This is a genomic window from Paracoccus sp. Z118, assembly GCF_019061185.1.
In the GTDB taxonomy this organism is placed as follows: Bacteria; Pseudomonadota; Alphaproteobacteria; order Rhodobacterales; family Rhodobacteraceae; genus Paracoccus.
On record NZ_JAHQZU010000021.1, the window covers coordinates 1 to 40,835 of the forward strand.

The 40,835-nt window shown below is 69.0% G+C and carries 30 protein-coding genes and 3 pseudogenes; 16 read left to right on the forward strand and 17 right to left on the reverse strand.

What is annotated here, in order from left to right; all coding sequences use genetic code 11:
• A pseudogene (locus KTN05_RS13955) lies at positions 1-1,355 on the forward strand (hypothetical protein); the annotation flags it as partial.
• A gap of 40 nt (positions 1,356-1,395) precedes the next feature.
• Positions 1,396-2,472, forward strand: a complete 1,077-nt coding sequence (locus KTN05_RS13960; RefSeq protein ID WP_217330019.1) for a TAXI family TRAP transporter solute-binding subunit — start codon at positions 1,396-1,398, stop codon at positions 2,470-2,472.
• 194 nt (positions 2,473-2,666) lie between these two features.
• Here KTN05_RS13960 and KTN05_RS13965 read toward each other — a convergent pair whose 3' ends face one another.
• Entirely contained in the window at positions 2,667-4,898 is a 2,232-nt protein-coding gene (locus KTN05_RS13965; RefSeq protein WP_217330020.1) for an AAA family ATPase, read from the reverse strand.
• A gap of 362 nt (positions 4,899-5,260) precedes the next feature.
• Between KTN05_RS13965 and KTN05_RS13970 the strand changes: the two genes are divergently transcribed.
• From KTN05_RS13970 to KTN05_RS13990, 5 genes are all read left to right on the forward strand, one after another.
• Positions 5,261-6,142 carry an alpha/beta hydrolase gene (locus KTN05_RS13970; protein WP_217330021.1) on the forward strand — a complete coding sequence of 294 codons (882 nt, stop codon included), beginning with the start codon at positions 5,261-5,263 and terminating at the stop codon, positions 6,140-6,142.
• Between the two features lie 316 nt (positions 6,143-6,458).
• Positions 6,459-8,165, forward strand: coding sequence for a transposase (locus tag KTN05_RS13975; protein WP_217330022.1), 1,707 nt, complete (start codon positions 6,459-6,461; stop codon positions 8,163-8,165).
• 10 nt (positions 8,166-8,175) lie between these two features.
• Entirely contained in the window at positions 8,176-9,888 is a 1,713-nt protein-coding gene (locus KTN05_RS13980; protein WP_217330023.1) for an ATP-binding cassette domain-containing protein, read from the forward strand.
• Positions 9,885-11,234 carry an HlyD family type I secretion periplasmic adaptor subunit gene (locus KTN05_RS13985; protein WP_217330024.1) on the forward strand — a complete coding sequence of 450 codons (1,350 nt, stop codon included), beginning with the start codon at positions 9,885-9,887 and terminating at the stop codon, positions 11,232-11,234. Before KTN05_RS13980 ends, KTN05_RS13985 begins: the two co-directional genes overlap by 4 nt.
• A 109-nt stretch (positions 11,235-11,343) precedes the next feature.
• Positions 11,344-16,584 (forward strand): CapA family protein, encoded by a 5,241-nt coding sequence (locus tag KTN05_RS13990; RefSeq protein WP_217330025.1) that lies wholly within the window; start codon positions 11,344-11,346, stop codon positions 16,582-16,584.
• Positions 16,585-16,772: 188 nt separating this feature from the next.
• Here KTN05_RS13990 and KTN05_RS13995 read toward each other — a convergent pair.
• Positions 16,773-17,007 (reverse strand): annotated as a pseudogene (locus KTN05_RS13995) (aldehyde dehydrogenase family protein); the annotation flags it as partial.
• 122 nt (positions 17,008-17,129) lie between these two features.
• Here KTN05_RS13995 and KTN05_RS18700 point away from each other — a divergent pair.
• Complete coding sequence (locus tag KTN05_RS18700; RefSeq protein ID WP_371823371.1) at positions 17,130-17,468, forward strand: LysR substrate-binding domain-containing protein; 339 nt, start codon at positions 17,130-17,132, stop codon at positions 17,466-17,468.
• Here the strand turns inward: KTN05_RS18700 and KTN05_RS14005 are convergent.
• On the reverse strand, positions 17,407-18,312 hold the full coding sequence (locus KTN05_RS14005; protein ID WP_217330027.1) for a LysR family transcriptional regulator: 906 nt from the start codon (positions 18,310-18,312) through the stop codon (positions 17,407-17,409). The two genes, KTN05_RS18700 and KTN05_RS14005, sit on opposite strands and share 62 nt — an antisense overlap.
• Before the next feature lie 94 nt (positions 18,313-18,406).
• Between KTN05_RS14005 and KTN05_RS14010 the strand changes: the two genes are divergently transcribed.
• The 4 genes from KTN05_RS14010 (at position 18,407) to KTN05_RS14025 (ending at position 22,547) form a co-directional block, all read left to right on the forward strand.
• Entirely contained in the window at positions 18,407-19,438 is a 1,032-nt protein-coding gene (locus KTN05_RS14010; RefSeq protein WP_217330028.1) for a D-cysteine desulfhydrase, read from the forward strand.
• A 281-nt stretch (positions 19,439-19,719) separates the two neighbouring features.
• Complete coding sequence (locus KTN05_RS14015) at positions 19,720-20,448, forward strand: aspartate/glutamate racemase family protein (RefSeq protein ID WP_371823370.1); 729 nt, start codon at positions 19,720-19,722, stop codon at positions 20,446-20,448.
• Positions 20,449-20,844: 396 nt separating this feature from the next.
• A complete protein-coding gene (locus tag KTN05_RS14020; protein WP_217330029.1) occupies positions 20,845-21,756 on the forward strand; it encodes a LysR substrate-binding domain-containing protein in 912 nt (303 codons plus the stop codon).
• Between the two features lie 47 nt (positions 21,757-21,803).
• Positions 21,804-22,547 (forward strand): sulfite exporter TauE/SafE family protein, encoded by a 744-nt coding sequence (locus KTN05_RS14025; protein WP_217330030.1) that lies wholly within the window; start codon positions 21,804-21,806, stop codon positions 22,545-22,547.
• Between the two features lie 117 nt (positions 22,548-22,664).
• Here the strand turns inward: KTN05_RS14025 and KTN05_RS14030 are convergent, their stop codons facing one another.
• The 8 genes from KTN05_RS14030 to KTN05_RS14065 are packed head-to-tail and all read right to left on the reverse strand — an operon-like array spanning position 22,665 to position 28,865.
• Complete coding sequence (locus KTN05_RS14030; RefSeq protein ID WP_217330031.1) at positions 22,665-22,979, reverse strand: NIPSNAP family protein; 315 nt, start codon at positions 22,977-22,979, stop codon at positions 22,665-22,667.
• Between the two features lie 24 nt (positions 22,980-23,003).
• Positions 23,004-24,032 carry a YeiH family protein gene (locus KTN05_RS14035; protein WP_217330032.1) on the reverse strand — a complete coding sequence of 343 codons (1,029 nt, stop codon included), beginning with the start codon at positions 24,030-24,032 and terminating at the stop codon, positions 23,004-23,006.
• Entirely contained in the window at positions 24,029-24,697 is a 669-nt protein-coding gene (locus KTN05_RS14040; protein WP_217330033.1) for a fumarate hydratase C-terminal domain-containing protein, read from the reverse strand. Before KTN05_RS14040 ends, KTN05_RS14035 begins: the two co-directional genes overlap by 4 nt.
• Positions 24,694-25,656, reverse strand: coding sequence for a fumarate hydratase (locus KTN05_RS14045; RefSeq protein WP_217330034.1), 963 nt, complete (start codon positions 25,654-25,656; stop codon positions 24,694-24,696). Before KTN05_RS14045 ends, KTN05_RS14040 begins: the two co-directional genes overlap by 4 nt.
• Positions 25,657-25,700: 44 nt before the next feature.
• The gene (locus KTN05_RS14050) at positions 25,701-27,461 is read right to left on the reverse strand and encodes an L-aspartate oxidase (RefSeq protein WP_217330035.1); all 1,761 of its coding nucleotides are present in this window, start codon (positions 27,459-27,461) and stop codon (positions 25,701-25,703) included.
• A 2-nt stretch (positions 27,462-27,463) separates the two neighbouring features.
• Entirely contained in the window at positions 27,464-27,808 is a 345-nt protein-coding gene (sdhC, locus tag KTN05_RS14055; protein ID WP_217330036.1) for a succinate dehydrogenase, cytochrome b556 subunit, read from the reverse strand.
• On the reverse strand, positions 27,805-28,137 hold the full coding sequence (locus tag KTN05_RS14060; protein ID WP_217330037.1) for a succinate dehydrogenase: 333 nt from the start codon (positions 28,135-28,137) through the stop codon (positions 27,805-27,807). Before KTN05_RS14060 ends, sdhC begins: the two co-directional genes overlap by 4 nt.
• Complete coding sequence (locus KTN05_RS14065) at positions 28,137-28,865, reverse strand: 2Fe-2S iron-sulfur cluster-binding protein (protein ID WP_217330038.1); 729 nt, start codon at positions 28,863-28,865, stop codon at positions 28,137-28,139. The genes KTN05_RS14060 and KTN05_RS14065 overlap by 1 nt, the downstream gene beginning before the upstream one ends.
• Before the next feature lie 468 nt (positions 28,866-29,333).
• Between KTN05_RS14065 and KTN05_RS14070 the strand changes: the two genes are divergently transcribed.
• The 3 genes from KTN05_RS14070 (at position 29,334) to KTN05_RS14080 (ending at position 32,089) form a co-directional block, all read left to right on the forward strand.
• Positions 29,334-30,107, forward strand: a complete 774-nt coding sequence (locus KTN05_RS14070; protein WP_217330039.1) for an ABC transporter ATP-binding protein — start codon at positions 29,334-29,336, stop codon at positions 30,105-30,107.
• The gene (locus KTN05_RS14075) at positions 30,100-30,999 is read left to right on the forward strand and encodes an ABC transporter permease (protein WP_217330040.1); all 900 of its coding nucleotides are present in this window, start codon (positions 30,100-30,102) and stop codon (positions 30,997-30,999) included. The genes KTN05_RS14070 and KTN05_RS14075 overlap by 8 nt, the downstream gene beginning before the upstream one ends.
• Before the next feature lie 85 nt (positions 31,000-31,084).
• The gene (locus tag KTN05_RS14080) at positions 31,085-32,089 is read left to right on the forward strand and encodes an ABC transporter substrate-binding protein (RefSeq protein WP_254368224.1); all 1,005 of its coding nucleotides are present in this window, start codon (positions 31,085-31,087) and stop codon (positions 32,087-32,089) included.
• A gap of 459 nt (positions 32,090-32,548) precedes the next feature.
• Here KTN05_RS14080 and KTN05_RS14085 read toward each other — a convergent pair whose 3' ends face one another.
• The 5 genes from KTN05_RS14085 to KTN05_RS14105 form a co-directional block, all read right to left on the reverse strand.
• Entirely contained in the window at positions 32,549-34,549 is a 2,001-nt protein-coding gene (locus KTN05_RS14085) for a DUF927 domain-containing protein (protein ID WP_217330042.1), read from the reverse strand.
• Positions 34,550-34,697: 148 nt separating this feature from the next.
• The gene (locus KTN05_RS14090; RefSeq protein ID WP_217330043.1) at positions 34,698-36,575 is read right to left on the reverse strand and encodes a relaxase/mobilization nuclease domain-containing protein; all 1,878 of its coding nucleotides are present in this window, start codon (positions 36,573-36,575) and stop codon (positions 34,698-34,700) included.
• Complete coding sequence (locus KTN05_RS14095) at positions 36,529-36,915, reverse strand: hypothetical protein (protein ID WP_217330044.1); 387 nt, start codon at positions 36,913-36,915, stop codon at positions 36,529-36,531. Before KTN05_RS14095 ends, KTN05_RS14090 begins: the two co-directional genes overlap by 47 nt.
• The gene (locus tag KTN05_RS14100) at positions 36,908-37,345 is read right to left on the reverse strand and encodes a hypothetical protein (RefSeq protein ID WP_217330045.1); all 438 of its coding nucleotides are present in this window, start codon (positions 37,343-37,345) and stop codon (positions 36,908-36,910) included. Before KTN05_RS14100 ends, KTN05_RS14095 begins: the two co-directional genes overlap by 8 nt.
• A gap of 204 nt (positions 37,346-37,549) precedes the next feature.
• The gene (locus KTN05_RS14105) at positions 37,550-38,020 is read right to left on the reverse strand and encodes a helix-turn-helix domain-containing protein (RefSeq protein WP_217330046.1); all 471 of its coding nucleotides are present in this window, start codon (positions 38,018-38,020) and stop codon (positions 37,550-37,552) included.
• A gap of 23 nt (positions 38,021-38,043) precedes the next feature.
• Between KTN05_RS14105 and KTN05_RS14110 the strand changes: the two genes are divergently transcribed.
• The gene (locus KTN05_RS14110; protein ID WP_217330047.1) at positions 38,044-39,852 is read left to right on the forward strand and encodes a hypothetical protein; all 1,809 of its coding nucleotides are present in this window, start codon (positions 38,044-38,046) and stop codon (positions 39,850-39,852) included.
• 617 nt (positions 39,853-40,469) lie between these two features.
• Here the strand turns inward: KTN05_RS14110 and KTN05_RS14115 are convergent.
• Positions 40,470-40,778, reverse strand: a pseudogene (locus KTN05_RS14115) (biotin transporter BioY); the annotation flags it as partial.
• Positions 40,779-40,835 lie beyond the last annotated feature (57 nt).

Here is a 40,835-nt window from a genome sequence, read left to right on the forward strand (position 1 = left end):
CGGAGGCGCGGCTGGTCGATGCCGACACCGCCCGGCAGGAGGCCGAGGCGGCGCGGGCTGACCTGACCGCGCAGTTGGACGCGGCGCAGCAGGAACTGGCGGCGCTGCGGGAGGCTGCGGAGGACGCGGGCGAGGGGCAGGCGGCGTTGGCGGAAGCCGAGGCGCGGCTTGGGGAATTGCGGCAGCAGACGGCGGAGGCCGAGGCGGGGCTCGCCGATCTCGGGCAGCAGCGCGCGGCCTTGGAGCGGCGGAATGCCGACGCGCAGGACGCCCTCGACGCGGCGCAGGGGCGGGCCGATGAACTCGCCGGGCAGGTCGCCGAGGCAGAGGACGAGATCGCCTCGCTGATCGCCCGCCGCACCGAAGCGGAAGCCGCGCTGACGGAGGCCGCCGACCTGACCGCGCAACGGGATGCGGTGGAGAACGAGGTTGCGGCGCTGGAGGCCCGGCGGGCCGAGGCGGAAGCGGCGCTGGCGGAGGTTGCCGACGTGGCTGCGCAGCGGGACGCGGTGGCGGCGGAGGTTGCGGCTCTGGAGGCCCGGCGGGCCGAGGCGGAAGCGGCGCTTTCCCAATCGGAGCAGGGCGCGGCGGAGTTGCGGCAGGGGCTCGAGGAGGCGACGACCCGGCAGACGGCGGCGACGGCGGCCGCGCTGGAGGCCGAGCGGCGCAGGGACGAGGCCGAGCAGGCCGCGGCCGCCGCGCAGGAACGTCGCGCCACGGCCGAGGCGGCGCTGGCCGAGACAACCGGGCAGCTCGACCGGATGACCGCCGCGCGGGACGCGGCGGAGCAGGAGGTCGCGCGGCTGATCGCCGAACAGCAGGAGCAGGTGGGTCTGCTCTCGCCTTCGAGGGAACCGGCGGCGTCCGTAGAGGAGGCCGTGTCCGACGTGGCGACGGTGTTGCCCGCAGGAGAGATCGCTGCGGCTGGTGAAACGGGGTCCTCCCCGGCCGATGAAGCGGCGGCCGCGCAGGCGGCGGGCGCTTCCGCAGGGGTATCGGCTGGGGCAACCGCGGCCGCCGGGGAGACGGCGCCTGCGGGCGGAATCGCATCCGCGCCTGCCGGGTCGTCCGCGCTTGGCGGTGAAGCAACGGCGCAGGCACCTGCGCCCGCCGGTGAAACAGCGGCAGCGCAGGCGACACTCCCCGCCGAAACCACCGCCCCCCGCTGGACCTCCCGGCAGATCGAGGCGGCGCTCGCGGGGGCTCCGGCGCTTGGGTCGGGGGCGGAGCGGGAGGATCTCCGGCGGCGGCTGACCGGGGGGGAGTGTCCGCCCGAGGCGCTGAGGGGGGCCTACGGGCAGATCAACCGGCAGAACCTGCTCGCGCTGGTGGCCGGGCTGGGGCCCTGCAACTGACATCGCCGGCCCGCAGAGCCGGAAAGGGAGGAAAGACGAGATGGGCAAGACCAGATGGCTCGGGCCGGGACCGGCGGCTGCATTGACGGCCGCGCTGGCGCTCGGCGCAGGCCCGGCCGCCGCGCAGGAATTCGGCAAGGCGGTGATGACCGGCGGTGCGACCGGCACCTATGTCCAGATCGGCCGCGACCTGTCCGGGCTGATGGCGCAATGCGGCCAGACGCTGGACGTGGTGGAAACCGCCGGCTCGCTGGAAAACTTCATGGCCGTGCGGCGGCGCAGCAACACCCAGTTCGGCATCGTCCAGAACGACGTGCTGGAATATCTCAAGACCTACTCCGCCAACGATCCCGACGTGGCCCGCGCCATCTACGGCGTCCGCATCGCCTTTCCGCTTTACGACGAGGAGGTGCATCTGCTCGCCACCTCTGACATCGACAGCGTGGCCGACCTTGCCGGCAAGCGCGTGGCGATCGGGGTCGAGAACAGCGGCACGTTCCTCACCGCCTCGCTGGTGCTGGACCTGACCGGCACCGAACCGGCCGAGCGGCGGCTGATCGCGCCCGCCGACGCGCTGCCCGCGCTGAAGGCCGGAGAGATCGACGCCTTCTTCTATGTCGCCGGCGCGCCCACGGCGCTGTTCGCGGAAGGCGACATCGACGGCGAGCGGTTCGGCCTGGTGCCGATCACCGACGACACGCTGGAAAGCGTCTATGCCGAGACGACGATCCCCGCGAACACCTATCCCTTCCAGCCCGAGGCGGTGGAGGGGATCGCGGTCAAGGCGCTGCTGATGACCTTCGACTACGACCCGCGCGGCAACATGTATCAGCAGCAGAGCTGCAAGGCGGTGTCGGACCTGTCGCATCTGATGCTGACGCATCTGCCGCAGTTGCAGGAAAGCGGCCATCCCAAGTGGCGGAACGTCGATCTTCAGGACATCCCGCCGGGCTGGGATATCGGCAACTGCGTGAACGCGGGGCTTCAGCCGGGGTATGAGCTTCGATGCACCGCCCCGCTCGCCAGCGCCGCCCCGCCCGAGCCAACGGCGGAGCCCGCCGAAAGCGACGCGAATCGCGCCTACCGCGAATATATCTGCGCGACAATCGGGTGCTGATCGGCTGCTGATCGGGCGGTTTTGCGGGGTTCGGGGCAGGCGGCGGCGGGAAACCTGTATAATATGTCAAGTAGGCGACAGGCGGCCGGTGGCGTAGTGTCACATCAGTTATCGAGTGCCGGTTCGGGCGATTGTTTTCGAGTATGATACCGGGGGGCCGACCCGCCCCCCGGTATGGTTTTTTCCCTGATATTCTAACGCCCTGCGGCGCTTTCGCCTTGGCCGTCCGGGGTCATGCGGACCATGGCCGATGGCGGGCTTTCGGTGCCGTTCGCGCCGATGGCGATCACGCGCCACGCACCCACCGGCACGGGCGCGATCAGGCCGGGAATCTTTGTCATCTGCGCGGGCAGGGGCTGCTCGTCCGGGCCGAGCAGCTCGACCCGGAAACGCACGGGGGTGACGCCGCCCGGCACGCGCCAGATCATCTCGCTGGCGCCCCCCTCCAGCCGGGCCTGAAAGGCCGGGACCGGCGCGGCCGGGGTTCCGGGCGGGGCCTCGGCCGCCGACAGGACGCGCAGCCGCCGCTGCGCCGCCGCGAGATCCGGGGCCGCCGCATACCACAGCCGGGCAAGGCCGGGGTCGGGCGGGCTGCCGGTCTCCTGAAGCTGCCCGAGGTAATAGGCCGCCCGCTCGCGCCCCCGCAGGGCCGCGCGAGCATAGGCGAGGGCGGCCCCGGCGGGGTCCTGCGCCTCGATCTCCAACGCGCGCTGCATCAGCTCGGCGACGGCGGGTTCCGGGGTGACGGGGACGGGGGGGAGGGACGCCGCTGGTGGTTGCGGCGGAGCAGGGGGTGCGGGAGCGGTGGTTGCCGCTGACGATTGCGCGGCGGTGGTGGTTGCCGGTGACGATTGCTGCGCGGGGGCTGCTGCCGGTTGCGCCGTGGTGGGCTGCACGGGGGCGGCGGCTTCCCGCTCCGCCGTTGTGGGCTGCTCGGGCGAGGTGGATGCCGGTCGGGCCGTGGTGGGCTGCGCGGGCGAGGTGGTTGCCGGTCGGGCCGTGGTGGGCTGCGCGGGCGAGGTGGCTTCCCGCCCCGCCGAGGTGTGTTGCGCGGGGGCAGGCTGCGCCGGGGCGGTGGCCGCCGTTTGCGGCGGGGCAGAGGCCGTCGCTGCCGGTTGCTGCGCCGGGGCTGCCGCCGTCCGCTCTCCCGCCGTCCGCTTTCCCGCCGTCCGCTCCACCGCCGTCCGTTCTCCCGCCGCCTGCTCTCCCGCCGCCGTTCCGGCGGGGGCCGTGGTTGCGGCGAGGGGGGCGGGGGGCTGCTCCTGCTGCTGCTGGGACCAGAGGAAGCCCGCGCCGCCGGCCAGCGCCAGCACCGCCGCGGGCAGCCAGAGGCCGAGGCCCGACCCGCCCCTGCGCGGTGGGGCGTGGGGCGTCGGGCCGACCAGGAGGTAAGGGGATTGCTGCGCCTCGCCCGTGGCGCGAGAGGGCGGCTCTCGCCCGCCGGGGGCGGTCCCTGCGGGCGGCGCGGCGGACGCCGGGGCGAAGGGGGACGCCGGGGCGAAGGGGGACGCCGGGGCGAAGGGGGACGCCGGGGCGAAGGGGGACGCCGCAGCGGGGGCCGGGGCGACGGGTTGCGGGGCTCCCGCCGCCGCCTGCTCGGCAAGCTGGTTCAGCAGGCCGGAGGCGTCGGCCTCGTGCAGCACCGCGCTGACCCATGCGCCGTCGAGCCGCGACACCCCCTCGGCGGCGGCGGTCGCAAGGCAGTAATCGGCCATGACGTTGATGAGCCGGGGCAGGCCCAGCCCGAAGGAATGAAGGATCGGCATCGCGCCCATGTCGAAGATCGGCCCGTCCGCGCCGGACTTCGCCAGACGATGCTCGACATAGCCCACGGTTTCCCCGGCGCCGAGCGGGGGCAGGACGGCGGGGGCGACCTCGGTTGCCGCCAGGCCGGGCAGCTCCGCCGCGTCCAGCAGCGCGGGCAGTTCCGGCTGGCCCACCAGCAGCAGCGTCAGCCCGATTTTCGTGCCCTTCCGGTCATCCGCCGTCAGCGCGGCGAGCGCGGCGAGGCTGTCCGCCGCCAGCGCCTGCGCGTCGTCCACCACCAGCACGGTGAAGCCGCCATGCGCCCGCGTCATCTCGACAAAGCGGCGGATCTGCCGGGAAACCTGCGCCGGATCGCCGCCCTGACCGGGCAGTCCAAGGGCCTGGCGGACCTGCACGAGGATGCTCTCCGGCCGAGGGTGAAGGGCCGAGACGAGGCCGATGATCCACTCGCTGTCGTTCCGCTCCAGCACGAGGCGCAGCAGCGTGGTCTTGCCCGACCCCTCCTCACCCGTCAGCAGCAGGAGGGGGGCGCGGGCGGCGACCCCGTCCTCGATCCAGTCCAGCGCAGCCTGATGGCCCCGCGAATTGTAGAACAGGGCCGGGCTCGGCGTGTTGCCGAACGGCGCCTGACGCAGGCCGAAATGATCGAGATAGGTCACGGACATGGCCCTGCGAATGTGGCCCATTCACCCGCAGCCGCGCAAGCGATGCGGCGTCATGGGGCGCGCCGAGGACGGCGCATTTGCGGCTGTGGCGCTTTTCCAGCCGCAGTTGCGGCATTGCAACGGGCGGGGAATGGATGGAACGTCGCAGCCCCTGTTTCCGCGCCTGCAATGCCGCAGAAATTGTCAGGTATTTCCGGCACAACCATACGGTGAACGCCAGTCCCGTTAAGCGGGAATTGCGAAACGGGCGCCGCGCCACGCGCATTGATCGGAATTGCTTTCGCGGATTACACTCGCCGCCGCCGCCTGCGTTCGCCTTATCCATTCAGCGCAGCCGGCCGGAACGGGGGGAGTTCGTGGCGCGCATCCTTGGCTGGGTATTGACCGCATTGCTGGGGGCGCTGCCTCTTGGGACGGCTTTCGCGCAATCGCTTGGTGAGGGGCGAGCCGAGGCCCGAATCAAGGGCGATGAGATCGAGGTCTATACCTACCGCCCCGCGGGTTGCGCGCAACCGTCGATCCTGCTGGTGTTTCATGGCAACGGGCGGACGGCGGAATCATACCGCGATGCCGCCCGGCCGCTGGCCGACCGCGCCTGCCTCGTGATCTATGCGCCGCTGTTCGACAAGGAGCGGTTTCCCAACTGGCGCTATCACCGGGGCGGGCTGGTACGCGACGGCGAGCTTCAGCCCGAGGCGATCTGGACGGCGGATATGGTGGACGACCTGATCGACTGGGCGCAGGCCGAGGAGGGGCGCGCGGACGCCCCGGCCTATCTGTTCGGCCATTCCGCCGGCGGGCAGTTCCTGTCGCGCGTGGCCGCCTACGACCCGCCGGGCGAGGCGCGGCGCATCGTCATCGCCAACCCCTCCACCTATGTTTGGCCGGATACCGACGAGAACGCCCCCTATGGCTTCGACCGCCTCGGCGGGGACGCGGCCGAGGAAGCGATGCTGCGCGACTACCTCGCCGCGCCGGTCACGGTGTTCCTGGGGGGCGAGGATACCGGCGACGAGGATCTGACCAACAACCGCCCCGCGCGGCGTCAGGGAGAGAACCGGCTCGACCGCGGGCACAACGTGTTCGAGGCGGCGCGGCAGGTGGCCGAGGCGCGGGGCTGGGTGTTCAACTGGCGGCTCGTGACCGCCGAGGGCATCGCCCATGCGGGGGGGCAGATGATGCGCTCGCCGGAAATGCTGGAGGCTATGGGGTTTGGGGCGGAAAGCTCGGGCGATTGATTTCCATTCGCCGGTGCGGGCAAATTGTGCTGGGACAATCGATTCAATCGGAAATGGAATTACACCCGGTGTTTGCGCCCTGAACGCGAATTGTCGCTGCCGTGATTTTGTTTGCCCGCGGCGATTCTTTCCGGTTGCTTTTCGGCTCTCATGCAATTCTTAATCGCGTCATCACGACCGTGCCGGCGGTGCCTCGCGCATCGAAAAGGATAGCAGCCAGTTCCGGGGGAAGGCTATGGCTATTGCCGCATTGGACAGTTACCGCATAAGTCGGGCGAAACGCGCATTCAGCACCCGCCGCGCCTCGCCAACGGCGATGGCGACCCTGATTACCGGGGATCTGCGCCCGTCGGCGGGCGATCTCGTGCTGGCGCGGGTGACGGCGCTCGGCAAGCAGACCAAGCTGGAACTGACGGACGGGCGCCGAGCGCATATGTTCCCCGGCGACGAGATCGTGGTGAGCTATGGCAACCGCTACGCACCCGACCAGTTCGAGGCAGTCGTCAGCCACGATCTCGGTCCCTGCGATCTGGTGGCCGCCGGCGGCCTCGCGGGGATGGAGCTGTCGCGCCACGTGCGGATGCTGCCGCCGACGCAGATCACCCCGCTGGGGCTGATCGGCGACGCGCAGGGCGAGCGGATCAACCTGTCGCGCTTCCGCATCGAGGCATCCGAGGAGGTGCCGGACCTGCCGGTGGTGCTGTCGCTCGGCACGTCGATGAACACGGGCAAGACGCTGACCTCGACCTCGCTGGTGCGGGGCTTCAGGCGGCTGGGGCTGAAGGTCGCGGCGCTGAAGATCACCGGCACCGGCGCGGGCGGCGACATGTGGATCGTGCGCGACGCGGGCGCCGACCAGTCGCTGGACTTCACGGATGCGGGCTTCGCCAGCACCTATCTGGTGCCCATCGACGAGGTCGAGAAGGGCGCGTGGCGGCTGATCAACCACGTCGCGGCGCAGGGCTGCGCGGTGGCGGTGATCGAGATCGCGGATGGCCTCCAGCAGAAGGAAACCGCCCAACTCATCCGCAACGAGGCGTTGCGGTCGATCACGCTGGGCTGCACCTTCGCCGCCTATGACGCGATGGGGGCGATCTGCGGCTATCGCGAACTGGTCGAGACCGGGCACAACGTGCTGGGTCTCAGCGGGCGGATCGGGATGTCGCCGCTTGGCGTGCGCGAGGCCGAGGCCGTCACCGGGATGCGCGTCTATTCCCCCTTTGAGCTTCAGGACGGCGCTTTGGTCCCAGAGGTGCAGCGCCGCGCCGCGCAGGCCTTCGCGGCCTCGCGTTTCCAGCGGCACTCGCTGGTGGCGCTGGCGAAGGCGGCCATGCCTGTTGAAGCGGGGCCGATCGCGCTCGGGCAGGGCGCGGATGGTCCCGCCGCTGCTGCTGCCGTCACCGCCGATGGCCGCGTGACGGCGCTGCCGCTGCACCGGAACCCGGCCGAGCAGGGCCGCGAGGTGCTGGGCCGGGTGGCGGAATACCTGATGGATCAGGAAATCGCCGCCTGCTGCGGGGTGGGGACCGCGTCCGCGGGCCGGACCAACCGCCGCAACGGCTTTCGCCGCTTTGTCTGGGCCAGCAGCCTCGGGCCGGTGGATCTCAAGGTGCCGCGGCTGCGGCAGGGGGCCTATGCGCCCTCGTTCCTCGATGCGGCCATCAGGCCGGGCGAGGTCGAGGCCGTGCTGCGCGCCCCCCACGCCACGGCGCGAGATGCCGCGCTGCTGGGGCTGCTGCGATCCCTCGGCGGGCCGGCGCTCGGCCCGGCGGACGCGCTGATCGTCGCCTCGCGGGTCGGGCATCTGGTGGGAGACGCCGCAGCGTCGAACGGCCCGGACATTGCCGCGATGCCCGCGCCGAGAGGCTGGGCCGGGGAGGAAGGCACCGACGCCGCCGTCATGGGGATCGAGGAAGATGAGGACGATCCCGCCGATGCGCTGAGCGGCATGGCCGGCGAACTGCCCCAAGGCGCCGAGCGCATGACCGCCGAAGGCGGCGGCGCCTTCGCCGTGCCGCGTTAAGACCGGGCCGGTGGTAAGGCGGCGCAAGGCGGGCGGCGACACGGCTGTCACAGAGGCGTGGCGGGCCTCGCGCGGGGGGATCGTCGTCCTGATCCTCTTTACGGCCTTCATCAACATCCTGAAATTTGCCACGCCACTCTATCTGTTGCAGGTACTGGACCGGATCCCCGTCAGCCGCAGCCTGGAAACCCTCGTGATGCTGACGATCATGGTCCTCGTGGCAGTGGTGGCGGCGCTCGCGCTTGAGATGGTGCGGCGACGGATGCTCACCCGCTGGTCCATCTGGATCGAACGGCGCTTCGGCCCGCGGCTGGTCGCGCAGGAACTCGCCGCTCCGGGGCCGAAACCCTCGACCGACATCAACCGCGCGCTGAGCGATCTTGGGCGGGTCCGCTCGTTCGTCTCGGCGGCGGCGGCCTCGTGGCTGGACGTGATGTGGGCGCCGGTCTTCATCCTTGGCACCTGGCTGATCCACCCCACGCTCGGGATGATCGCGCTGGTGGGAACCGGGCTGCTGGTCGTTCTCGCCATCGCTCAGGAATGGAGCACGCGCGACCCGCGCCGCGTCTCCAACGACGCCTCGCGCGAGGCGGGGGGGCTGGTGCTGGACGCCGAGCGCAACCGCGAAAGCGTGGGCGCGCTGTCGATGTCGCAGGTCCTCACCGAACGCTGGCAGCGCACCGCCGACGGGCGGCTTACCGAGCGCGAGCGCATCGAGGCGCGGCAGAACTTCTTTCGCATCTTCATCCGGGGCGTGGGCGAGGTCCTGAAAATCGGCATCCTGGCCTTCGGGCTGTGGCTGACGATCACCGATGTGCTGACGGTCGGCGGCATCTTCGCGGCGCGGGTGATGGCGGGCTTCGGCTTCACCCTGTGCGAACGGGCGGCGCGCAACTGGCGATCGCTGCGCGAGGCGCGGATGGCTTATGCGAGCCTCAAGCAGCGGCTGGCGGACGACGGGGCGAGGCAAGCCTCGGTCCTGCCCGGCACCGAGCAGGCGCCGCTGATCTTCGACAAGGCCTCGTTCCGCCATCAGGGCCAGCGCGAGGACGTCATCAAGCGCCTGACCCTGCAACTCGACCCCGGCGAGGGGCTGCTGATCACCGGCCCCGCCGGCACCGGCAAGACCACCCTGTCGCGGATGATCGTCGGCGTGCTGGAGCCGCGCTACGGTCAGGTGCGGCTCGGCGACGTGGAGATCGGGCGCCTGCCGGCCGAGATGCGGTCCGGCCTCGTCGGCTACCTGCCGCAGCACACCGAAATCTTCACCGGCACCGTGCGCGAGAATATCGGCCGCCTGGGCGACGTGGCCTTTTCCCAGGTGGTCGAGGCGGCCAGGCTCGCGGGCATCCACGCCCGCATCATCGCCCTGCCACAGGGCTACGACACCCCCATCGGCCCCGAGGCGATCGGGCTTTCGGGCAGCGAGCGCAAGCGGATCGCATTGGCGCGGGCATTCCTGGGCAAGCCGCGCATCATCGTGCTGGACGAACCGATGGCGAACCTCGACGACGCCTCGCGGCGCGAGCTTGGGGGCGCGCTGAAGCAGCTCAAGGCCGAGGGCTGCACCATCGTCGCCACGCAGGCGGTCCACTCCACTCCGCTCAGCCGGATGGCCGACAAGTTCCTGATCCTCGGCGGCGACCGGCATGAGCTGCGCGAGGCGGAGGGGCGCGAGAAATCCTCCTCCGACGGCAAGGCCGAACTGAGGAGCGTCACATGACCGGCCGCCCCGATTTCAGCGGGAACGAACTGCGCGCCCCCGGCAAGGGCGGCTTCCCGAACCCCCGTCCCTTTGGGATCGGCCTCATCCTGTCGGGTTTCGCCGTCATCGCGCTGTTCTCGGGTGCCTTCGCGGCGTGGTCGGCGATGGCGCCCATCGAGGGCGCGGTGGTCGCGCCGGGCGTCCTGTCGGTCGAAAGCAACGTCCGCACGGTGCAGCATCTGGAAGGCGGCATCGTCAAGGAAATCGTCGTGCGCGAGGGCGACAGGGTTCAGGCGGGCGACGTGCTGATCCGCCTCGGCAGCACCCATCCCGAGGCGACGCTGAACGAGGTGCAGGCGCAGTATTTCGAGACCCGCGCGACCGAGGCGCGGCTGGTGGCCGAGCGTGACGGGCTGGACCGGATCGAATTGCCGGACGAGCTGCGCGAGAAGGTCGGCGACATGGCGGTGCAGACCGCCATCGCCGGGCAGGAAAGCATCTTCGCCAGCCGCCGCGCGCTGCTGAAGGAGCGGCTCGACATCCTTGAGCGCACGCAGAGCGCCCTGCAAAGCGAGATTTCCGGGCTGGAAGGGCAGATCGACTCGTCCGAACGCCAGCTTGCGCTGATCGAGCAGGAGCTTTCCAGCGCCGACCAGCTTCTGGCGCGCGGGCTGATCGAGGCGCCGCGCGTGCTGGCGCTGCGCCGGTCCGAGGCGGATATCGACGGCACCATCAGCGAGCACCGCGCCTCCATCGGCGTCGCGCAGCAGCGGGTCGAGGAGGCCCGCCTGCGGATGGCAGAGCTTGAGGCGCAGATGGCCAACGAAGTCGAGGAGCAGCTGCGCCAGACCCGGACCCGCGCTTATGAGCTGGGCCAGCGGCTCGCCGCCGCGCGGGACATCATGGACCGGACGACGATCCGCTCTCCCATCGAGGGGACGGTGGTGGGGCTGAACGTCCACACCATCGGCGGGGTCGTCAGCGCGGGTCAGCCGCTGCTGGACGTGGTGCCGGTGGGCGACCGGCTGGTGGTGCAGGCGACCATCGACCCGCTGGACATCGATCAGGTGGCCCCCGGCCTGCCGGCGACGGTCTGGCTGACGGCGCTGAGCCGGCGCACCCAGACCGGGATCGAGGCGAAGGTGCAGACGGTCTCGGCCGACCGGGTAATCGACCCGCGCAGCGGGCGGGCCTATTACACCGCCCGCGTCGAGATGCAGGCCGAGGCCGTGGAACGCGCCGGCGTGCCGCTTCAGGCGGGCATGAGCGCGGATGTGATGATCAAGACGGGCGCGCGCACGGCCTGGGACTACCTGTCGGCGCCCATCCTCAGAAATCTCAGTTTTGCCTTGCGGGAGAGTTGATATGGACGACGTGCGACCAACCCTGAATGCTGCCCACGAAGGCGCGGACATCGTGGAGGGCGCGTCGCCCGCTGTCCGGGCCGGGGCTCTGAAAGTCGTGCGGTCCCGGATGCTGGCCGCCGGAAACGTCCATTCCCGCAAGCCGGTCGTCCGCATGGAATTGCGGCTGGATGACGGCCACCCGGCCGAGTTCTCCGCCGGCTGGATCAGGAAGCTCGCCGATGGGATGCCCATCCTGCGCGACGAGGTTCTCGACTTTCCCGGCTGGCAACTGGTGCGCGAAGAGCGCGAGTCCGTTCCCGTCGCCATGGCGGTCGAGCTTCTGGCGATCATGCTGCAACGCTCGCTCGGCTGGCCCGTCACCCTGATGGAAAGCCTCGGGGCGGCCCGGCGCTCTGCCGCGCCGGAAACCGGGGATCGCCGCATCGTGGTATTCGAGGCCCGGCAGACGTTCAGCGGGCGGACCGCGGGCCGGATGGCCGCCGACGTTGCCACGCGGCTGGACCTGTCGCCTGAAAGCGAGGCCGCGACGATCCTTGCCGATGCGTTCAGGATCTTCCGCCGCAGGACAGCCTACGACACCCCCCACCGGGCCGAGATCACCATCGTGAGCGAGGCCAACAAGCGCGGCATTCCGTGGCGGACGCTGCCGGGCAACCGGTTCGTACGGCTCGGCCGGGGGCGGCAGGGCGAGATCCTGCGGGGCTTCGACACCAGCCTGACCTCGTGCATCGCCAGCAACCTCGCCAAACGCAAGGACGTCACGCGGAACCTGCTGGCGGCGGCGGGGCTGCCGGTCCCGGCGCAGCGGACCGCGCGCAGGGTGGACACCGCCATCACCTGCGCGCAGGCCATCGGCTATCCGGTCGTGGTCAAGCCGATGGACGGCAGCGAGGGCCGCGCCGTGTCGGTCAATGTCAGGACCGACGAGGAGGTCGCGAAAGCCTTTGCCGAGGCGCAGACCGTCTCCCGCGTCGTGGCGATCGAGGCGCAGATCCCCGGCGAAACCATCCGCATCAGCGTGATCGGCGGGCGGCTTTTCGCGGCCGCACTGCGGCATCCGCCGCGCGTTCTCGGTGACGGGGTGCACACCATCGAGGAGCTGATCGCCGAGGAGAACAAGCACCCCGAGCGTCAGGCCGGCGGCCGGGTGACGATGGACCCGATCGTGCTGGACGACGAGATGCTGGCGCTCATGGCAGAGCAGGGCGTGACGCCCGAAAGCGTGCCCGAGGCGGGCCGCTGGGTGTTGCTGCGCCACGTCCCCAACTCGCCCTACGGCCACAAGACCGACGTGACCGAGACGGTCCACCCCACCATTCGCACGATGTCCGAGCGGGTCGCCGCCGTCATGGGGATCTCGGTCTGCGGCATCGACTTCATCACCACCGACATCTCGCGCCCCCATCACGAGACCGGCGGCGCGATCTGCGAGGTCAACACGCTGCCCGACCTGAGCCTTCACCAGTGGGCCTCGGAAGGTCAGCGCAGGAACGGGGCCGTGGCGGTGGTGGACATGCTCTATCCGCGGGGCAAGCGGACGGGCTTTCCCATCATCGCGGTGCTGAGGGACGAAGGCGACGAGGCGGTCGAGAACGCCATCCGCACCGACTGGGAGGGGCGCGGCTATAACGTCGCCATCATCTCGGCCCTGGGGGGGCCGGACGGCGGCGACAAGGATGTGTTCGCGGAACGCCAGCAGGCGCTGGATCTGGATACCGAGGTGAATCTCGGCATCGTCGTCCTGACGCCGCGCCAGTTCGTCGATTGGGGGCTTGGCTACGACCGGGTGGAACTCGCCGTCGTGCAGGCGGGCGAGGGGGGCAGCATCGCCCGCCGCGCCCGCCGCGCGCTGGAACGGGTGGCCCGCGGCAAGGTGGTGGCGCTCGACGATCCCGACCTCAGCCAGCGCAGCTACGAGGCGGTCGAGCTTGGCCGCAAGCTGCGCCCTGCACGGCCGCTGGTCAGGCCGGGCACGGCCGCGCCGCCCGACGCGAAGGCGCAAGCGCCAGCGCCCGAGACGCTGCCCCGGCGACGCAAGCCTGCCCTGCTGGCCCCGCAGGACGACAGCGTGAAGCGCCCGCGCAGCGGACCGCTGCAAACGCGCGAGCCGCGGCTTTTCGGCTCTGGCAACCCCTATGCCCGCCGCCCCGTGGCCGAGCTTCCGATCATCGGCGCGGGCACGGTCATGCCGGCGCTGATGGCGCAGACGCTTGCCGCGATCCTGCCGCCGCTCAGCGACAAGGTGTCCGAGTTCGGCGGCTGGCGCCGGATTTCTGCCGCGACCGGCCCGGTGCCGCTTGCTGCCGTGATCGAGGTGCTGGCCGTTGCGGTGCAGCGCTATATCGGCTGGCCGGTCCGCTTCTGCGCCTGGCGCGCCGAGGCCGAGCAGGCATGGCCCGCGCCCGCCGCCGAAGCCGTCCCCGAAGCCGCCGCCGAAACCGGCGTGGGCGACGCCGTCGCGGTGTTCGAGATCGCGACCCCGGCCACCGGGATCGGCGCCGCGGGGGTTGCGCTGTCGCTCGCCTCGGCGCTGCTCGACGGGAAATCCCAAAGCGAGCTTCAGTCGATCTTTCTTGAGGAAACCTCGGCCCTGCAGCAGGCGACCGGCAAGGAACGCCCCCTCGCCGACGCGCTGGAGATCGCGCGCGAGGCGACGCGGAAAGGCATTGGCTGGGGGGTGGTCGAGGGAACGAACTTCCTGCGCCTCGGTTCGGGCCGGTTCGCCCATGTGATGTCGGGGACGGAAACTACCAACACCTCGCTGATCGGCCGCCGCCTCGCGCAATCGCGGGCCGCCACCGCGGGCATCCTTGCCGCGGCGGGCCTGCCGGTGCCGCGCCAGCGTTTCCTGCGGACCGAGGCCGAGGCGCTTGAGGCCGCCGACGCCGTCGGCTTCCCCGTCACGATCCGGCCCGCTTCCGGCAGCAAGGAACGCGCGGTCACGACCGGCATCACCGGCGACGCGGGCGTTCTGCCCGCGCTGCACCGGGCGCTGGCGGTTTCGTCCGAAGCGGTGGTGGAATCCTTTGCGCCGGGCGACGAATACCGGCTGCTCGTGGTCGGCGGGCGCCTCACCGCCGCCGCCCGCCGCCGCCCCGCGCAGGTGACCGGCGACGGCGCCAGCACCATCCGCGTGCTGGTGGAACGCGAGAACGACCGCCCCGAGCGCGACCGCCGCCTTGCCAGCCGCCCGCAATCGCTGGTGCCGCTGGCGCTGGATGGCGAGGCCGTGGCGCTTCTGGCCGAACAGGGGCTGACGCCGGATTCCGTGCCCGCCCATGACCGCGTGGTGCCGCTGCGCCGCCAGCCCTCGGGCGCCTATGGCGGCGACATGGTGGACGCGACGGATGCCGTTCACCCCGAGATCCGCCGGATCGCCGAACGCGCCGCGACGGTGCTCGGCATTGACGTCTGCGGCATCGACTTCGTGACCACTGACATCACCCGCCCGGCCGAGGAAACCGGCGGCGTCATCTGCGATGTCAGCACCCGCCCCAGCCTGCGCCTGCATTACGGCGTGTCCGAAGGGAAGGTGCGGGGCGTCGCGGGTGCCGTGCTGGAGATGCTGTTCAAGGACGGCGCCCCCAGCCGCTGTCCGGCGGTCGTGCTTGTCGGCACGGGCGAGGAAACGGCCGAACTGCGCCGCGCTGCCGAACGGGCCGCCGCCCGCGCCGGTCTGATGCTGGGCGTGGTGACCGAGGGGGTAGACGGCCTCTCCCCGAAAACGCGGCGCCTGAAGGACACGGGCGCCATCGCCTGGGACAAGGAGGTGGACGCGGTCCTGATCCACACCACCGCCGCCGGGTTGGCTGAACACGGCCTTGGCGTCGAGCGGATCGACTTCGCGATCATCCCTGCGGAGGACGGGGACGAGGGTGGAGGCGAAGTCTCTGCGCTTGACACGGCCCGCAATGTGCTGACCCGGCTGAGCGGAAACCGCATCCTGACACCGGACGATCCGGCCGCGCGCAGGCGCGTGCTGTTGGCGCTCGGCCTCGCCCGGCGGACGAGGAAGGCCGCGCCGGCGCCGCAGGACGCTCCGCCCCAGCCCCCCGCGCAGGCGCATCCGGCCCCCGATACGGTGGCCGAACTGCCCACGGACCTGACGGAGAGCCGCACGGCCGACCTGCCCGCCGTCTCGCCGGTGGATGTGATGGACGATCTGAGCGACCTGCCGACCGCCACCCTGCCCTCGGCGACCGGGCCGCTGCGCCCCCGCAACGGCAACGCGACATTCCTGATGGTCGGCGATATCGGCTTTGGCGAGAACTACATGCACCTGCCACGGGCCGCCGGGCTGCTGCGGATGCTGGACGCGCACGGCTACCGCCATTCGGTGGCCAGGCTGGAGGGGTTGCTGTCCTCGGCGGACATGGTGATCGGCAATCTGGAATCCCCGCTTTCCTCGCGCCCGGACAGTGCGCTGCGGGGCCGTAAGAAATACCTTGGCTGGTCGCACCCCGAGCGGACGGTGGCGGCGCTGGTCGAGGCCGGAATCCACGCCGTTTCGCTGGCGAACAACCACGCGCTGGATTGCGGGACCTCGGGGCTGGACGCGACCATCGCCCGGCTGGCGGCGGCGGGGATCGACGGATTCGGCGCGGGGCGCGATCAGGGCGCGGCCGAGCGGCCCTTCATCCGCCGCTTCACCGTCGGCGGGCACGAGCGCAGCCTCGTCGTCTTCGCCGGCTTCGAGCATCGCGACCGCTATCAGGACCGCTATCGCTGGTATGCCCGCCCCGAGGCCCCCGGCGTCAGCCGCCTCGCGGCCGAGCGCATCGGCGAGCGCATTGCCGCCCTGCGCGAGACCCTGCCGGCGCCGTTCTTCGTGGCCTATCCGCACTGGGGCGCCGACTACGCGGAGGTAAGTGACGCGCAGCGCGAGGAAGCCGCCCGGCTGATCGCGGCGGGGGTCGATCTGGTCGTCGGCCACGGAACCCACGCCGCCCAGACGGTCGAGATGATCGCCGGCCGCCCGGTCGTCTTCGGCCTCGGCAACTTTGTCTGGAACTCGCCGGGCCATTACGGAAAGTTCAGCGCGCAGCCCTACAGCCTTGCGGCGGCGCTGGTCTTCCCCGGCAAGCGCGGCGGCGGCGGCACGGCGCTGCGGCTCTACCCGATCGTGACCGACAACATCGCCACGAAATTCCAGAGCCGCCCCGTCACCAGAGAGGAGTTCGGCGAGGCCGTCACCGCCCTGACGCGCGGCCTCCGTCTTCCCGCCAAGCGCCGCACCGACAAGGCAGGCCGCTGCCTGGAGTTGAGGCTGGAGGATCCCCATGCAACGGCGCAGGGGGCGGCGCTGGCCGGGGCGGCCGTGGGAGCGGCGAGGGCAACCTCCGGCTGAGCCGGGGCGCCGGAGCGGGGCTTCGCGCCCCAGGAACGGGGCTGGGGGCCCCGTTCATCCCGGCGGGATATTTCCTGCCGCCCGAGGATCGCTGATGCGGACGGTCCGCAGCTTTTCTCGTCCTGCCGATGTCATGCAATCCGGTGCAACTCCTCCCGAGCGGGCGGCGAGCGCGTCGGTCGTTTGTGTGCCCGGCGCAGCGGGGTCGTCTTTGCCCATGCGGGCCACGCCGCCTTGGCCGCCGCCACGGCCTCGCCAACCTCGCTGGTCGAGGCCAGCGGAACGCGCTTTTCGGCCGCGCCGGTAGCGGGGTTGAAGACATCGGCGAAGCGGCCGCTTGCCGGGCACATGCTCGCCCGAGACGTAGTGGCTGAGATCGGTCGTCGTTCCCTCCTGATCTGATGCCTTGGGGTCACATTTCAGGTAATGAGAAGCAGTCGCCAGGAACGAGGAACTGATTTGCAGGAATCGACATTCACGGCGGATGGCTCAGGCCAGACCGGCCCCGCCTCGACCGACCTTGCCTGAACTACGCCTCCGAGTTCCTGCGCGGCTGGCGCTCTCGCGTCGAGGTGACGAGCGCGTTCGGCGAGGACGAGGCCGTGCGGACCGGCGCGGGCATAGGCGTTCTGCACGACTATCTGGCGCGGGACCATGTGGACGGGGGCCGGCTGGTGCGGGTCCTGCCGGGGCTGCGGGCCACGCGATCCTATTGGCTGGCGATCCACGAGAACCTGCGCGATGTGGCGCGGGTCCGCGGCCGAGTTTCTCGCGGCCGAGGTTCACGCCGGTCAGCGCGATTTCCTGCGATGATCGGCCCGGTCAGTCGGGCGCGGCGATCGCCTCCCAGACCTGCCCGGCGACGTCGGAATGGGCGGCCCTGAGGCGGGCCGCCATCAGTTGCAGGGGCTGCGCGCCCCAGCGGTCGCCCAGATCCGCCAGATGCCCGGACAGGATCTGCGCCCGCGCCAGCGTCTCGGGCACCCACGCCACCGCGACCCCGGTCGCGGCGAGTTGCAGCGCGGCCAGCGTCAGCGAGGTTTCCGCCTTGGGCCGCAGCGTCAGCCCGGCAAGGCGGGGGCGGATGTCGTCCCGCAGGACGCGGCCGAAGAACACGTCGTCGGGGTAGGCGACGACCGGCAGTTCGCCCCGCGCGATCTCCGCCTCCAGCGCGTCCATGCGCGACGCCGCAAAGACCGGGATCAGGCTGTCGGACCCCAGAGGGCGCAGTTCAACGAAGCCCGGCTCCATCGTCAGAGGCTGGCCGCCGGTGGCGTAGAACAGCATGATGTCGGCCTGCCGGGTCAGAAGCTGGGCGTAGCATTTGTCCCGATTGCCCGAGCGCAGGCGGATGCCGATCTCGCGCGAGGCGGCGATCCGGCGCACGAAGCCGGGCGCGATGGCGGTCGTGATCGCGTGCTGGCTGGCGATCACGACATGGGTGCGGGCGCTGGAATCGTCGCCCAGTGCCGCCGCCAGCCGCCGCAGCCGCACCGCCAGATCGCGCATCTCGGCGCATTGCTCGCGGGCGGCGGGGTGCAGCTCGACCGGCTTGCGCGTGCGGTCGAACAGTTCCGCGCCCAACTGCTCCTCGATCATGCGGATGCGGCGCGAGAAGGCGGACTGGGTGAGGTTGCGCCGCTCGGCCGCGCGGATGAGCGAGCCGGTCTCGGCGACCGCGAGAATGTCCTCGATCCATTCCAGCCGCATCTTGCGTCCCGTTAACATGCAGAACCCGCATCTTGCGGGCAGGATTTCGCATTTGCAAGCGCGGGCAGGGCGGCGGATGATGCGGTTGTCGTCTCACCAAGGAACCATGCCCATGCTGCTGTCACGCTTCCCCCGCATCTTCCTGGCGCATCTGCCGACCCCGCTGGAACGGCTCGACCGGCTGACGAAAGAGCTTGGCGGGCCCGAGATCTGGATCAAGCGCGACGACTGCACGGGGCTGTCCACCGGCGGCAACAAGACCCGCAAGCTGGAATTCCTGATGGCCGAGGCCGAGGCGCAGGCGGCCGAGGTGGTCCTGACCCAAGGCGCGACCCAGTCCAACCACGCCCGCCAGACCGCCGCCTTCGCCGCCCGGATGGGATACGAATGCCACCTGCTGCTGGAGGACCGCACCGGCAGCGAGGACACCGACTACAACCACAACGGCAACGTCCTGCTGGACCATCTGCACGGGGCCACGACCGAGAAATTCACCGGCGGCATCGACATGAACGCCGAGATGGAGAAGGCGGCCGACCGGATGCGCGCGCAGGGGCGCAAGGTCTATACCATTCCCGGCGGCGGCTCGAACCCGATCGGGGCGCTCGGCTATGTGAACTGCGCGTTCGAGCTGGTGGGGCAGGCGAACGACCGGGGGTTGGTCATCGACCATCTGGTCCACGCGACCGGCAGCGCGGGCACGCAGGCGGGGCTGATCGTCGGGCTGAAGGCGATGAACGCGCAGATCCCGCTGCTGGGGATCGGCGTGCGCGCGCCGAAAGCGAAGCAGGAGGAGAACGTCTTCGCCCTCGCCCAGGCCACCGCCGGGAAGATCGGCGCGGAAGGCGTGGTGAAGCGCGAGGACGTGATCGCCAATACCGATTACGTCGGGGGCGGCTACGGCATCCCCACCGCCAGCGGGATGGAGGCGCTGGCCATGTTCGCCGAGCTTGAGGGCATCCTGCTCGACCCGGTCTATTCGGCCAAGGGCGCGGCGGGGCTGATCGACCTGATCCGCAAGGGGCACTTCAGGAAGGGCGAGCGGGTGGTGTTCCTGCACACCGGCGGGGCGTCGGCGCTGTTCGGCTATACCGCCGCGTTCGACTTCAGCGAGCGCCGCGTGACCACGGCAACGGCGGCCTGAGCCATGGCGGTCGCGCCCCGGCCCCGGCGGCTTCATCCCGGACCAGCGCCCCGACTCCCGGCGGGGTCGCTGTCTTGCGGATCGAAGGGCCGGGGCGGGGCGGGGTGGCGGGGGCGCGGCGGATCGGCCCTCGCCTGCGCGTCCGGCACCGCCGCACCGGGGGCTGTCTGCCCCATGAACGGGGCCGAAGTCCCGTTCATCCCCGAGGATATTTTCAGGCCGCCCGAGGGAAGCACGGCGACGGTGCGCGAGCGCGCGGGCGGCGTGACAGCGGGTGCCCCGTGACCGCGCTGCGCCGGGTGGGCATTCTCGGCGGCATGGGGCCGGAGGCGACGGTGCTGCTGATGTCGCGCGTGATCGCCGCGACGCCGGCCAAGGACGACGCCGACCATATCCCGCTGATCGTGGACCAGAACCCGCAGGTCCCCTCGCGCATCGCCAGGCTGATCGAGGGGACCGGCGCGGACCCGGCCCCGGTGCTGGCCGCGATGGCCCGGCGGCTGGAGGTCGCGGGGGCCGAGGCGCTGGCGATGCCCTGCAACACCGCCCATCACTACGCCCCCGCGATCCGGGCCGCCGCGTCCGTTCCGCTGATCGACATGGTGGCGCTGTCCGCCGAGGCTGCGGCGCGGGCGGGGCGCGGGGGAAGGGTCGGCATCCTTGCCTCGCCTGCGGTCCAGCGCATCGGGCTGTTCGACGCGGCCCTTGCCCGGCATGGCGCGGCGGCGGTCTATCCCGCCGACCAGCCCGCGCTGCTGGAGGCGATCCGCGCGATCAAGCGCGAGGGGCCGACCCCCGCCGCCCGCGCGGCGCTGGCGGCGGCGGCGCGGGGTCTCGCGCGCGAGGGGGCGGCGATCCAGCTCGTCGCCTGCACCGAGTTCTCGCTGATCGCGGACGCGGCGGGAGAGGAGGGCGAGGTGATCGACACGCTCGACGTGCTGACCGCGGAAATCGTGCGCTTCGCGCGGGGCGAGGATGGGGCGCGGCCTGGGGGTGAGAGCGGCGGATAGGGGCGGCCGCTGCATCCCCGCTGGCGAAAAAGACCCGAGCGATACCGGGATCGCGCCTTGAGGGCGTGACGCCGGCGATGCTTGCACCTCGGCGCAGGGCGAGGACGGGGCGCGGTCTGCGGGGTGAACGGGGGTCGGTTGCGTGGCCCTCGCCATTGCGGCCTTCGCAGCAGCAGCAGGGCAGGCAGGAGCGGGCGCCGCGACCCTGAGTCCAGACTGTGGAAGATGGGCCGTTTGATGGCGGAAGCGTCAGGAACCCCCTTGCCTTGCCCGATACCGACCATGCTTGCACTTCCCAGCGGGCCGAGGCAACGTAAGAACAGCTAATCTCGCGTTAGCTCAGATACAAACCCGTGTAAGGTCAGCTTTCGTTTCCGGGAGGGGGAGAGGGACGGCGTGTCCATCAGGATGCTCAAGACGCTGATCGCCGTGGCGGATCACGAGACGTTCAGCGCCGCCGCCGATGCGGTGTTCGTCACCCACGCCGCCGTCAGCCAGCAGATGCGCACGCTGGAAGCCCTGTGGCAGGTCGAGATATTCGACCGCTCGACCCGGACGCCGGAGTTCACCCCCATCGGGCGGGCGCTGCTGGCCCGCGCGCGCGAGGTGGTGCGGGATTACGACAACATCGTGCCCTCGGTGCTGGGCGATGACGGGCTGAAGGGCGAGTTCACCCTTGGCGCGGTGCCGACCTCGCTCACGGCCATCGTGCCGTTTTCCACGGCGCTGCTGAAGACCAACTGCCCCGACCTGCATGTCCGGCTGTTTCCGGGGCTGACGACCCATCTTGTCCACCAGCTCGAACGGGGCGCGCTTGATGCGGCGATCACCTCGCGGCCGGGGATCATGCCGCTGGGGCTTCTGTGGCATCCGCTGGCGCGCGAGGAGATGATCCTGATCGCCTCGGCCAAGGTGGAAAGCGACGATCCGGTCGAGGTGCTGCAATCGCACCCCTTCATCCGCTTCTCGCGCGATGCGGTCGTCGGCACGCTGGTCGAGAAATGGCTTCAGGACAACGACATCGCCGTCAGCGACACGATGGAGCTTGCCAGCCTCGAGGCGATCTACGGCATGGTGCTGGCCGATCTCGGCGTGTCGATCATCCCCGAGCCCTGCATGAAGGTCGCCAATCAGCCGCCGCTGCGCCGCATCCGCCTTGCCGAAACCGGCGGCCCGGTGCGCGAGCTTGGCCTGATCTACCGCAAGGACAGCACCAAGATGCGCGTCATCGAGGAGATCACGGCCGCGATCGGGCGCGCGCTGGCGATCGGCACGTTCTCGCCCGAAACCATCGCGCAGGCGGTCTGACTTGGGAATGGGCTGACACGGGAATGGCTGACAGGGGAATGCTCTGAATGGGAATCGAGTTTCTGGCCGTTCTGGTCGCGGGCGCCTTCGCGGGCGGGGTGGTCAACGGGCTGGCGGGGTTCGGGACGGCGCTGTTCGCGCTCGGCTTCTGGCTTCAGGTGCTGCCGGCGGCGCAGGCCGTTTCCATCGTGGTGGTGATGTCGGTGGTCAGCGGCTTGCAGGGCCTGTGGGTCGTGCGCGGAGAGATCCGCAGCAATCCGGGCCGGCTGGCCCGCTTCCTGCTGCCGGCGGTGGTGGGGATCCCGCTGGGAGTCATGCTGCTGTCGCTGGTCAGCGCGACGATGCTCAAGATCGTCATCGCGGCGTTCATGCTGCTTTACGGCGGCTTCTTCCTGGCCCGCCGCTCGCTGCCCTGTTTCGAGCGCAGCACGCCGGTCCTCGACAGCCTCATCGGGTTCGCCGGGGGCGTGCTGGGCGGGGCGGCCTCGCTTTCGGGGGCGCTGCCGACGATGTGGTGCGCGATGCGCCCCTGGCCCAAGGGCGAGACGCGCGCGGTGCTGCAACCCTTCAACGTCGTGGTGCTGGGCATCACGGCGCTGTTCTTCCTGCTGAACGGGCTCTACACGCCGCAGACGGTGCTGCTGATGGCCATCGCGCTGCCGGTGACGATGATCGGCGCGCATCTCGGGCTGGCGATCTTCCACCGGCTTGCGGACGATCAGTTCCGCTTCCTGCTGATCTTCCTGATGTTCACCTCGGGCGCGATCCTCGCCCTGCGCGAGATGCTCTGACCGGCGCGGACATGCAGAAGCGGCGCCCGCTCCGCCGCTCGCGCCTTTCTTCTTTGCCCAAATATCCCGCGGGGGTCCGGGGGCGCGAAGCCCCCGGTTCAGCGCCGCATCCGGCGCTCAGCCGGGATTGAAGAACGGGGCGGGGATCAGGATCTTGTTCTCGATGTGATCGACCAGCGGACGCATCTGCACCGCGTAGGCCTGCCATTCCTCGGACGCCTGCAGCGCCTTGCGGCGTTCCCAGCGGTCATCCATGCTGTCATAGCCCCACATATGGACGATCTGGTTCAGCGGCCCGATATCGGTGAAGTAATAGCCGACCATGTTGCCCAGGATCCGGGTCTGCACGGCCAGCCCCTCGGCCTCGTAGAGCTTGAGGAACTTCGAGACATTGCCGTTCTTCAGCGTATAGGTGCGCATGTCGATGAACATGGGTTCGGTCCTTCCGGGCAGGGTTCAGATGTGCAGCAGCAGGATCGCGGCCAGCGCGAAACCCGCAAGAAGGGCGGTCAGCCCGCAGACCATGGCGATGGCGCGGGGCCCGACCTCGGCCAGCTTGCGCAGCGAGGTCTTCATCCCGAGCGCCGCGATGGCGGTGATGAGGCACCAGCGCGACAGATCCAGCAGCGTGGCGGTGACGGCGGCGGGGATCAGGTCCGTGCTGCCGATCAGCACCAGCGCCGCGAAGCCCAGGACGAAGAACGGGATCGGCAGCTTGCCGCCCTGACTTGCGCCGGGGTGGCGGGCGAAGTATAGCGACAGCGTGACGACCACCGGCACCAGCAGCGCCACCCGCAGCAGCTTGACGAAGGTCGCGGTCGCGCCCGCCTCGTCGGACACCGAATATCCCGCGCCCACGACCTGCGCCACGTCATGGATCGTCGCGCCGAAGAACACGCCCATCGCTTGATCCGACAGGCCGAGCGCCGCGCCGATCATCGGATAGACGATCATGGCGATGGTGGAGAGCGCCGTCACGGCGATGACCGTGAAGACCGTATCGCGCTCGCGGCTCGGATCGTCCTTTGGCAGGACCGAGGAAATCGCCAGCGCCGCCGAGGCCCCGCAGATCGCGACCGCCCCGCCGGTCAGCAGCCCGAACGGCAGCGTGCGGCCGAAGACGCGGGCCAGTCCGATGCCTGCGCCGATGGTCAGGGCGACGCCCCCCAGCGTGATACCGACCACCGGCAGCCCGGCCGCCGCGATCTGCTGGACGGTGATGCCGAGGCCGAGCAGCGCCACGCCGAAGCGCAGCACCTTCTTGGACGCGAACTCGACCCCCTGCGCGGTGGTCGTGCCCGGCTCGGCCAGAAAGGTGAAGGCCATGCCGAGCAGCAGGGCCATCAGCATGACGGGGGCGCCGTAATGCTCGGATATGAACTTCGCGGCCAGCGCCACGGTCACGGCCGAGACCAGACCGGGGAAAAGCTCGCGCGCCCGGTCCAGCGCCCGGCCGGGCGCCCGCGTCACCTCGGCTGCGGTCATCCGATCAGTTCGTCCGTCCGGTCATCGGTCTCGCCGAAGCGTTTCAGCACGGCGGGTCTCGTGCCCTCATAGACACGGCCCAGATTTTCCGAGATCTTGGCGTTCTCGCGCTCGAAGAGGCAGTTGCCCTCCATGTCCGAGGCGACGAGGAACGGGCCCATGCGGTTGCATTTCAGCACCCACATCGCCTGCGCCAGCCCCAGCTCCTCGTGCCAGTGGACGGCCTCGACATTCTCGACGCCCCGGCCCAGCAGCGCGCCGGTGCCATAGCCCACGGTGGACAGGTAGATCGCGCCGTTGGGGACGAAGTATTCCTTGTAGTCCCTGGACGACATGCCGCCCTTGCCGACGATCAGCTTGGCCCCCGTCTTGGCGATCCATTCGGGCAGCCATTTCGTGAACCGGAAGCTGGCCGTCGCCGTCACCGCGCCCATGTCGAAGCTGCCATCCTTGCGGATGCTGGCGGCGGGCGAGCAGTGGAAGTTCGCCGCGCTCTGCGACGGCAGTTCCATGGGGATATTCGCCTGCTCCTCCAGCGCGCGCATATAGACGCCTTCGCGCGCAGTATACATCAGCCCGCTGAGATACACGATGTCGCCGAGGCGCAGCGCCGCGATCTCCTCGTCGGTGGGGGTCGTGGAGAGTACGACTTCACGCAGTTTCATTCGGCGGCCTCCAATGCGGGTTCTGCTTCCCATTCGACCGTCTCGCGGCGCTGATAGGGGGTGAACCAGTCGGGGTCGGTGCGATGCTCGACGCGGCCGTCGGCGTGGATGCGGGCGACGGCGCGGCGCGAGGACAGGCAGAAGGCGTGAACCGACATCTGCATCCCGCCGGTGTGGCAGTAGCCTACCTCGATATGGGCATCGATCACCATGTTCTTGCCCACGAAGCCCATCGCGCCCATGCCGATGGAGTTGCCGAGCTCCTTCAGCTCCTCCTCCAGCGCGGCGATCTTGGGGTCGGCGTTGCGGTCGCCCACGGTGCGCAGGCAGGCGGCGCGCTTGCCCAGCACCATGCAGGTGTCCTTGCAGCCGCCCAGGCCGATGCCGATGATCGCCGGCTGGCAGGCGAGGCCGCGCTTGCCGAACGCCACGAGGCTGTCGAGGTAGAACCGCTTGATCCCCTGAATCCCGTCCGAGGGGAACAGCATCCGGTAATCGGTGCCGAACAGCCCGCCCTTGTGGACGGTGATGAGGTCGATCCACTCGCCGCCGGGCTCATAGCCGTATTCGATTTCGGGCGCGCCGATGCCGACGTTGTTGTCGTGGTCCGTGCGCCACAGCGGATGGACGCGGTTGGGCCGCAGCGGCACCGACTGGGTGGCGCTGGCGGTGGCCCGCCGCAGCGCCGCTTCCAGCGCGATGGGGCCGCCTTCGACGCGGGCGTCGTTGCCCATCTTCACATACCAGCGCGGGGTGCCGGTATCGCCGCACATCGCGCGGCGGTCCTGCTTGGCGGCCTCGTAGTTTTCCAGCATCGCCTGAAGCACGAAGGACGACAGGTCGCCATCCTCGGTGCTGGCGGCGTTCTTGAGGCCGGTCAGGTAATCGTCGGGGATCTCGATCGCCGCCTTGGCCATCAGAACCTCGGCGGTGGACTGGATGAGTTTGATGGGGATCACGTTATTTCCTCCTGAAGCTGGCGTGCTGCGGCGTTGCTGGGGCGCTACTGCGCCGCGAGCAGCGTCTCGGGCTCGCTTTCGGGCAAGATGGTTTCGCCGGGGCGGACGATGGTGAACTGGACCTGCTCGCGCGTCAGGGACAATTCGCCCCCGCGCATCTGCGCCAGCGTGAAATACGAGCTTTCCAGATCGCCCGGCTCGGGGAAGTCCTCGCGGAAATGGGCCCCGCGCGAGTTCTCGCGCAGCTCGCCCGCGCGGGCGATCACGGTGGACACCTCGGTCAGCGAGGCGACGTTCAGCCAGTCGTGCCAGGTCAGGTTGAAGGCCAGGTTCGACGGATCGACGCCGGTCTCCATCAGCTCCGACTGGATGTCGGCCACCCGGCGCTGGCCGCGCTCCAGCCCCGCGCCGGTCCGCATGACGCCCACGTCCTCCCACATCGCTTCCTGAAGCTTGTGGCGCAGGCTTTGCACATGGCCGGGCTTGCGGGTCAGCGGATGGATCGCGCGCTCGACCTCGGCGGCCAGCACGTTCTCATCCGGGTCGCGCAGGGTCATGCCGCGGATATCCATGCCCATCACGTCGCCCGCGATCCCGCCGAAGACGGTCGAGTTCGCCACGCCGTTGCCGCCCAGCCGGTTCGAGCCATGCGCGCCGCCCGCATCCTCGCCGGCGACATACAGCCCCTCCATCGCGGTGCGGGTGTCGGGGTCGACGACCACGCCGCCCATGAAGTAATGCGCGGTCGGCACGACCTCGACCTTGCCGCCGGCCAGATCGAAGCCGCAATCGGCGCAGCGTTTGACCATGCCGGCGAATTTCTTGCGGACGTTTTCCGGGCCGAGATGGCCCATCGAGATGAACATCCCGACCTGCTCGGGGTCGTTGTTCTTGCGCATCTCGGCATAGATGCCGCGGCTGACCACGTCGCGGGTCGCGCGCTCGCCGCGGGTGTCGTAATCGAACATGAACCGCTCGCCCCGCGCGTTCAGAAGCTGGCCGCCCGCGCCGCGCAGACCTTCCTCCAGCACGGTGCCGGTCATCCGGGTGTGATCGCCCGCCAGAAGGCCGGTGGGGTGGAACTGCACCATTTCCATGTCGCGCAGCGGCAGGCCGGCCCGCAGCGCCATTGCCAGCCCGTCCATGGTCTTGTCGCCCGAAGGGGTGTGATATTTATACATGGTCGGCCCGCCGCCGGTGCCCATCATCACGCATTTCGCACGGACGAAGCGGAAGCGGCCGGTCCGCATGTCGATGAACAGCACCCCGGCCAGCGAGGCGCCGTCCTTCGTGGGGACCAGTCCGATGGCGCGGTGTTCCTGCAATTTCTGGATCGGCCGGGCCAGAACCTGCTCCATCAGGCGGCTGATGATCTCGATCCCGGTCAGGTCGCCCTTGTGGACGGTGCGGTCGGCGGTCTGGCCCGCGAACGCCTTCTGGTGCAGCGTCCCGTCGGCGTTGCGGTCGAAGAAGCAGCCGATCTCGTTCTCAAGCTCGGTGATGCGGACCACGGCCTGCTCGCACAGCCGCCACGCCATGTCCTGATTGGGCAGCCACTTGCCGCCGTTGATCGTGTCCATGAAGTGCCGCTCGACCGTGTCGCCGCCGCCGAGCGCGACGTTGTAGCCGCCCTGCACCATCCGGGTGCAGCCGCATTTGCCGATCAGCCCCTTGACGGCAAGGGTGATGCGGGTGCCGGGGGGCGCGGTCTGCTGGGCGTGAAGCGCCGCGAACAGCCCCGCCCCGCCCGAGCCGATGATCAGGATGTCGGTTTCTTCGCGTTCGATCTGGACGTTCAGGGACATGATTACACCGCGCGCAAGAGGAAGCTGCCCGAGACCAGGAAGGCCCCAGCGACCGAGGCCGCGGCCAGGGTCTTCTGGCGGGCCGACCACGGCAGGAATTCGAGCGCGAGCAGCCGCAGCCCGCCGAAGAAGTGGATCGCCAGCAGGAAGACCAGCCCGAACTCGGCCACCTTGACGAGGGGGTTCGCGGCGAAGCTCAGGAAGTAATCGAGGCTCTGCGGGCGGCTGACCGCCATCGCCAGCACGTAGAAATGCGCGGGCAGGAACAGCGCCAGCCCCAGCCCGGACATGCGGTGCAGGATATAGGCCAGCCAGAGCGGATGTTTGCGGTGCGGCTTGATCTTCACAGCATCGTCACGGCCGCCACGGCGCGCGCCCCCATCAGCAGCAGCACGATCCCCGTGCCCCAGGTGAAGATTTCCAGCCACCGGCCGCGCAGGCCGAGCGTCTCGTGGACGATCACCCGCAGGCCGATGGCGGCGTGGATCGACACGGCCACGACGAAGCTGCCGTAGAACAGCAGCCACAGGGCGCTGCCCTGCGTGCGGCCCAGTATCTCGGCCGTCGAAAGCCCGCCCTGAATCGCGTAGATCATCACCGCGATATGGCCCAGCACCAGCGGCGCCATCACCATCGCGCTGAGCCGCTGCGCCATGTAGAGACGAAGGTTCAGCATCAGGCGCTCCTCTTAAAGAAGGAGGTCGCGACCGCGCGCTTCAGCCCCGCGATGGCGCTGAGGGGGTCGAGCTCGTTCGGGCAGTAGCGGGTGCAGCTTCCCTGCGTGTGGCAGTTCAGGCACCCGCCGGGGCCGGAGACCGCATCGAGGATCGCGCCCCGGTCCTGCACCTTCTCGTCGTTATACAGCGTCCAGGCCCGTTGCAGGGCGGCGGGGCCGAGATAATCCTGATTGCCGGCCACCGTGTCGCAGGCCGCATAGCAGACCGAGCAGTTGATGCACTCGATCCCCTTGTTCGCCTCGACCCGCGCGGGGGCCTCGGGGTTGACCTGCTGGATCGGCTCGTCCCGCGTGCGCGAGGGGCGGTGAACGCCGCCCGCCTTGACCCATTTGTCAAAGAACGGATCCATGTCGGCGGCCAGATCCTTGATGACCGGCAGGTTCCGCAGCGGCGCGATCTCCAGCCGGTCGCCGTCCAGCACGCGGCTGACATGGGTCCGGCAGGTCCAGCGCGGCTCTCCGTTCACCATCATGGCGCATGACCCGCACATCCCCACGCGGCACGCATAGCGATAGGTCAGGGTGGGATCGGCGGATTGCTGGATCCACGTCACGACATCCAGCACGGTCTGGCTGCCGAGGGCGGGCACCTTGAAGGTCTCGAAGGCGCCGCCATTCTCGTCGCCGCGCCAGACGGAAACCTCCATCGTCTTTGTGTTCTCGCTCACAGCGCACCTGTTGGCTGGGACTTTCCAATCCAACTACCCCCGAGATCGTCTAACACAAAATCCTAAATTCTAAAGACAATGGTAAGTTTGCCTTACAGGCGACGCCGCGTCGGCGGGGTGCGACACCCCTGCGACATCGTGCCTTGCGCCAAACCCTTGAAAGCGCCACAAAAGCGCCTGTCTGCGCCTCATGTAAGGACAACTTCACATAACTATTAGAATTACTGTATTTGATTAAACAAACCTTTCCGATAATTTGGTCTTTACGCACAACGCCAGCCAACGGGCGGCCCGTGCCGGAAGACGACGTGACGACGTGACGACGAGGGGAGGCGTGCCGGGATTTCCGGCGTCCGGGTCCGCGACAGGCGCTTTCGGCAACCAGTGCCGGCCTGACCCGCGGACGACCAGCAATGACTGCGCATCGTTCGGGAGGCGGTGCGCCTAGCCAGACACCAGGGAGGAACCATGCAGCCACATGAGCCGCTGCTTGCCGTCGAGGGCGTGACGCTCCAGTACAAGACGCCGCAGCATCTGATAACCGCCACCTATCGCGTCAGCTTCGACGTGCATCAGAGCGACCGCTTCATTCTTCTGGGCCCGTCGGGGTGCGGAAAATCCACGCTTCAGAAGGCGGTGGGGGGCTACATGACCCCGACCGAGGGCGAGATGCGGCTCAAGGGCCGCAAGATCACCGAGCCCGGACCGGATCGCATGATGGTCTTTCAGGAATTCGACCAGCTTCTGCCGTGGAAGACGGTCAGGCAGAACGTCGCCTTCGCGCTGCAAAGCGCCAAGCGCATGTCGCAGCGCGAGGCCGACGAAAAGGCCATGCACTATGTTGACAAGGTCGGGCTGTCCAAGTTCGCCGACAGCCACCCGCACATGCTGTCGGGCGGCATGAAGCAGCGCGTGGCCATCGCCCGCGGCATGGCGATGGAGCCGGACATCCTGCTGATGGACGAGCCCTTCGCGGCGCTCGACGCCCTGACCCGGCGCAAGATGCAGGACGAATTGCTGAAGCTGTGGGACGAGACCCAGTTCACCGTCCTGTTCGTCACCCACTCGATCGCCGAGGCGATCAAGATCGGCAACCGCATCCTGCTGCTGTCCCCCCATCCCGGCCGCGTCAAGGCCGAGATCAACAGCACGACCGACCCGAAAGAAGCCGCAGAACTGGAGCGTTACATCCACGAGACGCTCTTCGCCCACGAAACCGAGGAGGAGGTTGAACATGTCTGAGGCCATCGCCATCGACTTCGGCCAGCGGGCCGCCGGCACGCGCCCCGAGATCTTCCACAACGACGTCGAGGACGGGAAGGAGCTGACGATCGTCGATCAGAAGCTCTCCACCTTCGAGATGCTGTATCGCGAGCCGTGGCTGCGCAAGCTGGCGATCCTGGTCATCCTCGCCTGCATCTGGGAAATCTACGGCCGCACGCTGAACAACGAGCTGCTGTTCCCGACCTTCACCGCGACGGCGGGCGCGTTCTTCACCTCGGTGCTGAACGGCACGCTGCCATCGGCGGCGTGGGTTTCCATCAAGGTCCTGCTGACCGGCTATGCCATCGGGATCGGGCTGGCCGCGGTGCTGACGGCGCTGGCCATCGCCTCGCGCATCGGGACCGACTTCCTGGAAACGATGACCTCGATGTTCAACCCGCTGCCCGCCATCGCGCTGCTGCCGCTGGCGCTGATCTGGTTCGGGCTGGGCAATGCCAGCCTGATCTTCGTGCTGGTCCATTCGGTGACCTGGGCCATCGCGCTGAACACCCATTCGGGTTTCCTCGGCGTGTCCAGGACGCTGAAGATGGTCGGGCGGAACTACGGGCTGAAGGGCGTCGGCTTCATCACCAAGATCCTGATCCCGGCGGCGTTCCCGTCGATCCTGACCGGCCTCAAGATCGGCTGGGCCTTCGCCTGGCGGACCCTGATCGCGGCGGAACTGGTGTTCGGCGTGTCCTCGGGGTCGGGCGGCCTGGGCTGGTTCATCTTCGAGAACAAGAACATGCTGGACATCCCGATGGTCTTCGCCGGGCTGCTGACCGTGATCCTGATCGGTCTGGTGGTCGAGAACCTCGTCTTCCGCACGATCGAGCGCCGCACGATCCAGCGCTGGGGCGTCCAGAACTGAGAACCGACAAGAGCAGCCCCCCGCCCGAAGGCGGGGGGAACTGCCGACAGACGCCGCCACGGCGGCCAACAGGGAAGAGGATATGATGAAGACACGCTTTCTTTCGGCGGTCGTGGCCCTCGGGCTTGCCGGCCTGACGGCGTTGCCCGCGTCCGCCGAGGCCATGAAGGTCCGGCTCGCCAAGCAGTTCGGCATCGGCTACCTGCCGCTCACGCTGATCGAGGAGCAGGGCCTGCTGGAAAAGCACGCCGCCGAAGCCGGGATCGAAGTCGAGGCGGAATGGCTGCGCTTCACCGGCGGCTCGGGCATGAACGAGGCGCTGCTGTCGGGCAACCTCGACCTCGCCGCGGGCGGCACGCCCCCCATGCTGACGATCTGGGCGCGCACGCAGAACAACATGCGGGTAAAGGGCGTCACGGCGCTGGTGTCAATGCCGCTGCATCTCGTCACCTTCGATCCCGAGATCACGGAACTCGCCGATTTCGACCGTTCGGACAAAATCGCGCTGCCCGCCGTCAAGACCTCGATCCAGGCCATCACCCTTCAGATGGCGGCCGAGAAATATCTGGGGGAGGGGCATCACGCCGATCTGGACGCCTTCACCGTGTCGATGGGCCACCCCGACGCGCAGCTCGCGCTGCTCGGCGGCCAGTCCGAGATCAACGCCCATTTCGGCGCACCGCCGTTCCAGAACATGGAAATGAAGGACGAACGCGCCCGCAAGGTCGTGGACAGCTACGACGTCCTCGGCGGCCCGCACACCTTCACCGTGGTCTGGAGCCGCGCCGAGTTCGTCGAGGAAAACCCCGAGTTCATGCAGGTCTTCATGGCGGCGCTGAACGAAAGCATCGAGTTCATCAAGGCCAACCCCGAGGAAGCCGCCCGGATCTGGGCCGAGGCCGAATCCTCGCCCATGACGCACGAGGAGATCGTCGCGCTGATCACGGACGAGCAGACGACCTGGACCACCGAACCCCAGCGGCTGCTGCCCTATGTCAACTACATGGCGCGGGTGGGCCTGATCCAGGAAGACACCGACGACTGGCGCGACCTGTTCTTCGACACGGTCAGCACCGGCGAAGGAAGCTGATCCCGAACGCCGACCCTCCCCGGCGCCCGACGCGGCGCCGGGGGATATCGCCGGACCTTTCCGTCAGCTACCCGCGAGTTGAGGGAAAGGGCCGGCGGTTTTTTCTTATGATGGCCCGCGGATGGCATCCCGTCCCCGCAAACAACAGTAGTTCTTCAATTATATCAACGGCTTCGTGGCTCACGCCCGAGGCCGCGTTCGCATGCCCGCTCGCCGTCACCTTCTGGAGCGGCTGGCCGGTCGCCAGGCAGAGCAGACCCGCCAGCGCGCCCTGCAGGTCGATCGCCCGCTACATCTCCCCGAATCCGAGATTGCTCCGGTCTGGACCGCGAAGGGCCCCTTGGCTGTTTCGCTGACCAGCGGCGCAGGCTATCACGATGGGAACTCGCTCGGGCTGGGAGACGCCCTGATGTGCCGCCGGTGTGGGAGTGCCGGCAGCCGGGTAACCTATTGGACTTTCTAGTCGAGGCCTGCCTTGGCGAGGCGATAGACGCGAGGCCGGTCGGCGACCTTGGACGCGGGCATTCGGTATTGCCGCGAGCGGGCTTCGCCCCCAGGCACGAGTATCTCATCGATCGCCGCCAGCATGGCGTCGAGGTCTGCCACCTCATCTCGCACCGGCTCGCTGCGGAGATAGACGTGCTCGCGATCCTGCCACCCGACGGGATCTGGAACGCTCTCTGGCGCGGGCTCGGCCTCGAGATCGATGATCCGTCCGGCATGGCGGTCGATGAAGCCGCGGATCTCCACGACGGCATTGGCGCCGTCCCAGCCATCGGTCGGGCAGGCGTGGTGGGCCCGGCCGGCCAACTGCAGGGCCGCGTCATGGGCCGTGCCCGTGGGCCAGGGCAGCAGACCGAAGCCGATTGCCATCTCACCGGCGTAGCCGACCAGAGCGAAGCGCTCGGCGCCGGCAGGCTGCGCTGCGGGCGAAAGCGGCGCGGTCCGCGCGCAGTGGTCCCGGATTTCTCCGGCTAGCACGGGCAACTCTGCTGTCAGGGATGCCGAATGGAGGTCGATTCCCTCCACCAGCTGGTCGAGGAAGGCCGGGAGGAGATGGCCGTGATGCCGGCGCAGCGCCAATTCCATTGTGCGAGCGAAGCTGGCGCCATCCGGTGCTCCGTGGAGGACCTCGATCAGCCCATGCGCACCGGTATCCGCCGGAAGATCGATCATGCGGCGCAGCAGCGCCGCAGGTGGCGCCTTCTTGCTGCGCCGCAGGCTCTCGTCGAGCGGGATCTCCGAGCTCGACAGGATCACCCGCCGCCAGCGCTGGCCCCCGTCGGGATCGCGCTCGGACAGGGCGCGCCCCGCCCCGGCATCTTCTCCGAGCGCCAACAATGTCCGCACTTGACGCCCGTCCGGCTGCAGCGGGTAGCCGTCGAGGGCGAGGAGGCCGTCCTGCGCTTCCGCGCTCAGCCGTTGCAGGCCGGTGCTGGCGGCAGGCCAGGGAATGACCCGGTCGGGATGCCCGGCGCAGCTCATCGCGACATGCAGCAGCAGCGATTTGCCGCTCGCCCGTGGACCATGAACGTTGAAGCCGGCTGTCTGGAGGCTCGCGATCCGCAGGAGCGGACCGGCCAGCGCCGCGGAGATCGCGAAGATGAGCGCAGGATTGCCGAGCGCGCGCTCGGCGACCTCGCCCTGCCAGCCGGCGAGGCTTCCGGCACAATCCTGGGCGCTGCGTCGCGGACCGGCGAGGAACACCTCGTTCTGGATATCGGCAGGGGCATGGCGGGACCCGTCAGGCCGCAGGTAGCAGACCGGCCCGGCAGGGTTCTCGAACCAGCCGGGATGCTCGGCTCTAAGGCTGCGGGGAACGTGCTCCCACAGCTGCAGGAAGACAGGAACCGCTTCCGGCAGGCAGAAGATGCGAAAGCCGCGATCCGCCAGCATCGACAGGACCACGCGTGGCTTGCAGTGCAGGTCCGCGCGCGACAGCGACAATCTCTGCAGCTGGAAGTTGCCGTCCAGAAGTTCGATCTCCAACATCCATCCGGTTCCGTCGGCGCGGCGGGCGTGGGAGACGACCCGGATCGGTGCCGATATCTTCTGGCCCTTGTCATCCTTGATACAAGGAACTTCCTCATCGAGAAGAAAGCCCGGCGGCAACGTGAGGTGCAGATCGTCATAGAAGCGCCGCAGGTCAGGATCCTCTCTGCTCTCGGCGGCCGCAGCTTCGCCAACACCGCCGCCCATCTGCGCATAGGGCTGTCCATCGAGAGAGAAAGCGCCGTCCGACAGGTCGGGGTCCAGTGTCCCAGCCGCGCGGGCAGTCGGACCGTTGGACTGTTGGACGGGGACGGCCGGAGCGAGGCGCTCGGGGCTGGATGCAGGTTCGTCACCTGAGGCAGGAGTTTCCTGCTGGGGCAGAATACCCATCACAAAAGTGCAGCACAGCGCGTCCGGGTCGCGGACATGCGGCAGGCCGATCTCCTGCATGTGGTGGTGGATCGTCATGTTCAGGCCATTCCTTTCCGCGCCCGGGCCGGGCATTCATCAAAGCTTGTCGGGGAGGGGCCGGAATTCTTTCCGTGCTGGGCATTCTATACCCGTGCGAGCGTCTTTTCAGGGGAAGAGTGCCTGTTCCGGGGTGCGGAGCGCAGTTTTATGTGGACAACCAGGGAGAGAGGTCGGGCTCCACGTCGTCGAGGCAGGGCTCGGGAGGCTCCTCGGCATCGCCGTTGCAGCTGGTGGCAGGCGGGCCTGGAAGGTGCGGCGCCGTGCGGCCTTCCGCATCAACATGTTCATCTATCTGGGCGGAAGGTGCTGGCTCGGCTGGCTGCAGCCGCATGGCATGCGGCACACGCGCGGTGACCTGGGCAGCAAAGCCGGCATCATCGGCGCTGCGGCAGACAACATCGAGCGGGCGCCTGCCGACCACCGAGGTGAGCTGTTGCGCGGTCCGCCGCGAGAGCGAGGGTGCCGCGGCGATGATCAGAAGCTCGGGGTATTCAGCGGACAGCATCGCCGCCGTTGCGACATCACTCGTGACCGCACAGCGTGTAGCGTCGTGCGGGCCCAACATGGCGAGGGCCAGATTCTGCCCGGAAATCGGACGCGCAACGAGGCGACCTTCGCTCTCGATCAGGAGGTCATAGCCGAGCATGGCGCCGCCGGGATCAAGACGCGGGAAGAGCAGGCGCTCGGGTCCGATGCGCAGCACCGAGGGCACCGTGTCGGCGTCGATCTCTGCCACCGCCGCACGCCAGCTTGCCCGCTGCCACAGCTGACGCGCCCGGGTGTGATCCAGCGCCGCGGTCATGATCCGGCCGCCCGCTTTCCTGACGCGCTCTTCGCGCAGAAGATGCCGGTGGCGGCGGCGCTGCTCTTCGCGCCGTGCGAGCGCCTCGACGTCGGGCGGGGAAATCCCGTAGTCCCCCAGGCGGGGCAGGGGCGTCGCGCAGAGCTTCGCCCGGGCTGCCCGCTGGTCCTCGGCCAGCACCAGCCGGAAGGCGGCAGCGACCGTCCGATCCAGACCACGCAGCAGGGCGCCGAGATCGACCGCCCGCTTCTTCTGCCGCTGCCGCAGCTCCGCATACCGGTCGCGCCGCTCTGCACGCTGCGCTGCATGGCGCTGCCGTGCGCGCGCCGCCGCAGGGGATTGTGCGCCCGGCGCAGCAGGAGCCGGTGGCGGTCCGGGCTGGAACCGTCCCAGCCGGGCACAGAGACGACGCAGCCCGAAGGCCGATCCGAGATGAGAGGCCGGCATCCAGCCGCGTCCTGCCACCTCGGCGATCCGCGCGCCCGGACCATGACGGAGGTAGCGCAGGCCGATGTCGAGCAGCCCCGCATGGAGCGCAGCCCAGCCCGCGGCCTGCTCGATTACCTTGCGCGCCTGACTGATCACGCGCGCCGGCAGCCGGTCGCGCAGGGGCGCCACGCCGGTGCGACGTTCGGCGCCCCTCACACCCCGCGGATCGGGGCGCAACCCTTCGGCGCGGGCCACGCGCCTCGCGTCCCAATAGGCCTTCGGCCGGGGCACCAGCACCAGTTCACCATTCACCAGCCGCGGCAGGAAGCGGCCGCGATCCGGAGGCCAGCCGAACGCCCGTTCGATCACCCGGCAGGCCCGTTCGAGCCGTGCATAATCGTGACTGATCGAGCAAGCCTTCCCGGTAAGCGGATTCACCCGGTTGAGCACGACATGCACATGGACGTTGCGCCGGTCCCGATGCACCGCGAGCACATGCTGATGCCCCTGCCATCCCATCTCGCGCAGCACGCCCTTTGCCGCGGCAAGCGCCGCCTCATCCGTGGGGTTTTCTCCATCTCCCCAGGACAGCACCATGTGATAGCATCGCCTCTGCAGGCGTTTATTCATGCGTGCGACGGCTTGCATCTGGAACGCTGCATCGGTCCAGCCGCCCGCCAGATTGCCGAGCGCGATCGCCGTGGCCTTGTGGCAGGCATAGGCGACGCGCTTCGCGAAGCCGGTTTCAGCGCGCGGGGGGCGGCGCCGGGGCGTGATCACCTTCGCCAGCATCCTCGTCCTCCATCAACATGCGCTGCAGCCGGTTGATGCGCTGCGACGCCGCGCGGCAGCGCTGCGCGTAGTCTTTCTTGCCCGCCTTCTGCAGCAGGTCGGCGGTTTCCGTCATGATCCCGCCGAGGATCCCGAGCTCACCGATCACCGCGGCCGGCATGCGCATCGGGGCTGCGTCATCCAGTGCGCGATCCCGGATGTAATCCGCCACGCTCCGATAACCGCGCCTGCGCGCGGCCGCCCGGATGCGGCTTTCCTCGGCAGGCGTGACCCGCGCCCGCAGGATCCGGCTGCGCTGCCGCGTCGACGACCGCGGCGTCCCGTCGCCCGCTCTAGCCATGCGCCGGCTCCGCCGCGCGCGGACGGGTGCCGTGGTCTTCATCACTCAGCTCAGGCAGGTCTTCCAACACGATCGTCGCGGACCTGCCCTGAACGACAGGCGCGGCCGCCGGCGCGCTGCGCCTGACCCGCGCCCGGCGCGGCGGCTGCGCGGCAGCCTTCGCCTTGGCAGCATCGGCCTCCTTCTCGAGCGCGCGGAGATAGCCCTGCAGGGTGCTCGGGCGGATCGCCAGCCCGTGCGGCTGCAGCATCTCGGCCAAGTCCTCGAGGCTGTAGCCGAGCTCGGCACGGGCGCGGCGAATCTCTTGCGCCATGGCGGTGATGACCTCGCGGCTCGTATACGCGGCCTTGGGCTTCGGCGTCAGCGTCTCGAGCGCATGGCGCATCGCTTTGAGCTGCGCCAAGCTGATCTTCGGGGTAGGGGTCGACATCGTCGCGCTTCTCTCCTGTTGGGACTATCGCGACAGGAAAAATATGCACCCTTTCTGAAAAGTCAGAAGAATTCGTTCGGTTATCCACAATGACGTTTGCAGGGCCCGAGGAGCGCAGGCACAGAGCGAGCGAGGAAAGGTCCGGCGGCGACCACAAGGCAGGTCACCGGAGCCAGTCAGTCACACCGAGGGGTAGTATCCCGGTCACCCGGAGGGATAAACTGTTCCAGCCGTCTCCTTTCCGATCAACATGCAGCCGCGGAAGACGCCGACACTGAATTGGCAGGGTATGTTCTTGCGGCCACCGTCCCTGGTGGCGGGACGGCCGGAGCACCCGAAGGCCGCGAAACCCTCACTTCGGAGACGCCGCCAGAGCTCGGCGCCACTCCGGCCGCCGCCCGACCAGGCTTCGTCGAGCAGGACGAGCCAAGGCTCGAGCGAGCTTGCGCGGACGCGGAAGACATCGTCGCGCTCGTTGCGCAGGATGCGCAGGATGCGCCGGACGGTCTGCCGGCTGCAGCCCGTCCGCACGACGATCTGCTTGATCGGCACGCCTTTGTTCGCAAGGGCCCGGACCGCCGCGTTCATTTCTTCGCGGCGCAGGACGCCTGAAGCGACGGCGGCATAACCAAGGCGAAAAAACATTTGGAAAACGCCCGCGACCTGTTCAGACAAACCGAACCACCTCTCAGTTCCGGGTGGAAATCAACACCCTTGCCATCTCAGGAGCGGAGGCCGCGGTGCTGGCAAAGGAGGAGGGTAAGATCGTGACCAAGACCGCCATCACTCGCCGGACCGCCCTTGCATTTACGCTGGCGGCGGCCGCTGCGTGTCGCGCGACGGCAACCTGGAGCGGCAGCGTCACTGCTTGGCCAGGAGCGGACGGGCCGCCCGTCAGTCCCGGCGTAAAGCCCGCCCGGCAACGGGCGCTTGCGTTGAATCTCAGTGGCCTGGACGACTGGAACAGCGGCAGGCCCTTCCTGAACATCGCCAAGTTCGCGCGTGGCCTCATCGCAGGCGGTTTCGGAGCGGGGAACCGCGATCACGAGCAGCTGCGGCGTGACGGCGTGCTGGACGAGGACGGTTACGCCACGCGCATCCCCCCGGACATTCCCAGCCCCTATATCGAGATGATCTGGGACTGGGGCGGATACCTTCCCGTGCGCCCCCATATCGCCGGGCGCTACATCTTTCGCTACGATGGCGAGGGTGACTTCAGCGTTCCCATGGGCGGCACTGTCGTGTCCAACGAGCCCGGCAGGATCGTCTTCGACGCCGACGGCTCGTTTTTGGCCATCCGCCTGTCCGCGCTCACGGCAGGCAATCACCCGCGCAACTGGCGCATCTGCCGCGAGGAGCATGTCGCGCGGCTGGACGCGGGCGAGGTGTTCCATCCCGACTACCTTGCGCGCATCCGCAAGGCGGGCCTCATCCGGGCCATGGACTGGGGCAGGATGAATCTTGACGACGGCTGGAGCGGCCCCGGCCCCGAAGCCACGCATCCGTGGTTCGGCAAGTGGGACCAACGCCCTCTGCCCACCGACATCACCTACACGCTGCGGGGTGTGCCGCTGGAGGTTCAGGTGCGGCTGGCGAACGATGCCGGAGCGAACCTGTGGGTCAACATTCCCCACATCGCGGATGAGGACTACGAGCGCAGGGCGGCCGCCCTCGTCCGTGACAGTCTCGATCCCTCGCTGGAAGCGCGGGCCGAGAAGTCCAACGAGATGTGGAACGCGTCCTTCAGGGCCTTCCACTGGCTCGTGTGGCGCTCGCAGGAAGAGTGGGGGAAGGAAGATTACTGGGGATACAGCGCCTATGCCCAGACGCTTCTTGCCCGGCGCTGGCAGGAAGAATGGGCCAGGGTATCGGGACCCGGGCCCCGGTTGGTGACGGTTCTCGCCGTTCAGGCGGTGAACGACTGGGGCACCAGCTACATGCTGAACTCGGCCAGGGGCTTCATTCCTGCGGCAAGAGAAGTTGTCGATGAGGTTGCAATCGCCACCTATTTCGGCGGCGCGGAGATGGGCAATGCGCGCCTGCGGGCCGATCTTCTCGGGCAGATCAACCGTGACCCCATGGCGGCGCGGCGCTGGTTGCGCGACCGATTGCTGACCGAGGGCTATCCCGGTTCCATCCCCGACATGGAGGGGTTCCTGCAGGCGCAGAAACGGGCGATCAAGACAGCCAATCCCAACTTGCGGATGGTTGCCTACGAGGGCGCGAGCCACGTCCACCACAGCTTCTCGGTGGCGGTGCCGGACGAAGACCTGACCATCCTGACGCCATGGATGGCGGGCTTCAGCTACAGCGCAGAGATGGGCGAACTTTACCGGGCATGGGCAGACCATTGGGAAAGGTTCGGCGAAGGTCCGCATATGGACTTCGGCGACTTCCGAACGCCTGACCAATGGGGTTCGTGGGGGTCCGCGCGTTTTCTGGAAGACAAGAACCCGCGCCTCGACGCGGTCCTCGAGATCGCGGAACGTCCGGTATGGTGGGCGTGAGCAGTCGCCTTAGGACCCGGGGAATGCCGGTAAGACAGCGTCCGAACGCTAGCGCGCCGTTTTCAACTGGACGCCCGAATCGCCACCTTGCCACGATGAGCCACCTGATCCAGTGTCAGTCCCCATTCCCGGAGTTGATCAACATCGAGCTCCGATCCCTGCAGATCGACGTATAGACCGCTAACCCTTGCATGAAAGCATGCTGGGCGCCTTTGATGCAGCGTATATCGAGGTGCCGACAAGCAGGCCGAAATTATCCCGATTTCCACCGCACCAGAAGCAGCTTAGACGCGTCTGACGACGACTGCCCGCCTTCTTCGCGGGGATTGAGACGCGAGCCTGGCGCTCAGTCCGCAAGAGGTCGCGCCGCTCCACTCGAAGGCCATGCCGGTGATCCTCACTCAGCCTAGCGAATGGGGGGCATGGCTGACCACTCCGTGAAGGAGGCCCGCGCCTTGCAGCGCCCGCTGCCGGATGGCGCGCGCTCCGGCTGATCGATCAGCCGGATTGACGGATTGCATCGGGCGGCGCGTTCCCTCTTATGTTCTGACATGCCCGACCTTCGCCTTACACACACCGACCTCATCACCGATGATGGATCGCGGACGATTCAGCGGCTGTTCCACGATCAGCCCGGTCACGAAGGCGGCCGGCATGAAGCCCAATGCAAAGCCGGTCGTGGGCGCGGCGAAGACGCCCAGGCCGCCCCGACCGCCCGACAGCAGCGGCAGGCCGAGCGCCACCAGCAGCAGGAAAAGCCCCATCGACGCCGCCCCCCCGCGGGCCCCCAGCACCACCCCCGCCAGCATTGCGCCCATCGACTGCGCGGAGATCGGCACGCCGAAGCCCAGCGTGATCGGCGGCACCACCCCCAGGGCCGCAACCATCGCGGCGAACAGGGCGATCTGGGCGATATTGCGTTCCATGCGGTCAGTCCTTCACAGTTGATCCGAGCACTCCTCCTCGGGCGCGCAGAGCTTCGC

Coding starts and splice junctions, on each gene's coding strand:
- KTN05_RS13960 (WP_217330019.1), top strand. CDS start 1,396: ATGGGCAAGACCAGATGGCTCGGGCCGGGACCGGCGGCTGCATTGACG.
- KTN05_RS13975 (WP_217330022.1), top strand. CDS start 6,459: ATGGCGACCCTGATTACCGGGGATCTGCGCCCGTCGGCGGGCGATCTC.
- KTN05_RS13985 (WP_217330024.1), top strand. CDS start 9,885: ATGACCGGCCGCCCCGATTTCAGCGGGAACGAACTGCGCGCCCCCGGC.
- KTN05_RS13990 (WP_217330025.1), top strand. CDS start 11,344: ATGCTGGCCGCCGGAAACGTCCATTCCCGCAAGCCGGTCGTCCGCATG.
- KTN05_RS14005 (WP_217330027.1), bottom strand. CDS start 18,312: ATGTTAACGGGACGCAAGATGCGGCTGGAATGGATCGAGGACATTCTC.
- KTN05_RS14010 (WP_217330028.1), top strand. CDS start 18,407: ATGCTGCTGTCACGCTTCCCCCGCATCTTCCTGGCGCATCTGCCGACC.
- KTN05_RS14025 (WP_217330030.1), top strand. CDS start 21,804: ATGGGAATCGAGTTTCTGGCCGTTCTGGTCGCGGGCGCCTTCGCGGGC.
- KTN05_RS14030 (WP_217330031.1), bottom strand. CDS start 22,979: ATGTTCATCGACATGCGCACCTATACGCTGAAGAACGGCAATGTCTCG.
- KTN05_RS14035 (WP_217330032.1), bottom strand. CDS start 24,032: ATGACCGCAGCCGAGGTGACGCGGGCGCCCGGCCGGGCGCTGGACCGG.
- KTN05_RS14040 (WP_217330033.1), bottom strand. CDS start 24,697: ATGAAACTGCGTGAAGTCGTACTCTCCACGACCCCCACCGACGAGGAG.
- KTN05_RS14050 (WP_217330035.1), bottom strand. CDS start 27,461: ATGTCCCTGAACGTCCAGATCGAACGCGAAGAAACCGACATCCTGATC.
- KTN05_RS14060 (WP_217330037.1), bottom strand. CDS start 28,137: ATGCTGAACCTTCGTCTCTACATGGCGCAGCGGCTCAGCGCGATGGTG.
- KTN05_RS14070 (WP_217330039.1), top strand. CDS start 29,334: ATGCAGCCACATGAGCCGCTGCTTGCCGTCGAGGGCGTGACGCTCCAG.
- KTN05_RS14075 (WP_217330040.1), top strand. CDS start 30,100: ATGTCTGAGGCCATCGCCATCGACTTCGGCCAGCGGGCCGCCGGCACG.
- KTN05_RS14080 (WP_254368224.1), top strand. CDS start 31,085: ATGAAGACACGCTTTCTTTCGGCGGTCGTGGCCCTCGGGCTTGCCGGC.
- KTN05_RS14085 (WP_217330042.1), bottom strand. CDS start 34,549: ATGACGATCCACCACCACATGCAGGAGATCGGCCTGCCGCATGTCCGC.
- KTN05_RS14090 (WP_217330043.1), bottom strand. CDS start 36,575: ATGCTGGCGAAGGTGATCACGCCCCGGCGCCGCCCCCCGCGCGCTGAA.
- KTN05_RS14095 (WP_217330044.1), bottom strand. CDS start 36,915: ATGGCTAGAGCGGGCGACGGGACGCCGCGGTCGTCGACGCGGCAGCGC.
- KTN05_RS14100 (WP_217330045.1), bottom strand. CDS start 37,345: ATGTCGACCCCTACCCCGAAGATCAGCTTGGCGCAGCTCAAAGCGATG.